We start from the raw sequence: 40483 nt of genomic DNA, 5'->3' as shown, positions 1-40483 counted from the left end.
AAGAGACATCTTCGATTCAGCGCAGGTTGGCACGGGCCGCATAAGCTGCTGCAGCTGCTGATGTATTCCCGGTGGAAGCACAGATGATCGTGTCGCTGCCCTCTTCTATCGCCTTGGCGACAGCCATGACCATTCCGCGGTCTTTAAATGATCCAGTTGGATTTGCCCCTTCATACTTTACATGTAAGTCGATTCCCCACTCTTCGGATAACCGATTCAGTCTGATTAAAGGAGTATTACCCTCCAAAAGGGTTAGTGCAGGTGTGTTTTCATTAACGGGTAAAAAATCTTTATACGTGCTTATAAGTCCTTGCCAGCTCATTTGATGTCCTCTCCTTCAACTCTGTATGTGCTTTTCACTTCTCTTACCATATTGTAATCATTTAATTTCTGTATTATTTGCTCAAATGCAGCCTTTGTGGCAGTATGCGTAACCAATACGATTTCGGAAGATTCCTTTTCATCCAGGGGCAATTGAAGGATTTTATCGAATCCTACCCCATGCTCGGCAAATAAATTCGTGATTTTGGCTAAAACGCCGACTTCATCTTGAACATGTAATCGAATGAAGAATTTAGCGAAAATCTCAGTACCATCTTTCAATTGTTTCGGGTACTGAGGTGAAACGGCACTGCGGCCATTTACGCCCAGCCTCATATTCTTAATGACCGTCACCATATCCGAAACGACTGCAGTCGCAGTAGGAAGACTGCCAGCCCCCGGTCCGTAAAACATCGTTTCCCCTACGGCTTCCCCATAAACGTATACTGCATTATACTCATTATTTACCGATGCCAGCGGATGTGCTTCAGGAAGCAGTGCAGGCTGGACACTTACTTCGACCCTATCCCCTGCCCTGGAAGCTACACCGATCAATTTCATTGTATAACCAAGCTTCTTGCTATATCTCAAATCCTCTTCGGATATCTCGGTAATGCCCTGTACCTCAACATCATTCAAGCCAATGTTCATGGAGAACCCGAGTGTGGAAAGGATCGCCATTTTTCGTGCCGCATCCAAACCGCCTACATCGGCTGTCGGATCAGCTTCAGCAAATCCCAGCTCCTGAGCTTCCTTCAATACGTCATCATAAGCTCTGCCTTCCTTGCTCATTTTCGTTAAAATGAAGTTTGTCGTTCCATTGACGATTCCCATCATTTTCGTGATGCGGTCAGAAGATAATCCATCCACAAGCCCGCGTAAAATCGGGATTCCCCCTGCAACACTTGCTTCATAGAACAAATCACATTGATTATCGGTGGCCAATTCCAGCAATTCCGGTCCATATAAAGCCATTAGGTCTTTATTGGCCGTAACGATATGCTTTTTATTCTTTATTGCCTCTATCAGATAACCGCGTGTTTCTTCGATTCCACCCATCACTTCTATTACAACATCAATCTCGGGATTCGAAAGGATATCCTCGGGATTGTCTGTTAATATACCTTTATCGATCTCGATAAGCCTCTCCTTCGTCGTATCTTTGACTAGTATCTTCTTAATGGATATGGAACAGCCCACTTGGTGCATGAGCTTGTCCTGATGGCTTTCAATGATTTGTACGACTCCTGATCCAACTGTACCTAACCCCAATAAACCGATCGAGATGGCTTTCATATTTCTGTTCCCCCTTAAAAACTGTTTGCCTGAAGAAGACGTTTGTATTTGTATAGTAGACATTATAAGTTTAATTCATATAATTATCAATAGTTAGAAAAGATGGATGCACGAACTTTTTTCGTCCATCCCTTGAACGAGTAAGGACGGGTAAAGCTAAATTTTTTATGGCAAACCATTTTGATGATTATTACTTAACGCTCTTCAATGAATCATTAGTGCCCATTACAATATGTGGCTTTTGAACGGGATCCATCCATTTCAGTATACTGACGACATTCTTTTCGGCCGTGGCTGTACATCCAGCCGTCGGTTTTGTACTCCCTCTCCATATATGAAGGAAGATTGCACTTCCTTTTCCTTTTACGATGGGATTCGTATTATAATTGATGACAGCCCCATACTTATAGAGTTCATGATTCATCCTTTCGAAAGACTTCCATTTAACTGCAGGATTTCCTTTGTAGGTTTTCCACTTGTTATAATCCGTGGATGTCTGATCATCAACCCAGTAGTCATATTTAGTTGTTTTCTTATAACTCATTTTCACTCCTGCAGGCTTCGTTTCGCTTCCAAAGGCCGTACCAAATGAATAAATCCCGACCGGGGATTTCCCATCACCCTCTTTTTTGCTCTTCGTGAAGCCATTCTTCCCAATGACACCCTCCATCTCCTTCAATGCCCGGCGCCATTCCCCTTGTTTCTTCTCATAAGTTTGGATCGTGACCTTCGTATCACTCATCGCTTTACCTGTCACAGATACAATTTGGTTAACGCCTTTTCTCCCATCGAATTTCTTCAAAATGGCTTTTTCACCGGAACTGAACACCTCTTTTGCATCTGCCATATTGATATATGCGGTCCTATTCGAGTGACAGACCTTATACCAGCTACCGGTTCTTCCGCTTGCCGATAATTCTTTATTTTTCTTATAAGTTTTTAACGTTTTACTTGCAGCCGACGCCTTTTCCTTCACATCCGCATCAGACTTCGTGACAATCTTGAATTGAGTTGCTTCGCAGCCCGTTTTCGTTTCAGCTTTCGCAAGATTTGCCGTTTGGATGATTAAAAGGGCTATAAAGGCGGCCATCATCAATCTTTTCATGGTCCCATCCTTCCGTAGTGATCAATATCTAATTATTCTAAAAAATCTTGTTATCATCATAACATAGTAAATAAGAATGAATCATATTTCTTTCCCGTTTTTATCTAAATCCAGTCAATTTTAGGCAAATCATATTGCTTGGCAGGGATCTCTGCCAATTCATAAAAATGTTTGAGGAAAGACTCATATTGTTGGGAGGATTTCGTGATCGAATATATTTTATCCTCCAATTGGTTCGACCTTGATTCCGTCGTTTTTGAAAAATACTCTTCCACCGTTTCAAAATAATGAATGGGAAATAGCATCCTCGAATATAATAACCGGGCCGAAAAGCTGGAGAACGGTTCTATGGACTGATATTCGTGAAAGAAATGGGCAATTCCCCGCTGATGGGTATGCACATTTTGAAAATAATGTTCCCTCACCCATTCCGCGACATCCCTGGTTCCGTGGTCAAATACCCAATCGAACGGATTTTTCATCCACTTATTGCTTTTCCACGTATCATGTAAAAAACGTTCATAACATACCGTTCCACTATCGACAATTTGCGGGGTATCATCGATTTCCGTGTCGACTAAATATTGAATCGCATTTTCACCTAGGACCATATAATAGGGAAAGGTTTCTATAAATAATTTTTCAAACTGGTTATCAGGATGGGCGATGAGCTTATCCCGCCAAATCTTTTCTAACTGATCGATCCTTTGTTCCCAGAGTTCTTTCCATTTACCGATCCTTGAACATGTACGAATCGTATCATTAATCGTTCTCCCACGCTGATGGAATCTTGCCAGACGCCTTCCTGGGTTGAAATTTCTCGGACCTTCCAATGCCTGATTGGCAAGAAGGACGAATAATTGTTCATCCGCTTCCGAAACATAGCTTCCATGATTGGCAAGGACAAAGGCGGATACGTGACGATCACCTTGTGAAATCAGATGTTGAGACATTTTATAACGTTCCACTAATTCCTCCTGCTCCATATTTTCTATGGGAACGATACTGTACACCATATTTCCTGAACGGAAGCTTGGAAACCTGACATTGGTTTCTTCAAGCTCCACCTGTATCCCATAATTATTAAAAATGATTTCTTCTATCATGGAATGGCCCCCCTCATCAAATGGATATAATAGAAATATTGGACATCATACTCTTATATATATGTGGAATAACCCGTTTTCTGAATGATTATCGAAACCTTATTAGAAATTCCAATCAAAACGTTTAATCAAATCAAACTATCTGCATTAGAACCTTCCCTTTAAAATATAGAGAAATGGGTGATGACATGGCTAATATCGAACAATCAATGTCTGAAAAAACGGCTCGAAAATGGCTAATTGACCGAGGAGTGAAATTGGAGGATATCGCTGAGCTTGTCATGTATTTACAATCAGGCTACCATGAAAATCTCCAAATGTCCGATTGCCTTCACAACGTCGAACGGGTCCTTTCAAAACGCGAAGTCCAAAATGCCATCCTTACCGGCATTCAGTTGGATATTCTAGCTGAGAAAAAACTGCTCGAGGAGCCATTACAGAGCATCATTGAAATAGATGAAGGCCTATATGGGGTCGATGAAATATTGGCATTTTCAATTGTGAATGTTTATGGATCCATCGGCTTTACCAATTATGGTTTCATCGATAAACAAAAGCCGGGTATCTTAAAATATTTAAACGATAAAAGCACGGGTAAGGTGAACACCTTTTTAGATGATATTGTTGGGGCAATTGCAGCTGCCGCTTCAAGCCGGCTTGCTCATAGAACCGAACATGGGGAATAGTAAACTTATGATATTCACGACAAAAAAACCAGGGCTGCATTCGCAGGCCTGGTTTTTTTCATTCGAAGCGCCATAAGTCGAGGGTGTCCACTACATGCGTCGGCTGCTTCTTATATTGCTTTAAGCGTTCTTTTGTCGTTACGCCAGTATGTACAAGCAGTGTATCGATCCCTGCATTGATCCCGGCAAGGATATCCGTATCATAGTTATCTCCAACCATGATTGTCTCTTCTTTAGGTACCCCTAGTACTCTTAGAGCTTGCTCGACTATGACGGATTCAGGTTTTCCGATGAAAATCGGCTGTACCTGGGTCGAAACGGAAACTACTGAGGTCAAGGCACCATTCCCCGGTAAAAGGCCTTGCTCTGTAGGAATGGCAATATCACCATTGGTCGATATGAAAACAGCGCCATTTCTTACAGCAAGACAGGCTTTTGATAATTTTTCATAATTGACCCCGCGGTCGATGCCCATTACCAGAAAGTCTGGATGCTCTTCCACAAGCTTCATTCCTTTTTCCTTAAGAGCCTCGATGATGCCTTCTTCACCTACCACATAAACCGATGCATCTTTCTTTTGTTCAGCAATGTAATTGGCAGTGGCCATGCTTGTCGTGAAAACCTGGTCATCTTCCGTCGATATACCGATGCTTCTCAATTTATCAGCCACCTGTGCCGGAGTCCGGGATGAATTATTTGTGACGAATAAATAAGGGATATCCCTTTTCCTTAGGTCATTAATAAACCCTGCGGCTTCCGCAATTTGTTCAGTCCCGCGATACATGGTGCCATCCAAGTCAATTAAATATCCTTTATACGACTTCATTTGAATTCGCCTTCCTAACTGCTAGTTTTTAAAAGCTGATACAGGTCCCAATTCATTTGTTAAATAGTTCCTCACCAAATCCGGGAATTGCTTGAATGCCTCGATATTTTCCGAAAATGCGGCATGCAGTTCTTCGTGATTCACTTCAATGAAGTCTTGAACCAGCATTTTCCTTAGCGGCAACACCTTTTTGAATTGTATCGCTTTTTCTTCAGAAATGACTTTTTCATCTTGAAGGATATCGATAATATCTTCATAACTTCCTGGATCACGCATAATAAAACCATCAATTACCGCATTTCCTACGTCCAATACGGAATCGATGGAAGTTTGTATGAGCCTTTCAGCGATAAGTTCCGAAAGATCTCCATCCCAATTATCATGCCCTTCAAAAAGTCCAAGCTGCTTTTCAAGAAAACCTAATATTTGTTCAATCTTTTGGCGGTCTACAAAGTACATTTTTTTCCAGATCCTTTCTGATCTAAGATGATATAGGGAATCATTGGTTGAAATAGCGGCATAATAAACCCCTGTGCCGAACCAACCTTATTCCTTGATAATACCATAGCTTCTCCCTTACTCTCAATTCCTTCAACCACAACCATTGCACCATCCAATAACTAACAGAAGCGGGTGTGTTACACATTGCCTTTTCTATGGGGGCGTTTCCCAAGATCAACTCCAAGAAAAACAATTCACGATCCCATTTATATTCTTACCATTTTCATTTAATCGATGAACGCTTATGATTGCCGGAGGCTCCTTAGGCTCATGAGGAGCGACGCGGTTCTCAGGCAGAAGCCCCGAAAATGTTTGTTCCCCAATTGAAGTCACTTTGTTATGATGGAACTACAAATGTGAAGATAAGAAGGGAATGATACTATGGAAGATCGTTTTTATTTATACAATGACGTCGTTGATTCAAAAACCCGGTTCATAAGCTTCATGGGAGAGGAATCAAGATTCGATCTGGCCATCACGACCACCGATCGTTTTTATGGAAAGAAGCTTGTCTTAAATATGCAGAGTAATCGTTTCGCGATTATTGGGCCTGATGATTTAGAAGAGGAAGGCTATCTTGAGCATGCCTTTCAGTTATCAGAAGCGGAAGCCGAAGAGCTGCGTCACTTTTTAATGGAAATCGTCTGAGAGCTGAAGTTTTTTATCTTAAACGGGAAACCTACTGAATGTAAGATCGATTACATGAGGGGGGATTATCTTGGACAAAGAAGAATACCACGATTTTTCCAATGTCGAAAAACAGAGGGATTATTTAATTCCTGAAGAATTTCCCGAAGGGCCTTTTGGATCAGCCATAGCAAAAGATGCACCAGTTCAGAATAAAAACACCCCTTGGCAGGAAGGGCAACGATATCAAAGTGCCTTTAATTATGAAAATAAATCGTTGCACGAAAATTTACCTCGAAAATATCCTGGTGCTCATCCGACACATGATGATTCAGAAAAAGATGAACAGCCTCCATATAAAGGATATGGCAGCTCTTAACACGGAAAGGCCAGAGAGAATTCTGGCCTTTTTATTTCTTTATTTTCTTTACGACGAAATAAGGACAGCCAAAATTGCAGTATTCATATAAATATTCACTAAGCGTGCTTATTTTCGTATCAAAGGTCGCTTTCTGATTATTATCGTCAAAAAATCCACGCAGTCTCAATTGCCCATAACCCCAATCCCCTACTATATAATCATACTTCGTTAAAATCTCACTGTATCTGGCCTTAAACGCTTCTTCGTTATAGCCTTCCCTTTCATTCTCAATTATTTCATAGGTCATGTTATTAATGTTAATCATTGTTTTCACCTCTCATATATACATTCCTTCTTTAAATTATAACTGATTCCCCATCAATTACTAAGCGAAAAATAGAGAAATATGTTCATCCTAAAGTTACGGGGGTGTTATTGATGAAGAAAACAATAATAACGATAGGTTTAAGTTCGATTATTGCACTTACCGGATGTGCTGATAAAGCAAAAGATCAGGGGCTTGGTGCAAAAAACAATGCCGGTAACCCAACAAACGTAAATAATCCAACTCAATATTATGACGAGGATTATCGTAATAATGACAATAAAAGTGATGATTTCGGTTTTACCCGCACAAATAGTGCAACCATTGATGGCCGTAACATTTCCAACAAAGCTGCTTCCATTGACCGTGAACAACTATCTGATGTCATTTCTAAACTGAGTGTTCAGATTCCGAATGTCAATGATGCCGCTACCCTCGTTACTGATGAGGAAGTGCTTGTCGTATATGATACCAATGCCAAGGATCGGACGGAAACCGCAGACCAAGTTAAACGCACTGCCATGTCCGTCGTGCCTCGCTATTATCATGTTTACGTCAGTGATGATTATCAAGCCCTTGCCCAAGATGTCGAGAACTTCTCTACTTTGAAATCCGGCAGCAAAGGGATTGACTATACGATCGAACAAACCATCAAACGAATGCTGAAGTCGCCGCAAGGTTACAAAATGAGTGACGAAGAAAATGAAAACGGGGAAATGGTTAACGATAAAAGAGATCATCACGATAACATCCATCAAAAAATGGATAACCGTTAATAAAAAAGGACCGAATTTTTTCGGTCCTTTATTTCACTCTATTTCAATAATTCTTCACCTTTGTTTTGCTTATGTTTTGCCGCAGCATTAACCTGTTCATCCGCATGGTAGGATGAACGGACAAGCGGACCGGACTCACAATGGCTGAAGCCTTTTTCCAATGCACGTTCCTTCAGCTCGGCAAATTCCTCAGGCGTGTAGTATTTCAGCACCTTTAAATGCTTTTTAGTCGGCTGCAAATACTGGCCGATCGTCATGATATCCACATTATTAGCCCTTAAGTCATCCATGGTCTCGAGGATTTCCTCCCGCGTTTCACCCAAACCTACCATTAAACTGGACTTTGTCGGGATTTCCGGATACAGTTCCTTGGCTCTTCTTAAAAGCTCCAATGAACGTTCGTATTTGGCCTGAGCCCGTACACGGTCGGATAAACTTCTGACAGTCTCTATATTATGGTTCAGGATATCTGGTTTAGCATCCATCAAAGTCTTGATATTTTCAAACACCCCGCCCATATCGGACGGTAATACTTCAATTGATGTAAAAGGATTTTTCCGTCGGATGGCACGGACGGTTTCAGCGAAAACTTCAGCGCCTCCATCCTTTAAATCATCACGGGCAACAGCTGTAATGACGACATGCTTTAAATTCATCAAAACAACTGAATCGGCAACACGCTCCGGTTCAGCCCAGTCCAATTCATTTGGACGTCCGGTTGTAACAGCACAAAAGCGGCAAGCCCTTGTACAAATCTCACCTAAGATCATGAAAGTAGCCGTCCTTCTCACTGCCCAGCATTCGTGAATATTCGGACATTTTGCCTCTTCACAGACGGTATGAAGATTTTTCTCGCGCATCATATTTTTTAAACCGAGGTAATTTTCGTTAGTATTAAGCTTTATTTTCAACCAATCTGGTTTACGAAGAATTTCTTTATTTGTAGAAGACATGAAAATGCCACTCCATTCTATAGAAATTAACACACCCTACTTTAACAATAAAAAAGCATTTATACAAGTTATAGTTGGTTTCCCATTATTTATTTTTCATGTTTATAGCTAAATCAGCAAAACTATAAAAGATGGATGGACTGATGTCTTTTAAATACGGAAAATGTCATGAAAGGAGCCTGCCCCGTTGAAAAAATTATTCCTTATTACCATAACATGTTTGTTTATTTTGAATGCACCAGGCCAAGTGGCTGATGCTGCCGATGCCCCAGATGTATATGCCGGGAGGATCGAGCTATATAAAAATATGGAGGCCACCCTTCAAATCCCGTGGTATTACCTTGCTGGGGCTGATCAATATGAGCACAGCCTCAGGGCTGCACGAAGGGATTTGGAGCCGGCAAAGGGTTTAATTGGCATCCACATCGAGCCTTCAAAGTGGAGCGGGGCCCTCAATCCTGATTTAAACGACGTGAACCCGCTCACGATAGCATTTTTTGATGGGCTGGGCCATGATGGTGATGGTGATGGCAAAGCCGATATCGCGAATGATACAGATCGATTGTATGCGTTTTCGAGGCATCTCCAATCTTATGGTGCTGATGAAGATAATATCCGGATCGGCTTGTGGGATTACTATAAACGAGATAAAGCTGTCAGCATCATTATCGGCAATGCCGAGATCTATAAAAAATATGGCCGGTTGGATCTACATGAAAAAGCCTTCCCGGTTCCAGTACGCACTCATTATACGTACTTAAATACATGGGGAAGCGCTCGTGGATGGGGCGGAAGGAGAATCCATGAGGGCACTGATATTTTTGCGGATTATAGCCTTCCCGTTCGTTCCACGAGCTATGGGATCATTGAAATGAAAGGCTGGAATAAATTCGGCGGTTGGCGGATTGGGATACGGGATTTAAATAATACCTATCATTACTTTGCCCATTTAAGCGGCTTTGCCAAGGGGTTGAAAGTCGGACAAATCGTCGAGCCAGGACAAGTCATCGGAGGTGTCGGCAGTACAGGTTACGGCCCTCCAGGAACTTCCGGAAAATTCCCTCCACATCTTCATTACGGAATGTACAAAGACAACGGAATTACAGAATGGAGCTTTGACCCTTACCCCTATTTAAGATTATGGGAAAGGAAGGATCTGGCTAAAAAACAAAAGTGAGCGGCGTGAATTTTACGCTGCTTTTTTTTGATTCGAACATAAACCCCCAAACTTGATGCATAGTTATTAGTAAAGGGGGCTAAAGCGTGTTCCGAAAAAGATTTCGAACGAAGAAATTCCGAAAAAAGGGGCCTCTTCCCACCCGAAAAGTATTTCTCTATTCATTTATCCTGTTTATCATATCAAGCATCATGACCCTTTGGTACGTGGACAAATCAATCGAACCCGTGATCATGAGTGTAGCCGAATATGAAATCAAACGGATTGCAACGGAAACGATTCATGAATCTGTCGATGAGAATATAGCGAAGGTTGATATGAACAAAATCATCACCAGCACCAAGGGCGGTAAGGACTCAAGCTCTTCCTATAGCTTCAATCCGGTCATATACAGTGAATTGCGGGCTAACATTACGAATGATATTCAAGAAAAACTTGGCATCAAACAGGGAAACCCTTTTAAAACAGGTTCAGCCAAAATAAATGATGAACAATATAAAAGTGTGGTCTATTATATACCTTTTGGTGTCGTAACCGGGAATAACCTCCTTTCCAATTACGGCCCTGAAATCCCAGTGAAAATGTCGGTCATCGGGAATGTTGAATCGGATTTGAGGACAAAACTGACAAACGCAGGCATCAATAATGTTTATTATGAATTGATTGTGGATTTCGATGTCAATATTCAAATCGTCATCCCCTCCTTCACAAAGGAGACCAAAGTGAGCCAGGAAGTGACAGTCGGAAGCCTGCTGATCGAAGGCGATGTTCCAAGTTATTTTAGTAACGGAAACGGTTCGGTGGCACCTCCCATCATGAAGGAAAACAAGGAATGAAAAAACCAGCTTATCCTTGAGGTTAGGCTGGTTCTTGTATATTAAGACATTTCATGATAAGCAAATGCAGGTTTTTATTCAAGTCCACTTCATACGGCTCTTTGATTTGCTCCCCATCTTCTTCAAGAATCCTTATCATGGGGCGGTCTCCTATCCCCTCGTTCTGAGCGGATACTACCCCTTTCCTCCCATCATTCAATTCAACGGAGAGACCATTAGGGTAAATGGCAACCGCCCGGCGGAAAGCCTCGATGACCGTATTGTCGAACTTTTTCCCGACTCCGGCATAAAGGACTTCCAATCCTTGATGCGGCAGCATGGCCTTACGGTAAGCCCGGTTGGAAGTCACGGCATCAAACACATCGGCAACGGCAATGATCTTGCAGAAATAATGGATTTTATCTCCTTTTATCCCACGGGGATACCCTGATCCATCTAACCGTTCATGGTGCTGATAGGCACAATTCGCAACTAAAAGGGACACGGCATGAACATTTTTAATTAGATGGAAACCGTAATCGGCATGTTTTTGGATTTGTTCAAACTCCTCTTCCGTCAGCTTACCGGGTTTATGGAGGATTTCCAAAGGCACGAGCATTTTGCCGACATCATGTAAAATCGCTCCCAGCCCAAGAATTTCGAGATTCTTATCATTGATTTTCAATTCCATCCCGATCGCCAGGGTATATAAGGTCACATTAAAGGAATGAGTAAAGATATAATCATCGTATGTATAAACGTCGGCCAATAAAGTCATTAACTCCTTATTCCTTTTCAGCTCGCCCATGATGTTCCGAACTATTTGAGTGAACTTGACGTTAGCCTGCTCTATCGTGAATGACCCAGCAAGGTTCATTTTGTTCTTCATGTCCAGGAAAGTGGTTTCAATCGTATTAATGGCTTCTTTTCGTAGTTTACCTGACACTGGAGGCCTGGGAATAATGTCATCCGTCCTGGAATCTTGAATGTAAACAAAGGGAATATTTAGGGACACCAGTCGATTGATCATTTTCTGCGTTAATGTAAGACCCTCGCACAATAGGATATGGCCCCGCTCATTATGGATGTTTTTACCGAGCCTCGCTCCAGGGCTTAGGGACTTTGTAATAGCTAGCCTCATACTTGTACTCCATTTCCCCATTCAATATTTGTAAATCAAACCGTTTCTTTCCTTTATAAGGATTATCGGAAAATATTTTGATAAATGAATCTGTTTGAACGCATTTATTGAAAAATATTATCAGCATTTTCTTTGATAAAAAAATAAGGCCCCCTTCAAAAATAAGAAAGCCCCCCTTTTCAAATCATTTTGATTAATGCCTCTCTACCAATCATTCCTGGATGAATGCCCTTTTCCACAGCCTCCCAGGTAACTGATTCAAGCGGCGCTTCCAATAGTTCTTCAATCGATTTAACTCCTGTGGCCCTTCCTGCAAGGATTTTACGATCTCTCAATTTATCATTCAGCAGCCCAACATCTAACGCACCGCACATTATATACCCTTTTTCGGACGCGATAGCAAGTAAATTCGTTTTGGGAAGTCGGACAGAAATGGCAAGGAATGTATGATTATCAAGAATGATTGGTATCATGTTAATCAAATGGTTTCGCCCCTCTCTTCCCCATACTCTATGAAAAAAAGGGCGAAACCGTGATTTTAGATTTTGATGTTTGCGTATATTTTTTCCAGCTTCCACAAAAGGATATCCCGTAAGAATTCCGGTAGTAAGTATTCCTTGCGATTGGAACGCTGGATACTTGGAAAGAAGTGCCCAAACGTGAACATATCAGGTATTGCCAGTTTATAGGACTTATCCGTCTGCAGTTTCTCCCCTTTTATAAGTATCCCTTTTACGATCCCATTCTCCATTTCGTTAAATTCAATTTGTTCATAATGCATGACCCCCATGATTTTTCCGCGGAAACCGAAACCTCTCACCTGTACATGAGGCCACTCCTCATTTCTCGATTGCATCAAGATTTCTTTTAATTCATTCCCATTAACTTCAACGACGCAAGGATTGATGGGGTGTGGACAGATTCTGTGAATATCCCCTTTTGTGATAGGTCCCTTTGGCAGCCCTTCGAGCAGAAGACCGGCATTCAAAAAGGAACAATCCGCCTGAGTCCACTCCCTTAGGGCATCCACAAGGAGTTCAGTTAAAGGACTTCCTTTGAACCAATCATTATCCAGTGGTTCGGGTAACTCCACTGCAACCTGTTTTAGCGTTTCCCCTCCGGCCTGGTATATCTCTTCAATCCATGACCGTTCATTCTCCAATTCCAAAAAGTCATTGGTATCATAAATAATGGCACTCTTATGGCTAACTTTCCTTTCCCGATTGACGGTCATTTCCACCTGTCCAACATAGAAGCCATATTTCCCTGCACCGCAAAGGAGTGTATCATTGATCAATTTACCTTGGTGGAGGATGTGGTGGGTATGTGCGCCAAGTATGATGTCGATCTCCGGAAAATCCTCTGCCATCCTCTCATCGTCATGGATGCCCAGGTGGGAAAGGATGATGATTACATCCGCCTCTTTTTTGACCTTTTCGAGCTGTGCCTTTAACTCCACGAATGGGTCTGTTATTTCCCAGCCCATCGCAGAATAAAACTTTTGAAAAAAGGCCGTCAAACCTATCATGGCAACTTTGGTGCCTTTTACCGTCGTATGTATCCAATATGGCAGCGCCCATTCCGGCCTTTCATAATCACCGTAATAAATATTGGCTGCCAAGACCTTGAACTTTGCATGATCATACAAGGAGTCTAACGCCTCATGAGGTAAAGTGATTCCTTCATTATTGCCGATGGTCACATATTGGTAGCCCGCTTCATTTAGCAGTTCAATATTTCCTTTACCCAACGTACCTTCTGTATATGGATGCCAACGGTCCACATGATCGCCTATATCCAGTATGATCGCTTCTTCTCCCGTTTCTTGATGAAGTTGTCTTCTTTCCTTAAGAAACTTATCAATACGAGGCCAATTCTCAAAATGACTATGGAGATCATTGGTGTGATACAAATGGATGATTTCTGACATCATTTCTCCTCCTCGTTTATCCTGTAATACCTTGATATATAAGACGTAAACCAATGATTATCAGCACTATTTTCAACATATTTTCCAGCGACCCACTCTTTAGGCGCGTATTGATGAATGCGCCCAATTTAGCACCGAACCAAGCACCAGGAATCAGGGCAAAAGCATATGGCCAATTTACATTTCCAAGGGAAATATGCGTAATCGAATTAGTGATGGAAGATAGAAATACCATGAACATCGAAGTCGCTACAGCCATATGCGGAGGGAAGAAGAATAGAAGCATCATGACGGGAACCATTAAGGCCCCACCGCCAATTCCAAATAACCCAGAGCAGAATCCCACGACAAAAGAAATCAATATAGCCAACAGGGGGTGGTAACCATAGGAAAATGAATGTCCATTTTCAGTTTTATACGTTTTTACAATTTTCCCTTTTCCAGGCTTGAAAAGCATTGGCTTCAAACGATTTTTCACTAATAACACAATAGCCATGAAAACCATGAAAATTCCAAAGTACAACGAAAAAGCATCGGCGTTAAGATTTTTATTTACATTGGCCCCTATTATTCCACCAGGAGCACTGCCAATAAAAAAGATTAAGCCGGCCTTATAATCCACCACTTTATGTTTTAAATAAGATAAAGTAGAAGAAAGGCCGGTAAAAATCATGATGACTGTTGAAATACCTACGGCGACCTGAGGGGTCAGCTCATCGATAATATTCGTAGATGTACCTAAATATAAAAGAGAAGGCACAATGATAATGCCGCCGCCCAGACCGACAAGAGCGCCTATTGCTCCCGCTAATAATCCAATCCCAACTAATACTAACCATACCATGAAGAAATCCGCCTTTACCTGTTTGTGAGGATATTACCTCTCTAGCTTGTCACATCATCTCTTTATTAATTATATAATGCCCCTTAAAACAAACCAAGCTGCTTAGGAGCCAGTCCTTCATATTCTATACCAAGCAACTCAATCATTTGTTTGGCATTATCAGCAGCGTCTCCGCCTGAGTTATTATTGAATAGGACATATATCTCCTTGGATTCCTTTTCCAATTCCCTGATTTTCTCCACCCAGTCTATCAATTCCTGGTGATTATATCTATATAAGTATCTGACGTCACGCCAGTTATCACCTGAAGGAGGCCTTTGCCAACCATGCAGGTTACGGCCATGAAAGCGTATAAGGGTTCTATCATTATCGGCGGCATGCAGAACGACAGGAATGGACCCCTCTCCAGCCTGCGGCTCATCGCATACAGTATGGATCCAGCCTTCCTTTTCGATAAAGTCCAAAGTCCGCTGAAATACATTGGGCCTGTACCAGCTTTGATTCCGAAATTCAATGGCAACTGGAATATTGCCCATTTCAGCTTTGCACCATCGCAGGTAATTCACATTTTCCCGTTTACAATCAAACCATGGCGGAAACTGAAATAAGACCATCGCGAGCTTACCGGACTTCTGATAAGCCTCCAGAGAGTCGCAAAATGCCTTGAACATTTCCTTCTTGCTTTCAAATGGGATTTCCCCACGCTGATGTCCTGTCATCCCTTGATAGGCTTTAACGACAAACTGGAATGATGCAGGCGTCTCGGATACCCACTTTTCACTGTTCCTCTTTGGCTGGACTGCATAGAATGAGGCATCCACCTCCACAACGGGAAAATGAGCACCGTACTCTTTGAGTTTATCACGCTGGGACACACCGCCATGATACAAACTATCATGATCACCCCAACCGGTCACACCAACATAAATCATCTGCATCATCACTCCTTTGGGACAGGCCCCAATTACTGAAGACCTCTTCTTTTATTATTTTTTACCCTTATTGAGTCTTATCTAATCTTTGGTATAAGGGAGTGAATATCAAAAACAAAAAGCCTGCCAGACAGACCCGGCAGGCTTTTTGTATGAATGGTTATCCTGAATCGCCTTACAGGCAGGCCAGTCGGTTATTACCCGATGGATCCTTCCATTTCGAACTTGATCAGACGGTTCATTTCAACCGCATATTCCATTGGAAGTTCTTTTGTAAATGGTTCGATGAAGCCCATTACGATCATTTCCGTTGCTTCTTGCTCAGAAATTCCGCGGCTCATCAAGTAGAACAATTGTTCTTCAGATACTTTGGAAACCTTCGCTTCGTGTTCAAGGGAAATGTTATCATTCAAGATTTCATTGTAAGGGATCGTATCAGATGTAGACTGATTATCCATGATTAATGTATCACATTCAATGTTGGAACGAGCTCCATCCGCTTTACGTCCGAAATGAACGATACCACGGTATGTTACTTTACCGCCCTGTTTAGAAATTGATTTTGATACAATCGTTGAAGATGTATTAGGAGCCAGGTGAATCATTTTTGCTCCAGCGTCTTGGTGTTGGCCTTTGCCGGCAATGGCAATCGATAATGTCATACCGCGAGCGCCTTCACCTTTTAAGATGACAGCAGGATATTTCATTGTCAATTTGGAACCGATGTTACCATCGACCCATTCCATTGTTGCATTGGCATCACAAACCGCACGTTTCGTAACTAGGTTAAACACGTTGTTTGCCCAGTTTTGGATCGTCGTGTAACGGCAGTAGGCATCTTTCTTGATGACGATTTCAACAACCGCACTATGAAGGGAATTAGTCGTATAAACAGGTGCTGTACAACCTTCGACATAGTGAACGGATGCGCCTTCATCAACAATGATAAGCGTACGCTCGAATTGCCCCATGTTTTCAGAGTTAATTCGGAAATAAGCTTGAAGCGGAGTATCCACTTTTACGCCTTTTGGTACATAGATGAAAGATCCGCCTGACCAAACTGCTGAGTTCAATGCAGAGAATTTATTGTCAGTAGGCGGGATCGTTTTTCCAAAGTGCTCACGGAAGATATCTTCATTTTCACGAAGTGCTGAGTCCGTATCTTTAAACACGATACCCATTTCTTCCAATTCTTCTTTCATGCTATGGTAAACCACTTCTGATTCGTATTGAGCAGATACGCCGGCAAGATATTTTTGTTCGGCTTCAGGAATTCCCAATTTATCAAAAGTCTGTTTGATTTCATCAGGAACTTCATCCCAAGATTTCTCTGATTTCTCTGATGGCTTAACATAATATGTGATTTCATCAAAATTCAGGCTCTGCATGTCGCCGCCCCATTGAGGCATTGGCATGTTGTAAAAATGCTCCAATGATTTCAAACGGAAATCAAGCATCCATTGCGGTTCATCCTTCATTCGAGAAATTTCTTCCACGATTTCTTTTGTCAGACCACGCTTTGAACGGAAGATGGAAACATCTTTATCCGCAAAGCCATATTTATAATCGCCGATTTCAGGCATTTTCTTTGCCATAGCTCGTATTCCTCCATTTCAAATGGCTGAATGACAACAGCTCATTTTAATTTAATTATTCCTTCAATCCCTTTTCCATGGCTTTCCAAGCTAAGGTCGCACACTTGATTCGGGCTGGGAATTTAGAGACACCTTGAAGGGCTTCAATATCCCCCAGATCCATCTCATCGTCGTATTCTTTTCCCTGGATCATTAAGGAAAAAGTCTCGGATATCGCTAGGGCAGTATCAACATCTTTGCCCTTGATGGCTTGAGTCATCATGGAAGCCGAACTCATGGATATCGAACAACCATCACCATCGAATTTAACATCGCTGACCTTGCCACCTTCTATCTTCATCGTTAAACGAATCCGATCGCCGCAAGTTGGATTATTCATATCGATAGTCATGCTTCCATCCTCTAGCATGCCCTTATTACGCGGTTTCTTATAGTGATCCATAATGACTTGTCGGTAAAGTGTATCTAGGTTATCAAAAGACATTACTGAAATACTCCTTCGTTTTAACAAGCCCGGATACGAGCTTATCAATATCTTCTTCCGTGTTATATAGATAGAAACTTGCTCTTGCCGTCGATGATACGTCCAACCATTTCATTAATGGCTGTGCGCAATGATGACCGGCGCGGACAGCAATTCCATCTGCATCAAGAACGGTAGCGACATCATGTGGATGTACGTCATTAATATTAAAGGTTATTACACCCGCACGCTTTTCTGCATCTTTAGGACCGAATATGGTCAGCCCTTCGACTGCTGACATTTTTTCCATTGCATAAGCGGCAAGCCTATGTTCATGCCGTTCAATATTATCCAAGCCGATTTCTTCCAAGAAATCAATTGCAGCACCAAGGCCGATGGCGCCGGCAATGATTGGGGTACCGCCTTCGAATTTCCACGGGAGTTCTTTCCATGTAGACTCTTGTAAACCTACAAAATCAATCATCTCTCCGCCGAATTCAATCGGCTCCATTTTTTCCAGAAGTTCTTTTTTGCCATATAATACGCCGATACCTGTTGGACCGACCATTTTATGACCTGAGAAGGCAAAGAAATCACAATCCAGATCACGGACATCGACTTTTAGGTGCGGCGTGCTTTGCGCCCCGTCGACTACCATTACAGCACCGTGTTCATGGGCAATTTTCGCGATTTCCTTCACAGGATTGATGACACCAAGTACATTCGAAACCTGCATGATGGAAACGATTTTCGTTGCGTCTGTAATCGTTGCCCTAACATCATCAAGGGAAATCGTGCAATCCTCTTGAAGCGGAATATACTTCAGTACAGCGCCTTTTTCTTTGGCAAGCTGCTGCCACGGAATGATATTACTGTGATGCTCCATGTAGGAGATGACGATTTCGTCACCCTCTTTAATATTTGCACCACCGTAACTTCTTGCTACAGTATTTAAAGAAGTCGTTGTGCCTCTTGTAAAGATGATTTCTTCTGTAGAAGAAGCATTAATGAATTTACGTACCTTTTCACGTGCACCTTCATACGCATCCGTAGCTTTTGTTCCAAGTGTATGCACCCCGCGGTGAACATTCGAGTTGTATCCGCGGTAATATTGCTCAATCGCTTCAATCACTGCAGCCGGTTTTTGAGAGGTTGCAGCACTATCTAAATAAACTAATGGCTGACCATTGACTTCTTGATCTAATATCGGAAAAAGCTTACGAATTTCGTATGGGTTCATTACTGTACTTTCCTTTCAATGACCGCTACTAATTGTTTTTTAACTCCCTCAATTGGAAGCTGGTTAACAACAGGGGCCAAGAATCCGTGAATGACAAGTCTTTCTGCTTCTTTCTTAGTAATACCACGGCTCATTAAATAATACAGTTGAAGCGGGTCGACACGACCGACGGAAGCAGCATGGCCAGCCGTTACATCATCTTCATCAATCAAGAGGATTGGATTGGCATCTCCGCGTGCTTTTTCACTTAACATTAATACGCGTGATTCTTGTTCGGCATTTGACTTTGTAGCGCCATGCTCTATTTTCCCAATTCCATTAAAAATGGAGGATGCAGCGTCTTTCATGACACCGTGCTTAAGGATATAGCCCTCAGAGCGTTTGCCATAATGAATGATCGCTGTCGTAAAGTTCTGTTTTTGTTCCCCGCGTCCGACTACAACGGATTTAGTATCACCGTGAGAGCCATCGCCCATTAGATATGTTGTATTATCTGATATCGTATTTCCATCGTTCATCATGCCAAGTGCCCACTCAATACGAGCGTCACGTCCTGCCACCCCACGGCGGTTAACGTACGTCGTGAAGCCTTTAGAAAGGGTATCGACCGCTCCGTACTCCACTTTGGCATTCGCATTTGCAAATACCTCCGTTACGATGTTGGCAACCCCTTCGTTAGACTCAACGCTTGAGAAGTAGTTCTCTACATATGTGACAGAGCTATTATCTTCCGCTACGATCAAGACATGGTTGAAAAGTGTAGCATCTGGATTATCCAATAGGAATACCGACTGGATCGGCTCTTTGATTTCTACATTTTTCGGAACATAAAGGAATGCTCCCCCATTAACTAATGCAGCATGAAGCGCCGTTAAACGATGTTCATCTACCTTAACGCCGTCTTTCATGAAATATTTTTGCACGAGCTCAGCATGGTCGCGAGCCGCTGTTAAAATATCCGTGAAAATGACGCCTTGTTCTTTCACATTTGCTGACAGATTGATATGTGCCGGCGTATTATTGCGTTGAATGTATAAGTTTTCATTTTCTTCAATGATGGATTTAATATCTTCCGGAAGCTCCTCTAAAGAAGCAAAAGCTTCACTTTCAACCGTATGAGTCTGGAAAGAAGTAAAATTCCATTTATCGATTTTCGTTTTATCCGGCTTTGGCATCGGGAGCTTTTCTAATTCAGAAAACGCTTGAATCCGAAGCTCGGATAACCAAGCTGGATCATTATTTTTAGTTGAATAGGAGCTTATATCTTCTTGTTCAAACGGTAATTTCGTTTCTGTAGTCATTGCAAATCCTCCTACTTACGCTTCTTCGCCAACAGTTTCGTCTTCAATGCCCAATTCTTGTTTAATCCAGTCATAACCTTCCGCTTCCAAGCGGGCAGCAAGTTCAGGACCGCCTGATTTAACGACACGTCCTTGCATCATAACATGTACAAAATCAGGAGTGATGTAATTTAATAGACGTTGGTAGTGAGTGATGATCAAGCATCCAAAGTCTTCTCCGCGCATTTCGTTGATTCCTTTTGAAACGACTTTAAGTGCATCGATATCTAGACCTGAATCAATTTCATCCAAGATTGCAATTTTAGGTTGGATCATCATTAATTGAAGAATCTCGTTACGTTTTTTCTCTCCGCCTGAGAATCCTTCATTCAAATAGCGTTGCGCCATATCTTCATCCATTTCAAGGAACTCCATTTTTTGGTCCATTTGACGGATGAATTTCATCAATGAAATCTCATCGCCTTCTTCACGGCGTGCATTAATGGAAGAACGCAAGAAGTCAGCATTTGTAACACCGCTGATTTCACTTGGATATTGCATAGCTAGGAATAGGCCGACACGAGCGCGCTCGTCTACTTCCATTTCCAATACATCTTCGCCATCGAAAGTGATGCTTCCGCTAGTCACTTCATATTTAGGGTGACCCATGATTGCTGATGATAAAGTGGATTTACCAGTTCCATTTGGTCCCATGATCGCATGGATTTCTCCACCTTTGACTTCAAGGTTTACCCCTTTTAAAATCTCTTTGCCTTCAATTGATACGTGAAGATCTTTAACCGTTAATGTAGAAGCTGACATAATAATACCTCCGTGAACTAATTCCAATTTTATTACCAGAAAGTAAGGATTACTTTCTTTACTGTAATTTTACGTAAAAGCATTCTCACTTTATTCTCATTCCAATTTTATAACAAATCCAATTTGGAATCAACTAAATAGATAGGGGTTTTCACTTCCGTCATGTTTAAAACCCGTCCTATTCTTACAATACTAACAGATATGGCCTGTTTACTGCATATCTATACTTATTTTAGTTTTTGTTAAAATTATCTTATTATTCAGCAAATCTTCATCCTTATTAATATATGCTCAAAGAATTCGATTGCAAGGTATGAACGTTCCGCTTTAAAAAGAAAAAATCGGACTGCCAGGCACTATGTAAGTTTATCCAATAAGGCAACCCTTATTTATGGACCACTTTCCATTTTACCTCTACAGACCGATCTTTTAAAGAACTCTTTTATATGCTTATCCGTGAATTTTGCGTTGTAGGTTCTGGACCATTTTATTGCACTTTACATGTTCCCTATCCCGTTCTTTCTCAACCTCGATACGGAGGTCTAAGTTTCTACTGTACTCACTGTAGCCAATCCCATGTGAAGACTGCATCGCCTTTTCCATTTCGCTTGTTACATTTAAATCCAGAGTATTGATAGTGAACCATCCTTTCAAATTTGTGTATCATTTTAATGCCTTCATTACCTCTATACCCTTCACTTTCATGATTAAACATAAAAAAACGGCCTGAATTAAATCAGGCCGCCATTCTTGAATTATTTATCCGCCGGTACAACTGCACCTTTGTATTCCTTAAGGATGAAATCTTGAATTTTTTTAGAATGCAACACTTCTACAAGCGCTTTGATTTCTTCTTTATTTTCATCGCCTTTGTTTACAGCGATGACATTCACATAAGGTGATTCGGAATCTTCAATCGCAATTGAATCTTTCAATGGGTCCAAGCCAGCGTCGATTGCATAGTTAGAGTTGATCAAAACAGCATCGCCTTCGCCGCTTTCATAGATTTTTGGAAGTAATGCCGCTTCATATTCAGCGTCGAATTTAAGGTTTTTCTTATTTTCAATGATGTCTTTCGTTGTAGCTGTCGTTTTATCGATGCCCTCTTTCAACTTGATGAGGCCATTCTTTTCCAACAGGGATAAAGCGCGTCCATGGTCAGCGACAGAGCTGCTCAAAATGATCGTTGCTCCATTAGGAAGTTTATCGATGCTTTTATATTTTTGAGAGTATAGTGCTATTGGCTCGATATGGATTCCCCCAGCATTGACGAAATCATATCCATTTTCTTTAATTTGCGACTCTAAGTAAGGAATGTGCTGAAAATAGTTAGCATCCAATTCCTTATCATTCAACGCCTTATTCGGTAAAACATAGTCCTGGAATGTTTCGATTTCCAAATCGATTCCTTTTTCTTTAAGAAGCGGCTTAGCTTCCTCAAGGATTTCAGCATGCGGAACATTGGATGCCCCTACAACTAATTTTTTCGATTCTTTTTCTGTATCACCGCCGCTTTTATCCTTTTCACTTCCACAAGCAGCCAAAGCGATAGATAACACTAAAATTAATGCAAATCCTAAAAACTTTTTCATCCTATTCATCTCCCTTTATCTTTTATCCAATTTAGATGTAATCACATCTCCAATAATTTGAATTATGAAGACGATAATTAGAATAACGATAGTCGCCACAAGCGTAACGTCATTTTGATTTCTTTGATAGCCTTCCAAATAGGCTAGATTACCAAGTCCGCCTGCGCCGATGACCCCGGCCATTGCGGTATATCCAACCAATGCAATCGATGTTACCGTAATCCCGGAAATAAGGGCAGGCATCGACTCTGGAAGAAGGACCTTCCAAATGATCGTGCTCGTTTTTGCCCCCATGGATTTAGCGGCTTCAATTACACCTTTATCGATTTCACGAAGGCCGATTTCAACCATACGCGCATAAAATGGGGCTGCACCGATAATAAGTGCCGGCAATGCAGCGTTCTCTCCGATCATGGAACCGACAAGTGCCTTAGTGAAAGGAATGAGCAGCACGATCAAAATAAGAAATGGAATGGAACGGAATATATTAACGATAGCACTCATGACCCCGTTAATTACCCGGTTTTCCCACATATTACCCTTCCCTGTCAGGAACAGGATCAATCCTAATATTATGCCTATAAAAAAGGTTGCCACTACAGAGACGCTTGTCATGTATAGCGTTTCTTTCGTTGCTTCAATAATGTCTTCCCAATCAATATTCGGCAATAATTCTTCAAGCATGAGTAATCACCTCCACGCCTACTTGCTGTGCTTTAATGAATTCGATTGCGCGGAGCATTTCATCCTCTGTGCCATCAAGATGGATAAACAATGTTCCATATGAACCGCTTCTTGTTTGGGATATCTTACCTTGAACGATATTGACATCCAACTCGAAGTTACGTACAAGCTTGGTGATCAACGGGCTTTCTGCATGATCACCTACAAAGGTCAATTGAATCACTTTGCCTGCAGGATAACGTTCGAGCAAATGGTCCATCGTTTCTTTCGTTTCTTCTGGTTCAGTTACCTGCTGCACGAAACGCTTTGTCATTTGTTCTTTAGGATTCTTGAAAACATCCAGGACAGGACCCTGTTCAACAACTTGCCCGTTTTCCATCACGGCGACGCGATGACAGATTTTACGTATTACATGCATTTCATGTGTTATCAAGACGATCGTCAATCCTAGGCGCTGATTGATGTCAACAAGCAATTCGAGTATGGAGTCGGTAGTCTGTGGATCCAAGGCAGATGTCGCTTCATCACACAGCAGCACTTTAGGGTCATTTGCCAGAGCCCTGGCTATTCCCACCCTTTGCTTTTGCCCTCCGCTTAATTGTGAAGGATAGGCCTTTTCCCTGCCTTCCAGTCCGACTAACTTGATCAACTCGTTCACACGATTGGTTCGTTCAGTTTTAGAAACTCCTGCAATTTCCAATGGGAAAGAAATATTTTCCTGAACGGTCCTTGACCATAATAGATTGAAATGTTGGAAAATCATGCTGATTTCTTGACGGGCCTTACGGAGCTGAGCCCCTTTAATTTTTGAAATTTCCTTCTCAGCCACCACAACGGATCCCTCTGTAGGAGTTTCCAATCCATTGAGCATTCTGATCAAAGTACTTTTCCCCGCTCCACTGTAACCGATGATACCGAAAATCTCGCCTTTATTTATTTCAACATTCACATTATTTACAGCCTTGATCGTCTCACTGTTTCCTTTTCCTGTTCGGAACAGCTTACTGACTTTCGTCAATGTAATCATTAATCCTCACCTCTTTTATCCAATAAAACCTATGAACTTAGTTGATTTCTTTACATTATTAGTCTGTTTCTCATATCATGCACATGTTTTCCCCATTAAAACAGAAAAAACCTTTCTGCATGAGCAGAAAGGCAGGTGAAGAAACAGGCCTTTCTCTCATCTTCCAAAGTAATTAAACTTTGTGTGAATTGGCACCTTTCCAAGGAAATCTCCTTGTCGGTTGCCGGGTTTCATCGGGCACATCCCTCCACCTCTCTTGATAAGAGCTAATATATAGAATATTTGTACATCATTAAGTTCTTTAGTATGGAGAAATTTTATCATAGATAAAAAAGGAGCGCAATGTATATTATTTCTAGTTCAAGGATGAACAGGAACTTTGCTTAAAGCGTTTTGGAAGTCAAGGAGACGATATTCGTCGCTTTTTCAATTGCCTGCTCTAAATCTTCTATTAAGTCGTCTACATTTTCAATCCCAATTGATAAACGGACTTGATCGGCACTTACACCCGCTTTCGCAAGACCCGCCTCATTCAATTGTTGATGGGTCGTACTGGCTGGGTGGATGATCAAGCTCTTCGCATCCCCTACATTCGCCACATGGGACCATAATTCCACCGAATTGATAAGTTTTGCCCCAGCTTCGCGATTACCTTGTATTCCAAAAGTCACGACAGATCCAGCTCCCTTAGGCAAATATTTATCCGCAAGGGCCTTATCGGGATGATCCTCATCACCAGGATGCGAAACCCAAGTCACGGCAGGATGGTTTTTTAAATATTCAATGACAGACTTGGTGTTTGATAGATGCTCTTTCATCCTTACATGCAGCGTTTCAAGTCCAAGCGTAAACTGGAATGCACTTTGGGCACTTAGCGCAGGGCCTAAATCACGAAGTAACTGGACTCGGGCTTTCGTTATGAATGCGGCAGGTCCAACTGCCTCGGCGTATACCAGACCGTCGTAACTTGGGTCAGGCTCCGTGAAGCCAGGGTAGTTTGGCGAGTTCCAATCGAACTTCCCTCCATCCACGATGACACCGCCTAGTGTCGTTCCATTTCCCAGAAGCCATTTTGTAGCGGAATGGATGACGATGTCCGCGCCAAAATCAATTGGTCTGCAAAGATATGGTGTTGCAAAGGTATTATCAATGATTAAAGGTATGCCGGCTTCATGGGCGATTTTCGCCACCGCTTCAATATCAAGCACCCTCAAACTTGGATTACCGATCGTTTCGGCAAAAATGGCTTTAGTTCTTGGCGTAATCGCCCTTTTGAAATTTTCAGGATCATCGGGAGAAACGAACTTCACTTTGATCCCATATTTAGGAAGAGTATTTTCAAAAAGGTTATAAGTACCGCCATATAATGTAGAGGCTGAAACAATCTCATCACCTGCAGCGGCAATGTTCAGGATTGAAAGTGAGATGGCAGCCATTCCACTTGCTGTTGCCAATCCGCCGATGCCACCTTCCAATAAGGCCATTCTTTCCTCAAAAACGCTGACCGTGGGATTATGAAGCCGTGTATATATATAGCCATTCTCCTTTAGGCCAAATAAATTCGCTGCATGGTCGGTGTCTTTGAACAAGTATGCATTGCTTTGGTAGATAGGAACTGCACGGGCACCTGTTTCATCAGTTTGCAGACCGCCATGAACACTCAATGTTTCGAAACGCAACTTTTTCCCTGACATATGGTTTCACCTTTTTCTATGGATTTAGTTGGAATTATATGATATCTGGCCTTTTATAAACAAAAAAACCACTTCAACAAGAAGAGGTCTCAAGAACACACCTCATCTACCAGAGCCAACACTCTGCTGGAATTAGCACCGTATATAAAATTATACCGGTTGCCGGGCTTCGTCGGGCCAGTCCCTCCGCCACTCTTGATAAGAACTATTAAATTCTGCCATTACTTAATTCAAAATATATCATTTTAGAATAAATCAGTCAATTAATTGTTAGAATATTCTTTGTTTAATTCAAATGTCCGCAACAAAGAAACCAACCACGGCTCTGATTGGTTTCTTAGCTGATTTCCTTAAGCAATCCGTACAAATAAGGAACGGATTGAAAGGCATATATTTTTTTGTGCAGCTTTCCTTTTTTGAAAAGCAATAAACAGGGCACACTTTCGATTTCATATGATTCGGCAATTGCTTGGACATAGTTCATATTCATTTTGCCTGCCTTCAATTCCGGGAACAGCTCCAAGGATATCGTCAGCATCTTGGAGGCGACCTGACAAGTGCCGCATAAAGGCGTATATAAATATAAGCAAAAGGTTTCCCCATTTTCAACAGCAAGCTTACACTCTTCTTCTTTCCATTCCTGCATCAATTAGTCGTTCACCCTTTGACTTAAAAATTTCATTTTCACATTCATATTGGCAGATAGTAGCACAGTTGCGATATGATGTTCGGGTGAGCTTTCCACTTCTTTGTACATTTTATTAATATACAGGTGGTTCGCTTCCGGCATTTCCCTTCGGAACTGCTTCCGCAGCTTTTCTCCTGATTCATCTGCGTCAAAAAGGAGATAAACATCACGATCCATCAATTCATCCACTAATTCATCCAGCTTAGTTAATGATATGGTCCCATTTGTACATCTTATTTCCACATCTTCATTTAAAACGGAGGCAACTTTTCTTCTATCGGAACTGCCTTCTACAATGATCACTTTATCGAATTCGCCCCACTCCATGTCATCACTCCATCTCATGAATTATGTGCGCAACTGCCGCTGTATAAAATGAAAAAGAGAGCAGGCCTATTCAGTCCCCCCTCTCCTTCTTTTTAACCGTTGATTAAACTCTCATACTCTTCGGCGCTCATCAAGTTTTCAATATCATTGCTATTAGATGGTTCAAGCACGACCATCCATGCCTTTTCATAAGGAGACTCATTTACATATTCAGGGTTGTCACTTAAATCTTCGTTTACTTCAACAACCTTGCCACTGATAGGTGCATAAAGCTCAGAAACGGTCTTAACGGATTCAACACTTCCAAATGGTTCGTTCGCTTTCAATTCATCGCCGATTTCCGGAAGCTCAACGAATACGATGTCCCCAAGCTCGGACTGTGCGAAAGCTGTAATCCCAATGCGCACTGTTCCATCTTCCGTTTTGACCCATTCATGTTCTTTAGTGTAACGAAGTTCTTTTGGTGTTGTCGTCATTATTAACCCTCCATATGTACATCTTATTTATCTATTTCATTATAAGGTAGATAGTGTGTTTAAGTAAGGAATTAACCAAATATTTTGTGAAATTTCAGTTCCAAACCTGTTCGAATTGCTCTTCTTTGAAACCTACCGTCACTTTAGTGCCATCTGTAACAATCGGCCTTTTCAGAAGCATGCCATCCGTGGACAATATATCAAGCATCTCTGCTTCAGTAGCTTCTTTCAGCTTATCCTTTAAGCCCAGCTCCCGATATTTTTGACCGCTAGTATTGAAGAACTTCTTCAATTCCAAATTGCTGATTTTATATAGTTTTTCTATTTCTGTTCGCGAAGGCGGATTTTCAGCTATATGGATCGCTTCATATTGCAGTTCATGATTATCAAGCCACTTCTTCGCGTTACGGCATGTGCCGCATTTTGGGTACCAATATAATGTTAAGCCCATCATTTCACCACCTATCAATAGAATACCCGTTTTCAGCACGCAATACAACGAAATATCTTTTGAATTTCCGTTGCGATTTCATCAAAGGAAATAAAGGGAATGCCTTTACGGGCATTCCCTTTACAGATTCTGATTCATTGCTTATAGAGCATATTTTTCCGCTTCGATCACCTTTACGGAGGCTTCACGTTTTTTCGCAATGACATTGATCGGATTGTGTCTTGTCAGCTTGCGGAGCGACGAAAGCATGATTCGAAGAGTATCGCCTGTTTCCACCGCAATTAACGTTTCTTTTGCATGCTGTTCTATTTCATTGAAAGCTTCCTGAACGAAGATTTCAGTGTAAAGCACTTTTTGTTTGTTCTTCTCCAGGCCTGTAGCTGCAATAGCTTTTTCCGTACGCAATACCACGGATTCAGCTGCATAGGCAAGGGATACGATATCGGCAATGTTTGAGAGGATTTCTTGTTCTTGATCAAGAGTTTTGCCGTATTTCTGTGCCGCTAGGCCAGCTGCCAAAATACCGATTTTCTTAGCGTTCCTAACAAGCATCTTTTCTTGTGCCAGTGGCTCATCGCCAGGCTCTTCCGGCATCATCATCATTAATTCCTCTTGCAAGCCTTGGGCTTTTTGAAGAAGCGGCAATTCCCCTTTAAGTGCTTTCTTCAGAAAAGTTCCCGGGACAAGCAGTCGGTTGATTTCATTTGTACCTTCAAAGATCCGGTTAATACGGGAATCGCGATATGCTTTTTCAATTTCATACTCCTGCATGAAACCATAACCGCCATGAAGCTGTACGCCTTCGTCCGTAACATAATCCAATACTTCGGAAGCGAAGAATTTATTCAATGAACACTCAATGGCATATTCAGCAACTGCGGCCGCCATTGATTTCCCATCTTTCACTTGCTCATCCGTCAATTTGCTTTGTCTTTGATCATAAAGGCCAACGGTGCGATATACAGAGCTTTCTGCAGCATAAATTTTAGCGGCCATTGTTGCAAGTTTTTCTTTCGTCAAGTTAAAATCGGAAATTTTCGTTTTGAACTGTTGACGTTGATTCGTATAAGCAGCTGTAATCTCAAGGGCACGTTTAGATCCGCCGACCGCACCAACGCCTAATTTATAGCGGCCGATATTCAGGATATTGAAAGCGATGACATGCCCTTTTCCGGCTACACCCAAAAGGTTTTCGACTGGTACATGTACGTCTTCAAGTATTAATGTACGTGTTGATGAGCTTTTGATTCCCATTTTCTTTTCTTCAGCGCCAGTTGATACGCCTTTATAATCACGCTCAACAATGAAAGCCGAGAATTGTTCGCCGTCGATTTTGGCGTATACACAGAAGACATCTGCAAAACCTGCATTTGTAATCCATTGTTTTTCACCGTTTAAAATATAGTGTGTTCCTTCCGAATTCAATTTCGCCGTCGTTTTTGCTCCCAAGGCATCTGAACCTGAGCTTGGTTCCGTTAAGGCATACGCAGCAATCTTCTCACCTGTCGCCAGTAAAGGGAGGTATTTTTTCTTTTGTTCTTCATTCCCGAATAATACGATCGGCAAAGATCCGATACCTACATGTGCACCATGTGTAATTCCGAACCCGCCTGCAAGCGCCATTTTTTCCGTGATCAATGCCGAACTGATTTTATCAAGACCCAATCCGCTGTATTCCTCAGGAACATCAGCACCAAGTAAACCAATTTCTCCTGCATGCTTCAGTAATTTAACGGAACGGTCAAATTCATGGTTTTCTAAATGTTCAACCTGCGGCAGAATTTCATTCACTACGAAATCTTCCGCAGTCTTGGCGATCATTTTATGCTCATCAGAATAATCTTCCGGTGTAAACACTTGATCATACGTAATATCTTCCACTAAAAAGGCTCCGCCTTTAATGAGGTTACCTGTAGTTTGATTTGACATGTTATTTCCTCCTAAGTATTTAAGATGGTAAGCCCGCCGGAAGCATGAGATTCCGGTAGGCGTGGGATTACGCCAATAATTCAAATACTCCAGCAGCACCCATTCCGCCGCCGATGCACATTGTCACGACTCCGAACTGTTGGTTTCTGCGCTTCATTTCATGAAGCAGGCTTAATGTCAATTTTGCTCCCGAACATCCTAGTGGATGGCCTAAAGCGATTGCTCCGCCATTTACATTGACAATCTCTTCATTCAATCCGAGCTCACGAATGATTTGGATGGATTGGGAAGCAAAGGCTTCATTCAATTCAAATAGACCAATATCCGATAACTCAAGACCTGCCAGTTTCAAAGCCTTAGGAATGGCTGCAATCGGTCCGATGCCCATAATTTCAGGCGGTACTCCTGCTACAGCAAAGGAAAGGAACTTACCCATCGGTTTCATCCCTAATGAAGAGGCCTTTTCCCTATCCATGACCATGACAGCGGCTGCACCATCACTCGTTTGTGATGAATTCCCTGCTGTTACGGATCCTGTAACAGAGAATGCAGGTCTCAGTTTTTTCAACACTTCAGCAGTCGTACCTGGACGAACGCCCTCATCCTGTGTAAAAGCAAATGACTTTTCCTTTAATTTAAGATCTGGTCCCACTGAACGGAGGGTCACTTCAACCGGTACGATCTCATCGGAAAACTTTCCTTCTGCAATGGCCTTAGCAGCCTTTTGATGACTTCTAACAGAAAATGCATCTTGATCTTCACGGGAAATGCCGTATTTTTTTGCAACGGCTTCAGCAGTGTGACCCATGCCCATATAATACTCCGGTGCCGTTTCCGCAAGCCTCGCGTTCGGACGTGTTACATGGCCCATCATAGGCAAAAGGCTCATGGACTCCGCTCCGCCTGCAATGACTGTATCACTTTGGCCGAGCATGATTCTTTCCGCTCCATAAGCGATACTTTGCAACCCGCTTGAACAGTAACGATTAATCGTTATGGCCGGTACTGAATAAGGCAATCCTGCCAATGCCCCAATGTTACGCGCCATGTTCAATCCTTGCTCCGCTTCAGGCATTGCACAACCGATAATCAGGTCATCTATGGTGCCTTCATAATCCCCTGCCCGCTTTAACGTTTCCTTTACAACAAGAGCCCCTAAATCATCAGGACGTACACTAGCAAGAGAACCTTTTTTCGCTCTTCCTACCGGAGTCCTTGCTCCAGCTACTATTACCGCTTCTTTCATGAGGATCCCCCTTACTCATTTTTAAGCTATCGATCTATTAATCTTCGTTTTTTGCCATATCATCTATTCATCAATTACGGAGCGGTTTACCTTTAACAAGCATGTGCTGCATCCTTGCCTGGGATTTCGGAGTCGAAATCAGTTTTAGGAATGCCTGCTTTTCTAGGTTCAAGATATACTGTTCATCTACTTCCGTGCCAAATGGGAGTTTTCCTCCTGCCAGGACGTATGCAAGCTCTTTGGCTATGACAAGGTCATGATCTGATAAGAATCCTGAAAGGCGCATGGATTCCGCCCCTAATAGGAGTGTGGCATATCCAGTTTCACCTACGACAGGAATCTTTGTGCGGGCTGGAGCGGTATAACCTTGTTCATGCATGGAAAGTACCGCCTGTTTCGCATCATATAGCTGATGATCCGCATTCACGCTTATTCCATCAGCTATATTAAGGAAATTATTCTCTCTCGCTTCCTCGGCTGATGTCGAAACTTTTGCCATGGCGACCGCTTCAAATACTTGGTTGGCCACTTTCTGTAAGTCGAAGTCAACGCCCTTCGGCATATTCTTCAACGTCTTCACATAAAGTTCTTTAGTCCCGCCGCCGCCTGGGATCAACCCTACGCCAGCTTCCACTAATCCCATATATGTTTCAGTCGTTGCCTGGATGCGCGCTGCCGGAAGTGACACTTCTGCACCCCCGCCAAGTGTCATATTAAACGGGGCAACCACTACGGGAACTGCACTGTACTTAATTTTTAGCATCGCCTTTTGGAATTGGCTGATGACCATATCGAGTTCAAGAATATTGTCATCCTGCGCTTCCATCAGCATCATTGCAATATTGGCGCCTACACAGAAATTCTTTCCTTGGTTTCCGATGACCAGGCCTTTAAAATTCGCTTCCGCTTCGTCGACCGCCGCATTGATCATTTGTATGATATCCAGACCGATTGCATTATTCGGTGAAGTGAATTCAAGAAGAGCCACACCATCGCCAATATCCATCAGGCTTGCACCACTGTTTTTCTTGATTACGCCTTTTTGCTTCTTGATCGCTTTAAGATTGATCACTTTAGGATTTTCGACAAGTTCTTTATATTCACCATCATCATAATAGTGAACAATGCCATTTTCTTCTTTATAGAAAGAAGTGAAGCCTTTAGCGAGCATATCCTTCACCCATTGCGGAACGGCGATGCCTTCCGCTTCCATTCGGGCTACCGATTTTTCTATCCCTATCGCATCCCAGGTTTCAAAGGGACCTGTGGACCATCCGAAGCCCCATTTCATCGCTTGATCGATCGCCACAATGTCATCCGCGATGTCCCCAAGCAGCTGGGCAGAATACACAAGTGCCGGATTCAGAACATTCCAAAGTAATTGGCCGGCACGGTCTTCGCTATAAACAAGCGATTTCATTTTATTTTCCAAGCCCTTGGCCTGCTTAGCCATTTCGATGGAAGAGGTTTTTAATCGTTTTCGTGCAGCATATTCAAGGGTTTCGGGATTCAGTTCAAGGATTTCCTTGCCTTTTTTCAAGAAAAAACCTTGGCCTGACTTGCTTCCAAGCCACCCATTTTTAAGCATTTCATTCATGAAATCAGGTATTTTGAAAACCTCTTTTTCTTCTCCATCAACCTGGTCATATACGTTTCTGGCAACATGTGCAAAGGTATCCAATCCAACTACATCAAGTGTCCGGAAAGTAGCGCTAGTAGCCCTCCCAATCAACGGACCTGTAACCGAATCGACCTCACCAACACTGTATCCGCCTTTTTGCATTTCACGCAAAGTGACCAATAATCCATAAGTTCCAATGCGGTTTGCGATGAAGTTAGGGGTATCCTTGGCTTCGACGACACCTTTTCCCAGTACATCTTCGCCGAATCGTTTCATGAATCCGAGCACTTCTGGTGAAGTTGCTTTAGTAGGGATGATCTCCAACAATTTAAGATAACGCGGCGGATTGAAGAAGTGGGTTCCCAGGAAGTGCTTTTGAAAATCCTCCGAACGGCCTTCTGCCATCGCTTCGATTGAAATTCCGGATGTATTCGATGAAACGATGCTTCCCGGTTTACGATGCTGATCAACCTGGGCAAACACACTTTGCTTAACCTCAAGCTTCTCAACGACCACTTCGATGATCCAATCGACATCCTTTAAACGACTTATATCATCTTCCAGGTTTCCCGCCTCGATCAACGCAATGTTCCCCTTAACCGAAAGCGGAGCTGGTTTCTGTTTTAAAAGTTTCGTAATCGCAGTTTGGCTGATGCGGTTACGTACTTGTTTATTATCTAATGTCAGTCCCTTTTTCTTTTCATCCTCAGTGAGGTCACGAGGTACAATATCCAATAGTAAAGTCGGAATGCCGATGTTAGCAAGGTGTGCAGCAATCCCTGATCCCATAACTCCTGACCCTAGAACAGCAGCCTTTCGTATTTGTCGAACCAAGTTTATATCCCCCTTACGCATTTTATTGAATGAATGCTCATTCATTTTTAATTCAAAAAAATTTGAATATTTTTTCTTATTACTAATATAGAATATATTTGGAAATTCCGCAATGATTAAACAGGAAAAAAATATTTTTTTCTCCGGGTTCTTTAGGTTATTTCTCCTCCATTCAGCTAAAAATAACCAGGCAGGAGGTGACTTATATAATGAAGCGTAAAGATAATCCTTCTAAAGCAGCCGTGAGCGCAGCAAGCGTTAAAGGCAATGCCGGACCTGGCGCCGAACGTCAACATGGAATCAATAAAGTGAACAGCCAGAACAATCAGTTCAAAAGATAATCCTTCTTAATTTGAGCAGCCGTCTCTTTTCCGGGGCGGCTCTCGCATCTATTTCTTGAATAGGCCTTTTAAAACGAAAGCAATATTGGCCGGTCTCTCCGCAAGGCGGCGCATGAAATATCCATACCAATCCGTCCCATATGGAACATACACCCTTACCTTATATCCTTCTTTAGCAAGTTCAAGCTGCTTTTCAGTGCGGATGCCATATAACATTTGAAATTCAAAACGATCCAGGGGAATTCCCTGATCTTTGACCAAGTCCCTCGTATAATCAATGATTTTATCATCATGTGTGGCAACGGCTGTGTAATGGCCATTTTGCATATGCTTCTTGATGATTTTCTTGAAATTCTCATCCACATCTTTTTTCTCGGGAAAGGCCACTTCCCTCGGTTCTTTATAAGCTCCTTTAACCAGTCTTAGATTCGGCTGGTATGCATCCAATTCCTCGATATCCTTCTCAGTCCGATACAGATATGCTTGGATGACAGTCCCCAATTCATTATATTCAGACTTAAGGTTTTTGAATACATCCAAAGTCGGCTGACAGCGCGGAAAATCTTCCATATCAAGCGTCACGAAAACACGATGGGCTTTAGCTTCATCTAATATCCTCCGCATGTTATTCATTACTACTCGTTCGGATACATCCAGGCCCATCGAGGTCAGCTTCAGTGATAACTGTGAATCCAGTTCATTTGTGCCGATCATGCGGATCGCTTCGATGCACTCATCTGCCATCTTCCTTGCTTCTTGTTCATCCTCAATGAATTCACCTAAATAATCGATGGTGACAGCAAGCCCTTTCCGGTTAAGATCTGCAATCACTTCACATGCCATATCCAAGGATTCCCCTGCCACGAAACGAGATGCCCCAAACCGCAGCCCGTATTTTTTCGCTGCCTTTGTCATGCCTTTATTCTTGGATAAAAAAAGGAATAGATTTTTCAAAATTCTTTCCATCTGCATTTCCCTCCAAATCATTTTGGAAAATAGATGCACAAGATTACTTTACCATTTAATTCATTTTTCAGATATTTAGAATCAAGAATAAAAAAAATCATGAAGGGAAAATTAAGCTCGTTTAAAGAACACGTAAGGAGGTAGAATGATGGAACAGCAAAATTCGTTTAATAGCCAACAGCAATCCACCGGCTTTATGAAACAGCCGCCGGAAATGGTTTCGGTGAAAGATAGCCTATACTTAACCGATATGCTTGCCTGGAATCTTAATGCGGTTAAAAAAGCACATTTTTTTGCCACACAGTGCAAGGACCCGCAAATCATTGATGCGTTAAATCGGTGCGGACTCATGCATCAGCGCCATTACGATACCATTTTGAAACATTTGAACCCGGACCAAAACCAGGTTCAACAACAATACCAGTAAAGGAGTGTTCCTGATGCCCAATGAAAACAAAGTCCAAAATCCTGAATCTCCCGTGGCAAAGACACCGCAAATGAATGACAGGGATTTTATAAATGATATGCTCACAACTGAAAAGTACTTTTGCAACTCCCTTTCCGTTGCCCTGCATGAGATGAGTAACCAATCATTATTCCAAGACATTTTCTCCGTTTCCAAAGAAAACCAGGAAATGCAGCGAGAACTCTATAACATTATGTTCGAAAAAGGCTGGTATAGTTTAGAAAAGGCGCAAGCAACAAGCTTAAACCAATCGTATCAACAATTTTCCGGTTATAAAAATCAATTTCCATCTGGAATGAACATTCAATAAGCGAACATTGAGGGGGGTGAATTCTGCTCCTTTTGTTTTTGTGCTACAAGTAAAGCCGGCCCATGGGGGGCCGGCTTTATTTTTAGATATCCGTTGAAAACATATACTTCTTATAGTGATACCGAATGCTGAATATTAAGCCCATGGCCATCATGTTCCCCATTAGCGAGCTTCCTCCATAACTGATGAATGGAAGCGGAATCCCCGTAATCGGCAAAAGCCCTACCGTCATGCCGATATTTTGAAAGACGTGGAACGTCAACATGCTTATAACACCAACACAGATATATGTATAGAAGTTATTTTTCGTGTCCATTCCCGTTTTTGTAATATGATAAATCAGAAGGAAAAACAAGGAAATAATGATGCTTGATCCGATGAAGCCGAATTCTTCACCGATGATGCTGAAAATGAAATCCGAATGGCTCTCAGGCAAATACACTTCCCTCGAACCGATTCCCTTACCTGTGGTCTGGCCGGAGCCGATGGCCAGTAATGATCTGGTTAAGTGATACCCTTCGGAGCTGGCATAATTATATGGATCCAGCCAAGAATAGATACGGCCGAATTGATACGATTTTACCCCTAGATATTTTTCCAGGATCTCCGGCTTCCAAAGTACAAAATACAGGACCGTTGAAGCGACGACAATTCCTCCCGAAACGATCGGCAGCAGGATCTTCCATGTTACCCCTGAAATGAAAATCATTCCGAGCATGATGGACAGGATGACAAGCGCGGTACCCAAATCCGGCTGTTGCATGATTAACATTAAGGGGGCACCGGTCACAAGACCGATTTTAATAAGCAGCCAGATATCCGTTTGGATCGTTTTCAGCGTGTTTTTGAGATGGTGGTTCGATATGACATTGGCTAGAGCCAAAATCAGGAAAACCTTCATGAATTCCGATGGCTGAATCGAACCGACTCCCGGAATTTTGAACCAGCTTCTTGCACCATTTATATTAGGTACGATACTATCTGGCATAATGATCAGCAAAAATAGCAAAAACAATCCGAATCCATAGGCGTACCAAGAAATTTTTTTCAGTTGGTCCGAATCCAGTGTGATGAACCCTAATACGATTCCAACCCCCACTATATACCAAAAAATTTGTTTAATTAAGAAGTTTTCAGCGTACTGTCCAGTCGTTTGGGCACTATAGATTGCTAAGCAACTTCCAACGCATAATAACAGCAATATTGTGACCAAAGAAAAATCTATTCGAGATGAAAATTTATTTTGTTCTTCCATACTTAACTCTCCCTTAAAAAGGCTCCTGCGATACATCTATAAATACACTTATTCATTATACTTTAAACAAATAAAATCACAACTATATCGAAGAATTGTTTAAAGGCTTCTTGGAGTTATTTCCATGAAGCCCGTAGGGGACAGGGGGAACTATGCATGTGATTCCTTTGATTTTCTTCGTTTCAGCAATCTGCTGATCAATCCATGGCTTGGGGAAAAGAAAAAGGCCAATCCGAATAATATGGCGGCCGATCCCACCATGCAACCTGAGATCGAGGCATCCAAAATGGTGGCTGAAAAGTAGCCGATGACGGAACTTAGCACCCCGACCCCGATACTGATCCATATCATACGGCTTAAACGGTCTGACAGCAGATAAGCCGTCGCCGCGGGTATGATGAGCATTCCAACTACTAAAATGGAACCTACGCTATCAAAAGAAGCTACAGTTGTCAGTGAAATGAGGCTCATCAATAAGTAATGAAAGAACAGTACAGGAATTCCCATTGCAGCCGCAAGTAATGGATCAAATGACACGAGTTTAAACTGTTTGAAGAAAAGGAAGATCAGTATGAGGTTCAGGATAAAGCAACTGCCGACAATCCAAACAGCTTTTGGTCCAGCTTCGATTCCCGCGATTGTCATCGTGTTCCAGGGAGTATAGGCTATTTCGCCATAAAGGACATGTTCCAGGTCAAAATCTATTTGTTGCGTATACAAGCTCACGAGTACGATCCCCGTTGCAAAAAGGGAAGTGAATACAATCCCGATCGCTGCGTCAGATTGAACGCCCGACGATTGGAAAAGCTGGATCAAGAATACGGTGAGCAAGCCGAGCGCAGCTGCCCCTATCAGCATCGGAACAGAGTCACGAGTCCCGGTTATTAAAAATGCAAATACGATTCCAGGCAAAATGGAATGACTGATGGCATCCCCAATCAACGTCATTTTCCTGACTATCAAAAAACATCCCAATACACTGCAAGCACCCGCCACCAATGCCCCGACTAAAATAATCCAAAAATCATTCATGATGAGTGGCTCCCTTTCCTTCTATTCTGTTCGAGAGAATATTTCTTTTTCGTCGATCCCCTTCTCCATATAGATGAAAGCACTCCTCGTTTAGGTGCAAAAAGCAAGGAAAAGAAAAACCATACTGTCGCGGATAAGACAATTAACGGTCCTGTTGGCAAATCATTGACCGATGTACTGATCAACGTTCCAGACACCCCGCTCAACATTCCGAATATGCCAGACAGGATGACCATGATATGAAGCCGCTCAGTCCAATACCTCGCAGAAACCGCAGGCGTGATCAGTAAAGATGCCATCAATACGACACCTACAGCCTGGATACCGATCACCACAGCTGCCACGATCAGCATCATGATGAAATAATCCAGAAAAACAACCGGCAATCCCATCCCCTTAGCAAACCCAGGGTCGAAAGACAGTAATTTGAATTCTTTAAAAAATACGGTACAAGTGAAAATGAGAATAAAGGAAACAGTCATCATCATATATACATCGGACATGACCATTGACGCCGTCTGCCCGAATAAAAAGGTATCCAATCCACTCTGGTTTCCATACTCACTCTGCTGAATCTGTGTAAGCATGATAATTCCGAAGCCAAAGAAGGAAGATAAGACAATTCCCAAGGCCGCATCCTGCTTGATCTTACTGTATCTCGTAAGCACACTGATCAAGAAGACAGCAACTAAGCCAGCCAGGGCCGCACCTATTAGAAAATAAGAAGTGGATTTCACTCCAGTTAAAATGAAGGCGACACAGATACCGGGTAACGCTGCATGTGCGAGCGTATCGCCAAGCAAAGACTGCTTTCTGAGGTAGGCAAAACTGCCGATGACCCCGCTGCTTAATCCGAGGAACATCGTGCCAAGCAATATCCAGCTTGTATTTGGATCAGTAATAATATCCAGCATGTTCATCATGTACACCTCATTTTAATAAAAGGCCGGATTTCGTGTCTGATAGTATCGCTAAACGGCCTCCATATGTTGCCTGTAAGTGTTCTGGAATGAATACTTCCTCCGTCGGACCTATTTTCATCACCTTTTTATTCAATAACATCGTCCAGTCGAAATATTCCTTCACGGTCGATAGATCATGGTGCACAACTAGAACGGTTTTGCCTTTTTCCTTCAATTCCATCAGCAATTGTATGATTGCTTTCTCAGTTGCGGCATCCACCCCTACGAACGGTTCATCCATAAAATAAATATCCGCTTCCTGTGCCAATGCACGGGCCAGGAATATCCGTTGCTGCTGTCCACCTGATAGCTGGCTGATCTGGCGGTTAGCATATTCAGACATCCCTACCTTTTCCAGGCACTCCATCCCCTTCTGCCTTTCGGACTTACCTGGTCGCTTCAACCATCCGAGATGACCATATCTGCCCATCATCACGACATCGAGTGCGTTGGTCGGAAAATCCCAATCCACTGACTCCCGTTGTGGTACATAGCCGATACTCTTCCTCATCGATTTATAAGTAGAACCCCTTATTGTTATTTGCCCTGATATTTTGGGGATCAATTCGAGTATCCCCTTTATCAATGTCGACTTCCCTGCTCCATTGGGGCCAATGATCCCGATTAAATTCCCTTCCGGCACCTCAAATGAGACATCTTCGATAACAGGCTTCTTGTGATAAGCAATCGTTAAACTCTCGACCTTCAAAGCTGCTAGATTCATAGTTTCTCCCCCTTATTTCAAAGCACGGACGATTGTATCGGTATTATGACGGACCATTCCGATATACGTTCCTTCTTCCGTCCCTTTTTCACCCATGGCATCCGAGAACAATTCACCGCCGATTTCCACGTTGTGACCCTGCTTACCTGCGCCTTGAATGACAGCCTCGATGGCCTTCCTTGGTACGCTTGACTCAATGAAAATCGCTTTAATTTTGTTCTTCACAAGATAGTTCCGCATATCCGTCACATCTTTTGATCCATATTCCGATAATGTATTGATCCCTTGGAGCCCTCTTACGTCCAGGCCGTATGACTGACCGTAGTATCCAAAAGCATCATGTGCTGTAACGAGCACCCGCTGATCTTTTGGTATTTTATTAATTTCGTATTGAACATATTTATCAAGTTCCTCCAATTGCAGAGCGTACTCTTCATAATTTTCGCGAAACTCTGCTTCATGGTCCGGATCATTGGCAATCAATTCTTTCTCCACTGCCTCCGCCGCAACGATCCAAAGCTTTACATCAAACCATACGTGGGGATCATGTTCCGATGCACTCACTTTGCGAAGTTGGTTCTCCTTGAAGGCCTCCGTTACGGCAATCGTCGGTTTATCCTTGCTCATCATTTCAAATATACCCGTCATTTTCCCTTCAAGATGCACACCGTTATAAAAAATCATATCAGCCGAATCCAGTGTCTTAACATCACCCTGTGTCGCTTTATATAGATGC

General features: G+C 42.3%; 44 protein-coding genes, 1 pseudogene and 2 riboswitches. Of the genes and pseudogenes, 9 read left to right on the top strand and 36 right to left on the bottom strand.

The genetic code is table 11. From position 1 onward, the window contains the following. Positions 1-19: 19 nt before the first annotated feature. From ACFVSH_RS07625 to yutH, 4 genes and pseudogenes are all read right to left on the bottom strand, one after another. A pseudogene (locus tag ACFVSH_RS07625) lies at positions 20-322 on the bottom strand (pyridoxal-phosphate dependent enzyme); the annotation flags it as partial. Then, positions 319-1617 (bottom strand): homoserine dehydrogenase, encoded by a 1299-nt coding sequence (locus ACFVSH_RS07620; RefSeq protein ID WP_387705445.1) that lies wholly within the window; start codon positions 1615-1617, stop codon positions 319-321. The pseudogene ACFVSH_RS07625 and the gene ACFVSH_RS07620, both read right to left, overlap by 4 nt. 190 nt (positions 1618-1807) lie before the next feature. Then, a complete protein-coding gene (locus tag ACFVSH_RS07615; protein WP_387705444.1) occupies positions 1808-2722 on the bottom strand; it encodes a L,D-transpeptidase family protein in 915 nt (304 codons plus the stop codon). Between the two features lie 104 nt (positions 2723-2826). Further along, positions 2827-3828 carry a spore coat putative kinase YutH gene (gene yutH, locus ACFVSH_RS07610; protein ID WP_387604013.1) on the bottom strand — a complete coding sequence of 334 codons (1002 nt, stop codon included), beginning with the start codon at positions 3826-3828 and terminating at the stop codon, positions 2827-2829. 188 nt (positions 3829-4016) lie between these two features. Between yutH and ACFVSH_RS07605 the strand changes: the two genes are divergently transcribed. Continuing rightward, the gene (locus tag ACFVSH_RS07605) at positions 4017-4514 is read left to right on the top strand and encodes a phosphatidylglycerophosphatase A family protein (RefSeq protein WP_387604015.1); all 498 of its coding nucleotides are present in this window, start codon (positions 4017-4019) and stop codon (positions 4512-4514) included. Between the two features lie 58 nt (positions 4515-4572). On the opposite strand, the gene ACFVSH_RS07600 is transcribed toward ACFVSH_RS07605, so the two are convergent. Continuing rightward, complete coding sequence (locus ACFVSH_RS07600) at positions 4573-5340, bottom strand: TIGR01457 family HAD-type hydrolase (protein WP_387604017.1); 768 nt, start codon at positions 5338-5340, stop codon at positions 4573-4575. 21 nt (positions 5341-5361) lie between these two features. Continuing rightward, the gene (locus tag ACFVSH_RS07595; protein WP_387705442.1) at positions 5362-5799 is read right to left on the bottom strand and encodes a DUF86 domain-containing protein; all 438 of its coding nucleotides are present in this window, start codon (positions 5797-5799) and stop codon (positions 5362-5364) included. A gap of 423 nt (positions 5800-6222) precedes the next feature. Here ACFVSH_RS07595 and ACFVSH_RS07590 point away from each other — a divergent pair, with 423 nt between their 5' ends. Both ACFVSH_RS07590 and ACFVSH_RS07585 read left to right on the top strand, forming a co-directional pair. Then, positions 6223-6489 carry a DUF3055 domain-containing protein gene (locus ACFVSH_RS07590; protein WP_098371475.1) on the top strand — a complete coding sequence of 89 codons (267 nt, stop codon included), beginning with the start codon at positions 6223-6225 and terminating at the stop codon, positions 6487-6489. Positions 6490-6559: 70 nt separating this feature from the next. Continuing rightward, positions 6560-6847 (top strand): cytosolic protein, encoded by a 288-nt coding sequence (locus ACFVSH_RS07585; protein ID WP_387705441.1) that lies wholly within the window; start codon positions 6560-6562, stop codon positions 6845-6847. Between the two features lie 31 nt (positions 6848-6878). On the opposite strand, the gene ACFVSH_RS07580 is transcribed toward ACFVSH_RS07585, so the two are convergent. Continuing rightward, positions 6879-7154 carry a YutD family protein gene (locus ACFVSH_RS07580; protein ID WP_076368161.1) on the bottom strand — a complete coding sequence of 92 codons (276 nt, stop codon included), beginning with the start codon at positions 7152-7154 and terminating at the stop codon, positions 6879-6881. Positions 7155-7267: 113 nt separating this feature from the next. On the opposite strand from ACFVSH_RS07580, the gene ACFVSH_RS07575 reads away from it, so the two are divergent. After that, entirely contained in the window at positions 7268-7930 is a 663-nt protein-coding gene (locus ACFVSH_RS07575) for a YhcN/YlaJ family sporulation lipoprotein (RefSeq protein ID WP_387604023.1), read from the top strand. Between the two features lie 38 nt (positions 7931-7968). On the opposite strand, the gene lipA is transcribed toward ACFVSH_RS07575, so the two are convergent. Then, entirely contained in the window at positions 7969-8883 is a 915-nt protein-coding gene (gene lipA, locus ACFVSH_RS07570) for a lipoyl synthase (RefSeq protein ID WP_063234033.1), read from the bottom strand. Between the two features lie 187 nt (positions 8884-9070). Here lipA and ACFVSH_RS07565 point away from each other — a divergent pair, with 187 nt between their 5' ends. After that, a complete protein-coding gene (locus ACFVSH_RS07565; protein WP_387705439.1) occupies positions 9071-10060 on the top strand; it encodes a M23 family metallopeptidase in 990 nt (329 codons plus the stop codon). Positions 10061-10146: 86 nt separating this feature from the next. Then, entirely contained in the window at positions 10147-10896 is a 750-nt protein-coding gene (gene yunB / locus ACFVSH_RS07560) for a sporulation protein YunB (RefSeq protein ID WP_260285724.1), read from the top strand. Between the two features lie 22 nt (positions 10897-10918). Here yunB and ACFVSH_RS07555 read toward each other — a convergent pair whose 3' ends face one another. The 22 genes from ACFVSH_RS07555 to ACFVSH_RS07455 form a co-directional block, all read right to left on the bottom strand. Then, the gene (locus tag ACFVSH_RS07555; RefSeq protein WP_387705437.1) at positions 10919-12016 is read right to left on the bottom strand and encodes an HD-GYP domain-containing protein; all 1098 of its coding nucleotides are present in this window, start codon (positions 12014-12016) and stop codon (positions 10919-10921) included. 179 nt (positions 12017-12195) lie between these two features. Then, positions 12196-12498 (bottom strand): YunC family protein, encoded by a 303-nt coding sequence (locus ACFVSH_RS07550; RefSeq protein ID WP_387604028.1) that lies wholly within the window; start codon positions 12496-12498, stop codon positions 12196-12198. A 56-nt stretch (positions 12499-12554) separates the two neighbouring features. Then, complete coding sequence (locus ACFVSH_RS07545; RefSeq protein ID WP_387705435.1) at positions 12555-13946, bottom strand: bifunctional metallophosphatase/5'-nucleotidase; 1392 nt, start codon at positions 13944-13946, stop codon at positions 12555-12557. Between the two features lie 16 nt (positions 13947-13962). Beyond that, positions 13963-14790, bottom strand: coding sequence for a sulfite exporter TauE/SafE family protein (locus ACFVSH_RS07540; RefSeq protein ID WP_387705433.1), 828 nt, complete (start codon positions 14788-14790; stop codon positions 13963-13965). Positions 14791-14873: 83 nt separating this feature from the next. Then, complete coding sequence (locus ACFVSH_RS07535) at positions 14874-15722, bottom strand: DUF72 domain-containing protein (RefSeq protein ID WP_387705431.1); 849 nt, start codon at positions 15720-15722, stop codon at positions 14874-14876. 197 nt (positions 15723-15919) lie between these two features. Continuing rightward, positions 15920-17317: a Fe-S cluster assembly protein SufB gene (gene sufB / locus ACFVSH_RS07530; RefSeq protein ID WP_260285730.1), complete on the bottom strand. Its 1398-nt coding sequence runs from the start codon at positions 17315-17317 to the stop codon at positions 15920-15922. Positions 17318-17372: 55 nt separating this feature from the next. Continuing rightward, positions 17373-17801, bottom strand: coding sequence for a Fe-S cluster assembly sulfur transfer protein SufU (gene sufU, locus ACFVSH_RS07525; protein WP_387604036.1), 429 nt, complete (start codon positions 17799-17801; stop codon positions 17373-17375). After that, the gene (locus ACFVSH_RS07520) at positions 17791-19020 is read right to left on the bottom strand and encodes a cysteine desulfurase (protein ID WP_387705429.1); all 1230 of its coding nucleotides are present in this window, start codon (positions 19018-19020) and stop codon (positions 17791-17793) included. The genes sufU and ACFVSH_RS07520 overlap by 11 nt, the downstream gene beginning before the upstream one ends. Next, the gene (gene sufD, locus ACFVSH_RS07515; RefSeq protein WP_387604040.1) at positions 19020-20321 is read right to left on the bottom strand and encodes a Fe-S cluster assembly protein SufD; all 1302 of its coding nucleotides are present in this window, start codon (positions 20319-20321) and stop codon (positions 19020-19022) included. Before sufD ends, ACFVSH_RS07520 begins: the two co-directional genes overlap by 1 nt. Before the next feature lie 15 nt (positions 20322-20336). Then, the gene (gene sufC / locus ACFVSH_RS07510) at positions 20337-21122 is read right to left on the bottom strand and encodes a Fe-S cluster assembly ATPase SufC (protein WP_034310141.1); all 786 of its coding nucleotides are present in this window, start codon (positions 21120-21122) and stop codon (positions 20337-20339) included. Between the two features lie 450 nt (positions 21123-21572). Continuing rightward, on the bottom strand, positions 21573-21713 hold the full coding sequence (locus ACFVSH_RS27090) for a YuzK family famiily protein (protein ID WP_483878278.1): 141 nt from the start codon (positions 21711-21713) through the stop codon (positions 21573-21575). Positions 21714-21877: 164 nt separating this feature from the next. Continuing rightward, complete coding sequence (locus ACFVSH_RS07505; RefSeq protein ID WP_387604042.1) at positions 21878-22714, bottom strand: MetQ/NlpA family ABC transporter substrate-binding protein; 837 nt, start codon at positions 22712-22714, stop codon at positions 21878-21880. 15 nt (positions 22715-22729) lie between these two features. Continuing rightward, positions 22730-23398, bottom strand: coding sequence for a methionine ABC transporter permease (locus tag ACFVSH_RS07500; RefSeq protein ID WP_377394084.1), 669 nt, complete (start codon positions 23396-23398; stop codon positions 22730-22732). Beyond that, on the bottom strand, positions 23391-24425 hold the full coding sequence (locus ACFVSH_RS07495) for a methionine ABC transporter ATP-binding protein (RefSeq protein WP_387705427.1): 1035 nt from the start codon (positions 24423-24425) through the stop codon (positions 23391-23393). Before ACFVSH_RS07495 ends, ACFVSH_RS07500 begins: the two co-directional genes overlap by 8 nt. Positions 24426-24578: 153 nt before the next feature. Beyond that, positions 24579-24691: riboswitch (SAM riboswitch) on the bottom strand. A 117-nt stretch (positions 24692-24808) separates the two neighbouring features. Then, on the bottom strand, positions 24809-26119 hold the full coding sequence (locus ACFVSH_RS07490; RefSeq protein WP_387604044.1) for an O-acetylhomoserine aminocarboxypropyltransferase/cysteine synthase family protein: 1311 nt from the start codon (positions 26117-26119) through the stop codon (positions 24809-24811). Positions 26120-26218: 99 nt separating this feature from the next. Further along, positions 26219-26324, bottom strand: a riboswitch (SAM riboswitch). A gap of 132 nt (positions 26325-26456) precedes the next feature. Continuing rightward, positions 26457-26765: a thioredoxin family protein gene (locus ACFVSH_RS07485; protein WP_342615886.1), complete on the bottom strand. Its 309-nt coding sequence runs from the start codon at positions 26763-26765 to the stop codon at positions 26457-26459. Positions 26766-26768: 3 nt separating this feature from the next. After that, positions 26769-27134: a toprim domain-containing protein gene (locus ACFVSH_RS07480; RefSeq protein ID WP_048688210.1), complete on the bottom strand. Its 366-nt coding sequence runs from the start codon at positions 27132-27134 to the stop codon at positions 26769-26771. Positions 27135-27226: 92 nt separating this feature from the next. Continuing rightward, entirely contained in the window at positions 27227-27610 is a 384-nt protein-coding gene (gcvH, locus tag ACFVSH_RS07475; protein ID WP_057278066.1) for a glycine cleavage system protein GcvH, read from the bottom strand. 94 nt (positions 27611-27704) lie between these two features. Further along, positions 27705-28061 (bottom strand): arsenate reductase family protein, encoded by a 357-nt coding sequence (locus ACFVSH_RS07470; RefSeq protein ID WP_387604046.1) that lies wholly within the window; start codon positions 28059-28061, stop codon positions 27705-27707. Between the two features lie 141 nt (positions 28062-28202). After that, the gene (locus ACFVSH_RS07465; RefSeq protein WP_387604048.1) at positions 28203-29990 is read right to left on the bottom strand and encodes an acyl-CoA dehydrogenase family protein; all 1788 of its coding nucleotides are present in this window, start codon (positions 29988-29990) and stop codon (positions 28203-28205) included. A gap of 67 nt (positions 29991-30057) precedes the next feature. Then, positions 30058-31236 (bottom strand): acetyl-CoA C-acetyltransferase, encoded by a 1179-nt coding sequence (locus tag ACFVSH_RS07460; protein WP_387604050.1) that lies wholly within the window; start codon positions 31234-31236, stop codon positions 30058-30060. Positions 31237-31306: 70 nt separating this feature from the next. Beyond that, a complete protein-coding gene (locus ACFVSH_RS07455) occupies positions 31307-33712 on the bottom strand; it encodes a 3-hydroxyacyl-CoA dehydrogenase/enoyl-CoA hydratase family protein (RefSeq protein WP_387705447.1) in 2406 nt (801 codons plus the stop codon). Between the two features lie 185 nt (positions 33713-33897). Here ACFVSH_RS07455 and ACFVSH_RS07450 point away from each other — a divergent pair, with 185 nt between their 5' ends. Beyond that, on the top strand, positions 33898-34032 hold the full coding sequence (locus ACFVSH_RS07450; protein ID WP_072273724.1) for a YuzL family protein: 135 nt from the start codon (positions 33898-33900) through the stop codon (positions 34030-34032). A 48-nt stretch (positions 34033-34080) separates the two neighbouring features. Here the strand turns inward: ACFVSH_RS07450 and ACFVSH_RS07445 are convergent, their stop codons facing one another. After that, positions 34081-34998 carry a proline dehydrogenase family protein gene (locus ACFVSH_RS07445; RefSeq protein WP_387604054.1) on the bottom strand — a complete coding sequence of 306 codons (918 nt, stop codon included), beginning with the start codon at positions 34996-34998 and terminating at the stop codon, positions 34081-34083. 148 nt (positions 34999-35146) lie between these two features. Between ACFVSH_RS07445 and ACFVSH_RS07440 the strand changes: the two genes are divergently transcribed. Both ACFVSH_RS07440 and ACFVSH_RS07435 read left to right on the top strand, forming a co-directional pair. Next, entirely contained in the window at positions 35147-35425 is a 279-nt protein-coding gene (locus ACFVSH_RS07440; RefSeq protein WP_192206987.1) for a hypothetical protein, read from the top strand. Positions 35426-35438: 13 nt separating this feature from the next. Then, positions 35439-35774: a spore coat protein gene (locus ACFVSH_RS07435; RefSeq protein ID WP_387604056.1), complete on the top strand. Its 336-nt coding sequence runs from the start codon at positions 35439-35441 to the stop codon at positions 35772-35774. An 82-nt stretch (positions 35775-35856) separates the two neighbouring features. On the opposite strand, the gene rodA is transcribed toward ACFVSH_RS07435, so the two are convergent. From rodA to ACFVSH_RS07410, 5 genes are all read right to left on the bottom strand, one after another. Then, positions 35857-37029, bottom strand: a complete 1173-nt coding sequence (rodA, locus tag ACFVSH_RS07430) for a rod shape-determining protein RodA (protein ID WP_260285742.1) — start codon at positions 37027-37029, stop codon at positions 35857-35859. A 150-nt stretch (positions 37030-37179) separates the two neighbouring features. Next, positions 37180-38061, bottom strand: a complete 882-nt coding sequence (locus ACFVSH_RS07425; protein WP_387705425.1) for a metal ABC transporter permease — start codon at positions 38059-38061, stop codon at positions 37180-37182. Continuing rightward, entirely contained in the window at positions 38058-38984 is a 927-nt protein-coding gene (locus ACFVSH_RS07420) for a metal ABC transporter permease (RefSeq protein WP_387604061.1), read from the bottom strand. Before ACFVSH_RS07420 ends, ACFVSH_RS07425 begins: the two co-directional genes overlap by 4 nt. A gap of 7 nt (positions 38985-38991) precedes the next feature. After that, positions 38992-39747 (bottom strand): metal ABC transporter ATP-binding protein, encoded by a 756-nt coding sequence (locus ACFVSH_RS07415; protein WP_387604063.1) that lies wholly within the window; start codon positions 39745-39747, stop codon positions 38992-38994. A gap of 12 nt (positions 39748-39759) precedes the next feature. Continuing rightward, positions 39760-40483, bottom strand: a 724-nt coding sequence (locus ACFVSH_RS07410; protein WP_387705423.1) for a metal ABC transporter solute-binding protein, Zn/Mn family, incomplete at its 5' end; no start/stop codon positions are given.

This window comes from Peribacillus sp. NPDC058002 (assembly GCF_042886655.1).
Classification (GTDB): Bacteria; Bacillota; Bacilli; order Bacillales; family DSM-1321; genus Peribacillus; species Peribacillus aracenensis.
Note: the sequence above shows the minus strand (reverse complement) of the source record. Positions and strands in the feature narration are given on the sequence as shown.

Bases quoted from the DNA above. Each gene is read 5' to 3' on its own strand.
- ACFVSH_RS07620 (WP_387705445.1), bottom strand. From the start codon at position 1,617: ATGAAAGCCATCTCGATCGGTTTATTGGGGTTAGGTACAGTTGGATCA.
- ACFVSH_RS07615 (WP_387705444.1), bottom strand. From the start codon at position 2,722: ATGAAAAGATTGATGATGGCCGCCTTTATAGCCCTTTTAATCATCCAA.
- yutH (WP_387604013.1), bottom strand. From the start codon at position 3,828: ATGATAGAAGAAATCATTTTTAATAATTATGGGATACAGGTGGAGCTT.
- ACFVSH_RS07605 (WP_387604015.1), top strand. From the start codon at position 4,017: ATGGCTAATATCGAACAATCAATGTCTGAAAAAACGGCTCGAAAATGG.
- ACFVSH_RS07600 (WP_387604017.1), bottom strand. From the start codon at position 5,340: ATGAAGTCGTATAAAGGATATTTAATTGACTTGGATGGCACCATGTAT.
- ACFVSH_RS07595 (WP_387705442.1), bottom strand. From the start codon at position 5,799: ATGTACTTTGTAGACCGCCAAAAGATTGAACAAATATTAGGTTTTCTT.
- ACFVSH_RS07590 (WP_098371475.1), top strand. From the start codon at position 6,223: ATGGAAGATCGTTTTTATTTATACAATGACGTCGTTGATTCAAAAACC.
- ACFVSH_RS07580 (WP_076368161.1), bottom strand. From the start codon at position 7,154: ATGATTAACATTAATAACATGACCTATGAAATAATTGAGAATGAAAGG.
- ACFVSH_RS07575 (WP_387604023.1), top strand. From the start codon at position 7,268: ATGAAGAAAACAATAATAACGATAGGTTTAAGTTCGATTATTGCACTT.
- lipA (WP_063234033.1), bottom strand. From the start codon at position 8,883: ATGTCTTCTACAAATAAAGAAATTCTTCGTAAACCAGATTGGTTGAAA.
- ACFVSH_RS07555 (WP_387705437.1), bottom strand. From the start codon at position 12,016: ATGAGGCTAGCTATTACAAAGTCCCTAAGCCCTGGAGCGAGGCTCGGT.
- ACFVSH_RS07545 (WP_387705435.1), bottom strand. From the start codon at position 13,946: ATGTCAGAAATCATCCATTTGTATCACACCAATGATCTCCATAGTCAT.
- ACFVSH_RS07540 (WP_387705433.1), bottom strand. From the start codon at position 14,790: ATGGTATGGTTAGTATTAGTTGGGATTGGATTATTAGCGGGAGCAATA.
- ACFVSH_RS07535 (WP_387705431.1), bottom strand. From the start codon at position 15,722: ATGATTTATGTTGGTGTGACCGGTTGGGGTGATCATGATAGTTTGTAT.
- sufB (WP_260285730.1), bottom strand. From the start codon at position 17,317: ATGGCAAAGAAAATGCCTGAAATCGGCGATTATAAATATGGCTTTGCG.
- sufU (WP_387604036.1), bottom strand. From the start codon at position 17,801: ATGTCTTTTGATAACCTAGATACACTTTACCGACAAGTCATTATGGAT.
- ACFVSH_RS07520 (WP_387705429.1), bottom strand. From the start codon at position 19,020: ATGAACCCATACGAAATTCGTAAGCTTTTTCCGATATTAGATCAAGAA.
- sufD (WP_387604040.1), bottom strand. From the start codon at position 20,321: ATGACTACAGAAACGAAATTACCGTTTGAACAAGAAGATATAAGCTCC.
- sufC (WP_034310141.1), bottom strand. From the start codon at position 21,122: ATGTCAGCTTCTACATTAACGGTTAAAGATCTTCACGTATCAATTGAA.
- ACFVSH_RS27090 (WP_483878278.1), bottom strand. From the start codon at position 21,713: ATGCAGTCTTCACATGGGATTGGCTACAGTGAGTACAGTAGAAACTTA.
- ACFVSH_RS07505 (WP_387604042.1), bottom strand. From the start codon at position 22,714: ATGAAAAAGTTTTTAGGATTTGCATTAATTTTAGTGTTATCTATCGCT.
- ACFVSH_RS07500 (WP_377394084.1), bottom strand. From the start codon at position 23,398: ATGCTTGAAGAATTATTGCCGAATATTGATTGGGAAGACATTATTGAA.
- ACFVSH_RS07495 (WP_387705427.1), bottom strand. From the start codon at position 24,425: ATGATTACATTGACGAAAGTCAGTAAGCTGTTCCGAACAGGAAAAGGA.
- ACFVSH_RS07490 (WP_387604044.1), bottom strand. From the start codon at position 26,119: ATGTCAGGGAAAAAGTTGCGTTTCGAAACATTGAGTGTTCATGGCGGT.
- ACFVSH_RS07485 (WP_342615886.1), bottom strand. From the start codon at position 26,765: ATGCAGGAATGGAAAGAAGAAGAGTGTAAGCTTGCTGTTGAAAATGGG.
- ACFVSH_RS07480 (WP_048688210.1), bottom strand. From the start codon at position 27,134: ATGGAGTGGGGCGAATTCGATAAAGTGATCATTGTAGAAGGCAGTTCC.
- gcvH (WP_057278066.1), bottom strand. From the start codon at position 27,610: ATGACGACAACACCAAAAGAACTTCGTTACACTAAAGAACATGAATGG.
- ACFVSH_RS07470 (WP_387604046.1), bottom strand. From the start codon at position 28,061: ATGGGCTTAACATTATATTGGTACCCAAAATGCGGCACATGCCGTAAC.
- ACFVSH_RS07465 (WP_387604048.1), bottom strand. From the start codon at position 29,990: ATGTCAAATCAAACTACAGGTAACCTCATTAAAGGCGGAGCCTTTTTA.
- ACFVSH_RS07460 (WP_387604050.1), bottom strand. From the start codon at position 31,236: ATGAAAGAAGCGGTAATAGTAGCTGGAGCAAGGACTCCGGTAGGAAGA.
- ACFVSH_RS07455 (WP_387705447.1), bottom strand. From the start codon at position 33,712: ATGCGTAAGGGGGATATAAACTTGGTTCGACAAATACGAAAGGCTGCT.
- ACFVSH_RS07445 (WP_387604054.1), bottom strand. From the start codon at position 34,998: ATGGAAAGAATTTTGAAAAATCTATTCCTTTTTTTATCCAAGAATAAA.
- ACFVSH_RS07440 (WP_192206987.1), top strand. From the start codon at position 35,147: ATGGAACAGCAAAATTCGTTTAATAGCCAACAGCAATCCACCGGCTTT.
- ACFVSH_RS07435 (WP_387604056.1), top strand. From the start codon at position 35,439: ATGCCCAATGAAAACAAAGTCCAAAATCCTGAATCTCCCGTGGCAAAG.
- rodA (WP_260285742.1), bottom strand. From the start codon at position 37,029: ATGGAAGAACAAAATAAATTTTCATCTCGAATAGATTTTTCTTTGGTC.
- ACFVSH_RS07425 (WP_387705425.1), bottom strand. From the start codon at position 38,061: ATGAATGATTTTTGGATTATTTTAGTCGGGGCATTGGTGGCGGGTGCT.
- ACFVSH_RS07420 (WP_387604061.1), bottom strand. From the start codon at position 38,984: ATGATGAACATGCTGGATATTATTACTGATCCAAATACAAGCTGGATA.
- ACFVSH_RS07415 (WP_387604063.1), bottom strand. From the start codon at position 39,747: ATGAATCTAGCAGCTTTGAAGGTCGAGAGTTTAACGATTGCTTATCAC.